The organism is Martelella endophytica, assembly GCF_000960975.1.
In the GTDB taxonomy this organism is placed as follows: Bacteria; Pseudomonadota; Alphaproteobacteria; order Rhizobiales; family Rhizobiaceae; genus Martelella; species Martelella endophytica.
Genome location: NZ_CP010803.1, coordinates 3,985,139 through 4,041,809 on the forward strand (window position 1 = coordinate 3,985,139; position 56,671 = coordinate 4,041,809).

Below are 56,671 nucleotides of genomic sequence, written 5' to 3' on the forward strand. Positions count from 1 at the left end.
GACGCGTGATCATCGGCTGCATATCAATTGTAAAGACAGATCAGCGTTCCGCGAAGGAGAAAGTGAGGGAGACAACCGCGCCAACCGACCGCCATGGGGTACTGACAAAACGACGTATTTTCGGATTCTCTTTTCAGTTTATTTTAGCATATACGCGTGAAATTACCGATGCCGGAGGGACGCCATCGGCCAAGAAGCCCCGAAGACGGGCCGCAGCGACATGCAACAGGGGACAAGCAATGTTAACAGACGCCGGGTTTTCCGGCCGGATGCGGCCATGGCATCATTGAAGCAGGTGAAATCCTTTCGTGATCGCCGCGCCACGATCCGACTGTTTGCCTTTCTCACCGTCCTGTTCTTTACCGGCCTCGCCTTCGGCACCTATTTCGGCGGAAGGTTCCTGCATGACGCCGTGATGGCCGAGCGGCACAAGCAGGCTGAGCTGCGCCTGACCGGCTTCACCAAGGCCCTGCAGACCGTGCTCCGGCAGACCGAAGCCGCCGGCAATACCCTCGCCAAGGCGCTGGAGGACGGACATTCCCGCCAGAGGCCGGAACTCTATCGCAGCGCCGTCGACACCTATCTCGCCGCGACCCCGTGGACCAAGGGCGTGATGCTGAAGCCGCCGGGCGAGACGCTTGTCTTCCCTTCGACCGAGACGCAGGACTTCGAAAGCCTGCCGTTGCCGGCGCCGCCCGCCCAGGACGGATTCCTGATGGGACCGTTCCGCCTTCCCGACAATACGCGCGTCTTCGTCTACCGTTTTCTCGTGAATGACACCGCTGTCGATCTGGTGATCTCGCTGAAGGACATCATGGAGGCCGTCGGTTTTCTCGAGCTGGAGGAAACCACGAAGATGACGGTTGAGACGACCTTTTCGTCCGATCCCGACAATAAGGCGACCGTCGGCAATTCGAGCCTTGATCCCTCAAGCACCATCAACTCCCAGATCAAGCTCGGCAATGCCACCTGGACCATCAGCGTCGCCCCGCACCCGCTTGACGACGGACCGCACAACTGGGCGCGCACGCTGAAGGTCGCCGCAGCCATTCTCGCCCTTGCCTTCGTCACGCCGTTCATCGGCCTCGTCCTGCTGCTGCGTGCGCGGCTACGGGATAATTCCAGCATCCGCCAGTCGATGGGCAAGGTCGAAAACCTGTCGCGCCAGCTCGAGGTCGCCCTCAACGCCTCCAATATCGGCCTCTGGGAACATGATCTCGAAACCAATGTGCAGATCTGGGACGACCAGATCCTGAAGATCTACGGCGTTCCGTCGGAAAGCCGGGTGCAAAGCTTCGAAAGCTGGCTTTCCCACCTCCATCCGAACGACCAGCCGCGGTTTCGCAAGTTCAACTGGGCGGACGCCGAGCTCGGTCGCGGTTTCCTCAGCGAATACCGGATCATCACGCCCGACGGCCAGGAAAAGACGATCCGCTCGGCCGGCAACAGCTTTCTCAATTCCGACGGCCGCCGCAAGATCGTGGGCGTCAACTGGGATGTCTCGGCCGACAAGGCGCTGCAGGAGGCGCTCGAAAGCGCCCGCTCCAGGGCGGAGGCGCAGAACCTCGAACTCGAAAACGCCCGCGCCCGGATGGAGCAGATCGCGCTGCAGGACGCACTGACGGGCGTCGCCAACCGGCGCAATTTCGAGCGAACGCTGGAGGCGACACAGGAAGACGGCGTGCTGCCACGCGGCATGAAGCTCATCCTGATCGACCTCGACGACTTCAAGGCGATCAACGACACGATGGGCCATTTCTATGGCGATGAGGTGCTGCGGCTGGCGGCCCGCACCTTCCTCTCGCACCTTGGCGAGAAGGATTTCCTGGCCAGGACGGGCGGCGACGAATTCGTCGTGCTGATGACGGCCGATGGCGACGCCGAAGGCTTCGCCCAAGCCGTCACCGGCGCCTTTTCCCAGCCGGTTCGCATTGATGATCGAACCTGCCGGGTCGGCGTCAGCATCGGCATAGCGACCGCGGCGAGCGCCCGTGATACCGCAGGCGAGATGCTGGTGAAGGCCGACCTTGCGCTCTACGAAGCCAAGCGTCGCGGGCGTGGACGCACGGTTCACTTCACCCATGAGCTGATGGCGCAGACCTTTTCCCAGAAGAGACTTGCCGACGAGCTGCAGGAGGCGGTGCAGGGCGGCCAGATCGAGGCCTATTACCAGCCGATCTTCGACGTCACCGACATGCGCGTCGTTGGCGTCGAGACGCTGGCGCGCTGGCGCCACCCGCATCGCGGCCTGCTCGAACCACGCTCCTTCATGGGCGTTGCCGAACAGATCGGCCTTATCCCCGACATCGACGAGGTCATCTTCCAGAAGGCGCTGGAGATGTTGTCGCGATGTGACCGCGAGAACCTTTCGCTGCCGTCGATTTCGGTCAACATTTCCGCCCAGCGGCTTCAGGACCCGCACCTCGTCGATCGGCTCGGCAAGCTGGAACTGCCGCGCCGACGCATCTATTTCGAGCTGCTGGAATCGATTCCCTTCGACCGCGCCGAGCACGGCCTGTTTTCGACGATCCGCGCCATCCGCGCGCTTGGCATCGGCATCGACCTTGATGATTTCGGCTCCGGCTATGCATCGCTCGTCGGCCTCACCCAGGTGCGGCCCGACCGGCTGAAGATCGCCGGACAGCTGATCACGCCGATCGTTGATTCCGGCGAAAACCTGCTGGTGATCGAAACCATCGCCCGGATTGCCCAGACATTTGGCATCGGCGTCATCTGCGAGGGCGTGGCAAGCCGCGCCCATTCCGAACGACTGATGGCGCTTGGCTGCAACATCCAGCAGGGCTACTTTTTCTGCCGGCCGATGGACAGCGATCGCTTCGTAGCCTTCCTGAGCGAGCGCTCGGGAAGTTGATCTTGCCCGCCAAATGACCAGCCTTCCCCTGCAATTCCGGGCCCTGCAGCGCGACATGCACCTGATGCATACCTTCCATGTCGAGATGGCACTCCAATTTTACATTTGTCAGCGCTATAAAGAACTCAACGAAGCGGCGGGGACATGAGCCCAACCGCTGAAGCCCGGAAACGGGTTACATATTCGAAGCTGCGTACTCCTCCTCCCAACGCGCTTCGATAGGTTGGCAACGCTCCTCCTCCCAGTTGCTGACCAACGCAAATGACGCTCACCGGATCCTCCTCCCCCGGTGAGCGTTATTTTTTGTCCAAACAGTGCCTCCTCCCCTTGCCGCAACATACTCCCTGAAGCGCTCATTGGCATCGCGCCATGAGGCCGTCCGTGCCGCCGCGAGCACGGCTTAGGAGGCGCCCAGAGCGTGATATGCGTCTTCTGCATAGCCGCCTTTCCACAGGCCCACTGACTGACCAGAAGGGAAAGGGTTATATCACGCTCAACAGACAACGAAGGGCACCGAAGACCGGGGCCCGAACAGGAGAAGGATTAAGATTATGGGTATGGCTCGTTCTTTCAACAACTGGATGAAGTTCCGTCAGACTGTTGCCGAACTGGATCGCATGAACTCGCGTGAGCTCGCCGACCTCGGCATCAACCGCGAAGACATCCGTCGCGTCGCCCGCAAGGCCGCGTTCTGATCAGGCCGGATATCCGGCCCCCGTCAAAGCCCCTCGCCGCATCCCGGCGCGGGGCTTTTTCTTTGCCTGCCCAACAGGCGCGCATGCGTGACAATGCGCAAACAGTACCGCCTCAAAAATACTCACCTAGACCTCGGTGAGTGCATATTGTGCAGCACCCTGCATAAATGCATGGCAGTTGCATAAAACATGCACAACAAGAACACCTCGCTTTTTGCTATAAGGGCGCCACAACAATAAGCCTAGTGCGAGGAAACACCCATGCATCCCTTCGATCTGACCATGAAGTGGTTCAGCTATCGTCGTACACGCGCCCAGCTGCGCAATCTGACGGATAGCGAACTCAAGGACATCGGCCTCCTGCCGTCCGACATCGAGCGCGTTGCCGCTCGTGCATTCCGCTGATAACGGGTCCCTGCCCCGAAAGCGGTTCTCAACGGCGCCCTCGGGCGCCGTTTGCATTTCCGGCATCTTGCGCTCGGCCGATATGCGGCTAATGTGAGGCGCTTTTTATGAACCCGGAAAACCGAATGTCAGACTTCCCCCGCTTCACCGATCTCATCAAGGGCCTGCCGGCCACCGTTCCCTTCGTCGGGCCGGAAGCGCTGGAGCGCAGCCGCGGGTTTCCCATCCGTGCCCGGATCGGTGCCAATGAGAGCGGCTTCGGCCCTGCTCCTTCGGTGATCGAGGCGATCCGCCAGCATGCCGATGCCGTCTGGCATTACTCCGATCCCGAGCATTTCTCGATCAAGCAGGCCCTTGCAGACCATCTTGGCTGCGCGGCGCAGAACGTCGTGGTCGGCGAAGGCGTCGACGGCCTGCTCGGCATGACGGTCCGGCTCGTCGTCTCGCCCGGCACCACCGTGGTCACCTCTCTTGGCGGTTATCCGACGTTCAACTACCACGTCGACGGATTCGGCGGGCAGCGGGTGAACGTGCCCTATGCCGGCGATCGCGAAGACCTCGACGCGCTGCTCGACGCCGTGAAGAAGAACGATGCGAGCCTGGTCTATTTCGCCAATCCCGACAACCCGATGGGCAGCCACTGGCACGAGGACGAGGTGGCGCGCTTCATCGACGCCCTGCCGGAGACCTGCATGATGGTGCTCGATGAGGCCTATTGCGAATGCGGCCCGGCGGAGGCTTTCTCCGACATAGCCCGGTTCCTCGACCGGCCGAACGTGCTGCGTTTCCGTACCTTCTCCAAGGCCTACGGCCTCGCCGGGGCGCGTGTCGGCTATGCCATCGGTGCGCCGGAAACGATCGCGGCCTTCGACAAGATTCGCAATCATTTCGGCATGCCGGTGCTGAGCGTGGTGGCCGCCGAGGCGGCGCTGGCCGATCAGGCCTATCTGCAGGCCGTCGTCGGTCGGATCCGCGAATCACGCGATGAAATCGGCCGCATCGCCCGCGAGAACGGCCTGGAGCCGCTGCCGTCGGCCACGAATTTCGTGGCGATCGACTGCGGCCGCGACGGCGCCTATGCCCGCGCCATCGTCGATGGGCTCGGTGCTCATGGCGTGTTCATCCGCATGCCCGGCGTCGCGCCGCTCAACCGCTGCATCCGCGTTTCGACCGGCCCGAGCGCCGACATGACGCTGTTTGCCGAAGCGCTGCCGGTCGTGCTCGGGGACATCGGCTGACCGGCAGCATTGCCTGTATTTATCGCGCCTTCTGGCCGAAGAGCACAGATTGAGCATCCTTGTCGGTCGAGAGGTTCATCTTGGCGCGCTCTTCCTGGCCGACGGCGATGCCCTTCTGCACGGCGGGCCGGGCCATCACGGCCTCATACCAGCGCTTCAGATTGGGGAAATCGTCGAGGCTCTGCCCCTGCGCCTCATGCGAGCGCACCCAGCCGATCGAGGCCATGTCGGCGATCGAATAGGCCCCGCCGAGATACTCTGCATCGGCAAGCCGCCGGTCCATCACGCCATAAAGGCGGTTCACCTCGTTGGTGTAGCGGTTGATGCCGTATTCGATCTTCTCGGGCGCATAGTTGCGGAAATGATGCGCCTGCCCGGCCATCGGACCGAGACCGCCGACCTGCCAGAACAGCCATTCCTCGACAGCGACGCGCTCGCGCTCATTCTCCGGATAGAATTTTTTGAACTTGCGCCCGAGATACTGGAGGATCGCACCGGATTCGAAGACCGATATCGGCTCACCGCCGGGCCCGTCCGGATCGACGATTGCCGGCATGCGGTTATTCGGCGAAATCTTCAGAAAATCAGGCTTGAACTGGTCGCCCTTGCCGATGTTGACGTAGTTGACGTTGTACGGGACGCCGGCTTCCTCGAGATAAATGCTGACCTTATAGCCGTTCGGAGTCGGCCAGTAGTAAAGTTCGATGGGTGTCGTCACGGGAAAAACTCCTCATGTTATCGAAAATCATTCCGTTCCCCGATATAGATCGGGGACAGGGCCGAGATAACCCCTGCCAACATAAGACGGCCTTTGCCGTCAACCAAGGAGGATGGCGTCATGGATGAGATCAAGGCAACGCGTGTGATTACGCCGGAACGCCCCGCCCCGCAGAGCTTTACCGAACCGGAAGCTGCGGTGAAGGCGCTGCAGGCGCTCTACAAGCGCAATACGCGCTTCGTCATCGATGCGTTCCTGGCGCTGGCCGGCGGCGCACCGATCGAGGGGCGCTACCGCGCCTTCTATCCGCAGATCAGCATCAAGACAGGCAGCTACGGCCTTTCCGATTCGCGCCTCTCCTTCGGTCATGTGGCGATACCGGGCGAATATACGACGACGATCAGCCATCCGGTCCTGTTCGAGGGCTACCTGACGGAGCAGCTCGGCCTCCTGATCAAGAATCATGGCGTGCCGGTAACTGTGTCGGAGTCGGACACGCCCATCCCGCTGCATTTCGCCTTCGGCGAGAATACCCATGTGGAAGCCGATCTTGCCGCGCTTGCCGATGTGCCGCTGCGCGACATCTTCGACACGCCGGACCTTGAGACCACCAACGACCTGATCGCCAACGGCGACTACGAGCCGGAGCCCGGCGCGCCGCATCCGCTCGCCCCCTTCACCGCGCAGCGCATCGACTATTCGCTCGCCCGCCTCAGCCACTATACGGCAACAAGCTCGGCGCATTTCCAGAACTTCGTGCTGTTCACCAACTACCAGTTCTACATCGACGAGTTCTGCGCCTATGCCCGCGAGACGATGGCGCGGGGCGGAGATGGCTACACCGCCTTCGTCGAGCCCGGCAACAATGTCACGCTGCCGGGCGAGGTCGAGCCGGAGGGCGGCCGCGCCGGCGTGCGCATGCCGCAGATGCCCGCCTATCACCTGAAGCGCGATGACCATAGCGGCATATCGATGGTCAACATCGGCGTCGGTCCGTCCAATGCCAAGACGATCACCGACCATATCGCCGTGCTGCGACCGCATGCCTGGCTGATGCTGGGCCACTGCGCCGGTCTCCGGAACAGCCAGAAGCTCGGCGACTACGTGCTCGCCCATGCCTATATCCGGGAAGACCATGTGCTGGACGACGATCTGCCCGTCTGGGTGCCGATTCCCGCTCTGGCGGAGGTGCAGCAGGCGCTGGAAGCGGCCGTCGGCGAGGTGACGGGGCTTGAGGGTTACGAGCTGAAGCGGATCATGCGCACAGGCACGGTCGCCACCATCGACAACCGCAACTGGGAACTCTCCGACCAGCGCGGGCCGGTCAAGCGCCTGTCGCAGTCGCGCGCCATCGCCCTCGACATGGAATCGGCCACCATCGCCGCAAACGGTTTCCGGTTCCGCGTGCCCTACGGCACGCTGCTCTGCGTCTCCGACCGGCCGCTGCATGGTGAGCTCAAGCTGCCCGGCATGGCGACCGCCTTCTACACCAAGCAGGTGCGCCAACACCTCCATATCGGCATCAAGGCGGTTCAAAAGCTTTCGGAGATGCCGCCAGAGCGCCTGCATTCACGCAAGCTCAGGAGCTTCTACGAGACGGCGTTCCAGTAGACCGCCACCGAAAGGCAGCGCGTCAGGCCGATTCGCGGATCCGGTAATAGACCTCGGTGCAGTTGCGCCCCTTGGACTTCGCCCTGTAGAGCGCCTCATCCGCCCGCCGGATGGCGCTGGACAGGCTGAGATCGTTCGGCTTTCCGGTGGACACGCCGGCGCTGACCGTGATCCGGATCGACTGGCCATCGTGCCTGAACCGGGTGTGCTCGAGCCGCTCGCGAATGGTCTCGGCAAGGCCGAGCGCTCCTTCGGCGCTAGCGCCCTGCAACAGCAGCAGCAGTTCCTCGCCGCCATATCGCACGGCGACGTCGCCACTGCGGATGCAGGACGAGATTTGCTCGGCGACACCACGCAGTACGGCGTCGCCCGCGACATGTCCCCAGCGGTCATTGACGGACTTGAAGTGGTCGATGTCGAACAGCACGATCGCGTAGCCTTCCGCCCTCTCAGACATGCCTTTGAGCAGGCGCTCTTCGATGTCGATGAGCGCGCGGCGATTGGCGAGGCCAGTCAGCGCATCGAGCATGACCTGCGACTGCATGGTCACGAATTTCTGTTCGAAACGCAGTTCGTGGGCGAGCAACGTGCCGATGACAACAATGCCGATGAAATTGGTGAGCACGAGCCACGGCGCCGTGTGGGTAAAGACGGCGAGCGCGACATCGGCCGGCAGCAGCAAAAGGCTTGCAAGATAGAGCGCCGACGCCGCGCCCAGAATGAGAAGCGCCTTCAGATCCGTGCGTTGTTCGAGGAAGTGACGATGCGCGATCCCCACCCCTCCGGCGATGAGGATGCCAGCAACACCCGGCAGAACGCCCTGCCCGCCCATGAATATCCGCATGGCTGACGCCATTGCCATGCTGATGACCGCAGCGCCGGGGCCGCCGAACGGGCCGGCGAGCGCCAGCATCACGGCGCGCGGATCGAGCATGATGCCCGGCGCGAACCTGATCGGGTGGGCCATGCTGGCAATCGCGGCAGCACCGAAAAGCAGACCGAACCAGAGCTGCGAGTGGCCGCGCTGCCGGGTCAGTCGCGAGACGATGCTGAAGAGAATGACGACCAGCGCGGCCTGGCCAAGGCCAGCAACAAGATGCGCTGCGAATTCAACCGTGCGTTCCATGCGATGTCCTTCACGCCCTCCGAGAGCCATGCCGGCTGTCCGAAGGATGTACGAACTACGCGTCGGCGGGGGCTTCAGATTACCTAAAAGAACGTACTTTTTAAAGAACTTGAAACATCAGAAAGCAAGAAGAGGTCGCTTCGGTCTTCCTCCTCAGTGCGGAAGGTTGAATACATGCAACCGCCGATGGTCATAATACAACATCGCTCCGCCGCATTTAGCGGGTTCTTAATGAAAGCTTAGGCGAAACCGGATAGGTTTTGCCGCGAATGCATTGACCCGCCGAAGGGGCGGGCCCGAAAGCTATCGAGGAGATGCCCATGATATCCAGGACTTTCCGAGCGGCCATGGTCGCCGCCGGCCTCACCGCCCTTGTGGCCGGTCCGGCTGCCGCCCAGCAATGTGGCGGCGATTTCTCGCAGTTTCTGAGCGGCGTCAAGGCGGAGGCCATGCAGCGCGGCCTTTCCGCGCAGGCCGCCGACGCCGTCCTTTCCGGCGCCTCTGTTAGCCAGAGCGTGCTGAACCGCGACCGCGCCCAGGGTGTGTTCAAGCAGACCTTCCTTGAATTCTCCCAGCGCACGGCGAGCGCTGCCCGCCTCAACATCGGCAAGCAGAAGATCCAGCAGCTTTCCAGCACCTTCGATCGTGCTCGCCGCGAATATGGCGTGCCGGCCGGCGTGCTCACCGCCTTCTGGGCGATGGAGACCGATTTCGGCGCTGTGCAGGGCGATTTCAACACCCGCGATGCGCTGGTGACGCTTTCCTATGACTGCCGCCGCCCGGAGATCTTCCGGCCGCAGCTTCTGGCGCTGATCGAGATGACCCAGCACGGCGACTTCGACCCGGCCACCGAAACCGGCGCCTGGGCAGGCGAGCTCGGCCAGGTCCAGATGCTGCCTGAAGATATCATCCACTTCGGCGTCGACGGCGATGGCGATGGCCATGTCCGCGTCAAGAAGAGCTCGCCGGACGCACTGCTGACGGCGGCAAACTATATCCGCAGCCTCGGCTGGCGTGCGGGCGAGCCCTGGATCCAGGAAGTGACGCTGCCGGCCAGCCTGCCCTGGGACAAGACCGGCTTCGGCGGCGGCCTGACGGCGGCACAGTGGTTCAAGCTCGGCGTGACGCCGCGCGACGGCAACACCAAGTTTGCCAACCTGCCCGTGGCACTCCTGATGCCGCAGGGCCGTTTCGGACCGTCCTTCCTCGCCTACCCCAATTTCAACGTCTATCTGCAGTGGAACCAGTCGTTCATCTACACGACCTCGGTTGCCTATTTCGCCACCCGCTTCGAAGGCGCGCCGGCCTACAACAAGGGCAATCCCGAGCCGGGCCTTTCCGACGGCCAGATGAAGCAGCTTCAGCAGACCCTTGCGCGCAAGGGCTATGACGTCGGCAAGGTCGACGGCATTCTCGGCGCCGGCACCCGCGACGCTGTGCGCGACGTGCAGATGCAGCTCGGCGTTCCGGCCGATGGCTGGCCCACTCCGGCGCTGCTGCAGGCACTGCGCTAAGACATCTTTTGACAGGAAACCTCTACCGGGTTTCCCACAAACCGATGAACCTCCCCTGCCTCAGGGGAGGTTTTTTTGACGGCATCGCTGCCGCAAGGATCAGCAATTGTTGAACTCGGCGAGCCAGGGTTCGGGCGGCTCCGGCGGCGCGTAGCGCAGACCCTGAGTATGCAGCCATTCGCCGAGATAGCGATGAAAGTCGGCAGAGCTGTATTGCGCCGGGCGGTAGCGGGTGTTCCATTCACCTGGCACGAATTCGCCATCGGAATTGCGCCGGCCGCCGCTCCAGTCGTCCCAGGGGGCTGCCTTGTTGATGTGCTCGCCGATGCGGGAATTGAGGATCACACACTTGCCGACGGCCTCCAGAACATCCAGCGAAATCGTGCCTTCCGGCGGATGGCCGAATTCCGAGGTTTCGGCAAGCCGGACCTTGTATCCGTCGATGTTGGGGATGCCATAGGGCGTTGCGCGCACCATGTGGAACCACTGGCGGCCGAGCGAGAAGGTGCCGCCGAGCGCTGCCGCGCTGCCGTCATGGGTAAAATCGCAATCATCGAAGACGATACCGTAGCGGGTACGCAGATTGGTGGCCGGCGCCACGACATAGGTATGATCGACACGGGAACCGAGCGAGCGGATTTCACAGGCATCGAAGTAGGCGGTCGAACGGCCGAAGATGAAATCGATGTCGCCCTCGACCAGGCAATGGCGATAGAAGGAGCGGACCGTCATGCCGGGCACGCGGCCCTTGAAATAGAGCGTGTCCTGGAAGCTCGAAAAGCGCACATTCTCGAAGTGGACGCGATCGGCATTGTGGATCATCGCGGCAACCGCCTGATGCCAGCCCTTGGCGAACTGGCCGGCGGCGTTCTTGGGCCCGCCCTTGCCGTCCTCGCACTTCGAATTGGCATCCGCCCGGTCGCAGTTATAGGCGTTGACGACGGCGAGGTTCCTCGCCTGAAAGCCATCATTCTCGACGCGCAGGACACAGGCATTGTCAGTGGTGAGACGCGCAAGCGCGGCATTGGCGCGATAAATCGCGGCAATCTCCGGTGCGTAGCGCTCAGTGTTCAGGCCAAATGTCGCGGCGAAATCGGCGCCCGTCATGCCCTGATCAATCGCAGCGCTGATCACCGTGTCGTCGCGCGTGGCCCCCGTGCCGTAAAGCGTGATCGCGACAGGGGCTCCGCCCGCCAGGATACGCGGCACGACGACGGTTTCGGTGTAGGTGCCGGGAGCGATCGCAATGTAGATGCGCCCTGCCTTGCGGCCAGCAATCGCGTCGACGACCGCCATGTTGACGGCGTCCTGGATCGACGGGATATCATCCGCAGAGACCCGATAGTCCGGCTCGACATCCGACGCGCCGTTCATGAAGGCATCGGTCTTCGGGTCCCAGGGGTCAACCTGCTCGCAGCCGGCGCGGCCGGTATATTTCAGGACTTCGAGATGATGAAAACGAGCCGCCTCGGCGGCAGAGAGCTGCGGGCGTTCGTCAGACATTCGGGAAGGCCTTATCGGTATCAGGGGGCGGGAACGTCGGCCTTGTCGACGCAGTCGGTCAGCCAGACGTCGTAAATGGAATCCTCGACGGCATTCAGCGCCGGTGAGTCGGCAAACATCCAGCCGGAAAAGATGCGACCGACCTCGTTCTGCAGCGACACCTTATCGACCTGGACGAACGCGTCCACCTGCTGCTCTTCAGTCTCGTCACGCGAATAGCAGACCCGCGGCGTGACCTGCAGGCGGCCGAACTGAACCGTCTCGCCGACATAGGCATCGAATGTGTAGGTGCGGCCGGTGATCTTGTCGATGCCGCCGAATACCGCAACGGGATTTTCAACACGCGCGGCAAAGGCGGGCGCGGCTGCAAGGCCCGTGAGAACGAGCGAAGCTGCAACCAGACGGCAAGAAGCGTGAAAATCCATGTGTTTCCCCTGAAAACGAAAAGCGCGGCCGGCGCCGCGCTTGTCTCAAACTGGCATAAACACCAGCCTACCGGCAGAATGCGGCAAAAACGTAATCAGGCCGGTCAGGAGCCGGGCGTCCAGGCGTCGTAATCGCCCGTCACCTTCTCGCGCTCTCCGGCAACCGCAAGCGAGCCCTTTGGGCGGTAGGCGAGCGCCGTGCCCGTCAGGTTCGGATTGTGCGGCTTTTCCCAGGCGCGGGCGGTATAGGCCTGCGCCGGCGGCGGGGTGTCAGTGCGATGGTGCATCCAGCCGTGCCAGCCGGGCGGAATTGCCGAAGCGTCGGCATAGTCCTTGTAGATCACCCAGCGGCGGGTCAGCCCATAGGTCGACTTGCCGCCTTCATAATAGACGTTGCCGAACTGATCCTCGCCCACCTTCTTGCCGAAGCGGCGGGTGAAGAGATCGGTTCCGATGGTCGAACCATTCCACCAGGTAAAGATCTTGGTCAGAAAGCCAGCCATTTTCTTTCCTTCGTCGGGCCGCGTACGGCCAAATTGCGTTAACCCGTGTATGGCGCGTCAGGCGGCGCTTGTCCAGTGCGGTGCGCAGTCTCAGTGATCGCTCAGCTTCATTTTGAAGCCATGATGCGATTGCCTGAAACCGAGGCGTTCATAGAAGCGGTGGGCATCGGTGCGGGCGGCATTGGACATCAGCTGCACCAGCCGGCAGCCTTCGATCTTCGCCTCGTCGATGGCGGTCTGCACCATGCGCGCGCCGATGCCGCGGCCACGGAAATCCGGATGGGTCTGCACCGCCTCGACGGTGAGCACCGCCCCGCCCCGGCCCGTCAGCGAGCGGGTGTAGGTCGTCTGGAAGGTGCCGACGATGACATCGCCCAGTTCCGCGACATACAAGGTGTTGCTGGCAGAAGCGTCGATCGCCTCGAAGGCATCGCGGTAGTCGTCGTAGGCCTCCGGATCGGTCGTATCGCCATGGCCGCCGAGCCGGTCCGCGGCAAAGATCGCGATCAAATCCGGAAGGTCTTCGAGACGCGCCTCGCGGATGACCAGTTCATCAAGATCAGACACCGGTAAGCTCCTTCTCCATGATGACGGCCGGAATGCCCGAGCCGCAACTGCCGCAGTTCTGCGTCGTGCCGGCTTCCGTGAGGCCGTGGGCCCGGTAGAAAGCGACGGCCGCATCGTTGCCGTTCATGACCTCGACCGCCAGCCGTCTCGCGTTCGGAAAACAGGTTTCAATCTCGGCAAAGAGATCGCGGCCGACGCCCTGGCGCTGACAATCCGGATGCACGTAGAGCTGGTTCAGGTTGATCATATCGGGACGCTTCTCCGACAGGGCGGCGTAGGCCATTCCACCGATACGGCGACCGTCGTCGGCAACAAGGAACTCGCCGCCGGGCCTTGCAAGCCGTACCTTCACGGCGGCGGGCGAATGCCACTCCGCAACCAGCGCATCGACCTTCTCACGCCCGAGGATCGGATCATAAGTGTCATGCCAGGTGGTATCGAGCAGCTCGCAGACTGCGGCGACATCCGTCTCCATGGCTGTGCGGACAAAGAACAAGCGGCTACTCCGTGACGCCCAGCTTTTCCTTGACCAGCGCCTGAACGGCCTGCGGGTTCGCCTTGCCCTGGGAAGCCTTCATCACCTGGCCGACGAACCAGCCAGCAAGCGATGGCTTTTCCTTGACCTTTTCGACCTGGGCCGGGTTGGCGGCGATGATCTCGTCGACAATCTTCTCGATCGCGCCGGTATCGGTCACCTGCTTCATGCCGCGGTCCTCGACGATCACCTTGGGATCGCCGCCCTCGTTCCAGACGATCTCGAACAGGTCCTTGGCGATCTTGCCGGAGATGACGCCTTCCTTCAGCAGATCGAGGATGGCACCGAGCTGCTCGGGCGAAACCGGTGTCTCATCAATGCCTTTGCTCGCCTTGTTGAGCGCGCCCAGCAGATCGTTGATCACCCAGTTCGCCGCAACCTTGGCATCCCGGCCTTCGGCAAGCTTTTCGTAGTAGTCCGAAACCGCCTTGTCGGAGACCAGAACGGAGGCGTCATAGACCGAGAGGCCGAGGGCTTCGACGAAGCGAGCCTTCTTGTCGTCGGGCAGTTCCGGAAGGTTCTTCGCCAGTTCCTCGATGAAGGCATCGTCGAATTCGAGCGGCAGAAGGTCCGGATCGGGGAAATAGCGGTAGTCGTGCGCGTCTTCCTTGGAGCGCATCGAGCGGGTCTCGCCCTTGATCGGATCGAACAGGCGGGTTTCCTGATCAATCGTGCCGCCCTCCTCGATGATATCGATCTGGCGCCGCGCCTCGCTTTCGATCGCCTGGCCGATGAAGCGGATCGAGTTGACGTTCTTGATCTCGCAGCGCGTGCCGAAGTCGCCGCCGGGCTTGCGCACCGAGACGTTGACGTCGGCGCGCATCGAGCCCTCGTCCATGTTGCCGTCGCAGGTGCCGAGATAGCGCACAATGCTGCGCAGCTTGGTCATGTAGGCCTTCGCCTCGTCTGCCGAGCGCATGTCGGGCTTGGAGACGATCTCCATCAGCGCGACGCCGGAGCGGTTGAGGTCGACGAACGACATCGAGGGATGCTGGTCGTGCATCAGCTTTCCGGCATCCTGTTCGAGGTGCAGGCGCTCAATGCCGATTTCGATATCCTCGAAATTGCCCTGTTTGTCGGGACCCAGCGAAATGATGATCGTGCCTTCGCCGACGATCGGATCCTTGTACTGCGAAATCTGGTAGCCCTGCGGCAGGTCCGGATAGAAATAGTTCTTGCGGTCGAAGATCGAGCGCTTGTTGATCTTGGCCTTCAGGCCGAGACCGGTGCGGACAGCCTGGCGCACGCATTCCTCGTTAATGACGGGCAGCATGCCGGGCATGGCTGCATCGACCAACGAGACGTTTGCGTTGGGCGCCTTGCCGAAGGTGGTGGAAGAGCCGGAGAACAGCTTCGAATTGCTCAACACCTGCGCATGCACTTCCATGCCGATGATGACCTCCCAGTCGCCGGTGGCGCCGGGAATCAGGCGTTTGGGATCAGGCGTGCGGGTATCGACAATGGTCATGGTCAGCTCATCGTTCATTCACTGGGTATCGTTGGTGAGGTAGAGCAATTAGGGGCGAGACGCAAGCGATTGGGTGGGTCTCAAACGCGCAAAACCTTGACCGCTGGCGCCTTCAGGCTTATCTCTTGGCGGTCAACACGGAGTGTGTATGTCAAACCGTCAGGAATCCCGGTAAGGGCCCTGCCCGTCCAGCCATCAAGGCGGATGCGCAGCGGCCGAAAACGATGAGCCCCGCGAGGCACTGCCAGCGGGAAACGTTTTCGTGCGCCCATATGGCGCCAATCCGGAATTCACGACCATGGACATCTCGCGCGACGAACAGCGCATACTCCACCTGCTCGCCCAGGGCGGCAGGATCGAACTTATCCGAAATAACGGCAGGAAGATCGAACGGGTGGATTGCTACACCCGTGATGGCTGGCTCTATCCCGGCCTCAACCTGACGCTCTTCCGCAAGCTCAAGGCCAAACGGGCGATCCGCTCTCGACGCGGAAGGCCCTACCAGATCACCTCACGCGGTCTGGAACTGGTCCGCAGCCAGCCGGACAACCGCTAGGAGTGGACGCGGCGCCTCACACAGAAGGCGCCGCTTCCACGCAATCCCGTCTGTCCATGCGGCAACCCGCCGCGCAAACGGGCCATGACATGTCATAAAAAATCCTTCAATCTAGAGTTTAGGAAGGTTGTTGAATCTTTGAAGGACATCAACATGAACAAGAAACTCGTTGTCGTTGCCGTGATGAGCCTCACCACGACACTCTTGCCGGTGCTCTCCGGCCCGGCTTTCGCCCAAACCAGCATCGAGGCCAAAGCGACGTTGACAGCCGAGCAGGCCAACGCGATCGCCGATACGATCTACATGATGGCCTATCCCATGATGCTGATGGACATCAGCGCCGAGATCGGCACCAATGTCGCCGAGCCGGCAGGCGTTGCAGCGCCGATCAATCAGTTCGCCAATCTGCAGGCCTTTCCCGACGCATCGTTCGACACCGTCGTGCGACCCAACGCCGACACGCTTTATTCCTCGCTCACCTACGATGTCTCGAAGGAGCCGCTGATCATTTCGATTCCGGCCTCGCAGGGTCGCTACTATCTCTTCCAGATGATGGATGAATGGACCGACGTCTATGCCTCGCCGGGGAGCCGCACGACCGGCGATGATGCCTACACCTTCGCCGTTGTCGGCCCCGACTGGCAGGGAACGCTGCCGGAGGGCGTGCGAGGCTATGTCAGCCCGACGGCAGAAGGCTGGGTTCTCGGCCGTGTCGAGACGAAGGGGAAGGCCGACTACGACGCGGTTCACGCCTTTCAGGACGGGCTGAAGGCCGTGCCGCTCAGCGCATGGGGCACGGACTACGTGCCGCCCAAGGGCGTGGTCGACGCTACGCTCGACATGAGCTCGCCCGTCAGCCAGATCGCAAAGCTTGATGGCCCGGCCTACTTCCAGCGTTTCGCAGAGCTGATGAAGGCGAATCCGCCGCATGCCAATGATGATTCTGCAGTCGACCTGATGAAGCAGATCGGGCTGGTGCCCGGCGAAAGCTACGATCCGCAGGCCCAGTCAAAGGTGGTGCAGGATGCCCTTGCCCAGGCGCCGACAAACGTGCTGCCATTTATACAGAAGACCTGGTTCAGGTCCGGCGATCTCGTCAATGGCTGGCGCATCAACCTGACGGGTATCGGCAGCTACGGCTCGGACTATATGCATCGCGCTGGCGTCGCCTTCGGCGGGCTCGGCGCCAACAAGCCCGTCGATGCCGTCTATCCAAGCGCGTTCGTGGATGCCGATGGCCATCCGTTCGACAGCTCCAAGGATTACGTCCTGCATTTCGAAAAGGACGCGCTCCCACCGGCACGCGCCTTCTGGTCGGTGACGCTCTACAATCAGGATCAGTTCTTCGCCAAGAACCCGATCCACCGCTATTCGCTCGGCAGCAACAGCCCGCTGAAAGAAAACGCGGATGGCTCGGTCGATCTCTACATCCAGCGCGAATCGCCCGGCAAGGACAAGGAAGCGAACTGGCTTCCCGCTCCCGAAAGCGGGCACTTCAGCCTGACAATGCGGATCTACTGGCCGGAACTGCCGGTCCTCAGCGGCGAATGGAGCCCGCCGCCGGTTGAACGCGTCGTCAAGTGACGGCAATTGGAGCGGAGCCGTGCGCTTTTGGCGGCTTCGCTCCGCCCTGACCTGAGGCACGCCGGATCGCCTCGCCGTCGGGCGTTGTCCGGGCGTCAGGGTGTAGCGATCTCCGCCCGTAGTGCGGCGGCCTCACTCTCGAAGCTTCCCGTGACCACAGGCCTGCCCGCGCGCCGGTACCAATAACCGGCATTCGCATGATCGCCTTCGATGCGGTGGCAGAGCGCGTGGGCCGCGTCAAACGAGCGGGAACCCTCATGGTTCTGGCATAAGTCGTGCAAGGCCTCCCATTCCGGACCCATCGCGAAGCCGGCGCCGGCCAGCCTGTCGAGCGCGCGGTCAAGCTGCTGCAAGTCGTCCATTTCTCTCTCCTCTTCCCGAAGACGGGCTGACGTGTGACAGTCTATCCCAGCCCGTTGATTTCCCCCGGCCCCGGAAGATGCTCGAAGGCCGGACGACTCAGATAATAGCCCTGAACCAGCTCGGCGCCGAGTTCCTTCAAAAACGCGAGCTCCTCCGCCGTTTCCACGCCTTCGCAAACAACGTCAATCGCCATCTCCCGCGCCATGGCAAGCAGATGCCGGACAATGCTGTGGCGCGACCGACTGGTATCGATGTTCCGGATCAGCGCCATATCGAGCTTGATGATTCCCGGCGTCATATCTGCCAGAAGCGACAGACCCGAGTGACCGGCGCCGAAATCATCGATGGCGGTCTTGAACCCGAGCTCATTGTACACCGTCAAGATCGAGCAGAGCTTGGCGGTATCGACAACCTCTGATTCCGTGAACTCGAAGATCAGCCGTTCCGGCGGGACGGCGCATTTCCTGCTGGTGGCAAGCGTCAGACGGATGCAGGCACGCGGCTCATAGATCGCACGCGGCATGAAATTGATTGAAAGCCTGGCGTCGGTCGACATCAAGCCGAGCTCAGAGGCAAGCTCGATCGCCTTCACCCGGCATTGCTGGTCGAAAGCGTAGAGGTTCTCATCATTCAGCTGCGCGAAAATTGTCCCAGCGCCCTCTCCCGCCGTACCCCGGACAAGAGCTTCATAGGCGTAGATTACCCCCTTCCTGATGTCGACGATCGGCTGGAAGGCCATCGAGAATTTGAATGGCAAGGCGTCGGCTTGGAGACATCCGATACAGGCGGCTGGCATAGTTCATGTGTCCCGAGAGAATGGTCACGGCTGAGGTTCTTCCCAAGCTAGGGCGCTCGGCAGACAAAAAAAGACCCGGCATCCTTGCGGAATACCGGGCCAGTTCACCCAAGAGGGGTACCGTCTTATTCGACGGAGAATTCCAGCGGCTTTGCCTGCTTGATGGCAGGATTGGCCAGAAGCTTGTCCAGCACTTCGGCGTTCGGCTGTTCGTCAACATAGAGAAGCGCGATCGCGTCGCCGCCCTGATTGTCGCGGCCGAGCTGGAAGTTGGCGATGTTGACGCCGGCATTGCCGAGCGTCGTACCCATGAAGCCGATCATGCCGGGGACGTCGGTGTTGGAGATGTAGACCATGTGGCGGCCGACATCGGCATCCATGTTGATACCCTTGATCTGGATGAAGCGCGGCTTGCCATCGGAGAACACCGTGCCGGCGACCGAACGGGTCTGCTTCTCGGTGGTGATCGTCAGCTTGATGTAACCGTCATAGACGCCCGACTTGTCGCGGCGGGTCTCCTGCAGGATGATGCCCTTGTCCTTCACCATGATCGGCGCCGAAACCATATTGACGTCGGCGACCAGCGGACGCAGCAGGCCGGCGAGGAGCGCGCTCGTCAGGGCCGTCGTGTTCATGTCGGCGAAGACGCCGTCATAGAGCACTTCGACTTCCTTGATCGGGTTCTCGGTCACCTGGCCGGCAAACTCGCCGAGGACTTCGGCAAGCTTGATCACCGGCTTCAGGCGCGGAGCTTCCTCCGCCGAGATCGACGGCATGTTGATGGCGTTGGTGACGGCACCCTTCAGCAGGTAATCCGACATCTGCTCTGCGACCTGCAGGGCAACGTTTTCCTGCGCTTCCGAGGTCGATGCGCCAAGATGCGGGGTGCAGACGACGTTATCCAGGCCGAAGAGCGGGCTCTCGGTCGCGGGCTCGGTTTCGAACACATCGAAGCCGGCGCCGGCGACGTGGCCCGACTTGATGGCTTCGGCAAGCGCGGCCTCATCGACGAGACCGCCACGGGCGCAGTTGATGATGCGGACGCCCTTCTTGGTCTTGGCCAATGCCTCGGCGTTGATAATGCCGCGGGTCTTGTCGGTCATCGGCACGTGGAGCGTGATGAAATCGGCCTTGGCAAGCAGCTCGTCGAGCTCGACCTTGGTGACGCCCATCTTCTCGGCCCGCTCCTGCGAAAGGAAGGGGTCATAGGCGATGACGTTCATCTTCAGGCCGATAGCGCGGTTGCAGACGATCGAGCCGATATTGCCGGCGCCGATGACACCGAGCGTCTTGCCGGTGATTTCGACACCCATGAACTTGGATTTTTCCCATTTGCCGGCCTGGGTCGAGGCATCGGCGGCAGGGATCTGACGGGCAACGGCAAGCATCAGCGAGATGGCATGTTCAGCCGTCGTGATCGAGTTGCCGAAGGGCGTGTTCATGACGATGATGCCGCGGCGCGACGCGGCCGGGATATCGACATTGTCGACGCCGATGCCGGCGCGACCGATGACCTTGAGGTTGGTCGCCGCTTCGATCAGCTTCTCCGTGGCCTTGGTGGCCGAACGGATGGCGAGGCCATCATACTGGCCGATGATTTCAAGGAGCTTTTCCTTGTCCTTGCCGAGCTTCGGCTGGAAGTCCACTTCGACGCCACGATCCTTGAAGATCTGGACGGCGGCATCCGACAGGGCGTCCGATACGAGTACGCGAGGTGCCATGATAGGCCTCCTTCAAAAAGAATGATTTTCGGGAATGACTGGCCCGCGCCTTTCACCAAAGGCGGCGCGAGCCCTCGCCTCGCTTAAGCCGCGAGCTTTGCTTTTTCGGCCTGGAAGGCCCAGTTGAGCCAGCCCATCAGGGCCTGCATGTCGGCCGTTTCGACCGTGGAGCCGGCCCAGATACGCAGACCGGACGGCGCATCGCGATAGGCGCCGATGTCATAGGCGACACCCTCCTTGTCGAGCGCGGAAACGATCGCCTTGGCAAAGGCGGCCTGTCCGGCATCGTCAAGCGCCTGCACCGCCGGGTCGACGATCTTCAGGCAGACGGAGGTGTTGGAGCGGGTCTCGGCCACGTCGGCGAGGTTTTCGATCCAGTCGTTGTTCTCGACGAAATCGAAGATCACCTTCGCGTTGGCGTCTGCGCGAGCAACAAGGCCATCAAGGCCACCGACCGTCTTCGCCCACTTCAGAGCATCGAGATAATCCTCGACGCAGAGCATGGACGGCGTGTTGATGGTTTCGCCGACGAAGATGCCCTCGATCAGCTTGCCGCCCTTGGTCATGCGGAAGATCTTCGGCAGCGGCCAGGCCGGCGTATAAGTTTCCAGACGCTCGACGGCGCGTGGCGACAGGATCAGGATGCCATGGCCACCCTCGCCGCCCAGAACCTTCTGCCAGGAGAAGGTGACGACATCGAGCTTTTCGAAATCGACCTTCTGCGCGAAGACGGCAGAGGTCGCATCGCAGATCGTGAGACCGGCGCGATCGGCGGGAATGAAATCGGCGTTCGGAACGCGAACACCGGAGGTGGTGCCGTTCCAGGTGAAGACCACGTCGTTGTCAAAGTTGACTTCGGTAAGGTCGGGGAGCTGGCCGTAAGGCGCTTCGAGCTTGCGCGCATCTTTGAGCTTCAGCTGCTTGATCACGTCGGTGACCCAGCCCGAGCCGAAAGATTCCCAGGCGAGCATGTCGACGCCTCGGGCACCGAGCAGCGACCAGAGCGCCATCTCGACCGCACCGGTATCCGATGCCGGCACGATACCAATGCGATAGTCATCGGGAACGCCTAGGATTTCGCGGGTCAGGTCGATCGCTTCCTTGAGCTTCGCCTTGCCGATCTTTGCGCGGTGGGAGCGGCCAAGGGCGGCGTCATTCAACGCTTCGGGCGTCCAACCGGGACGCTTCGCACAGGGGCCAGAAGAAAAGCGGGGATTTTCCGGACGCACGTCCGGTTTGGTCATATCTGTCATCGTCTACCCTTTCAGATAGTAGCCTCTCGTTGGGGAGAGGTGTCCCGCCGCCGGATATATGGCAACGGCTGAAGATAGGCAAGCGAAAAGATGACGTGATGATGACGGCATTGATCGACGTTTACCCGAACAGGGAGGTAGCGAAGGTCAGTGACACAACATCAGCGCCGCTGCGGGTTCGAAATCAACACACTTCGAAGTAAAACCAGCAAAAGACGCGCGATGCGCCGCCTGAACAAATCATTGAAGCAACAGCAATTTCATCTATCGGCCATTTCGCAAGGACAGCATCCGGTTGCGCCATCGAAGTAAAATTCAATTAAAGATAGGTGCGTTTGACTCAATTATATTTTAGTTATATATAATAATAATATAGCAGGCAGTGAAAATAGCATCCCGATTAGTCTCAACCTTAATATCCATGGTTGCAAGGATTTGATATGCGTCTTTTTCTGACATGCTGCTTCGTCGCCGCAACATGCGCGACCGCCAGCCATGCCGCCGATGTCGTGGTGATGCCCGATGCGACGCCCGCCCCTGTCTATCAGGCGCCCCAGACCTTCAGCTGGAGCGGCGCCTATTTCGGCGGTCTCGGCGGCTACCAGTGGACGGAAGCGGAGCCCAATACATTCCGCATCCGACAGAGCAGGCTTTACTCCAGTGGCGGTATCGTCGGAGCTTTCGCCGGCTACAATTATCAGTTCGAAAACAATCTCGTGCTCGGCCTCGAAGGCGAACTTGACTACAATTTCGGAGCGAAGGATCAGGACATCGATGTCCTGCTCAATGGCGCCTATCAGCCGCTGGACGGCAAGCTTGACCTGCAATGGGGCGGGTCGGTGCGTGCACGCCTCGGCTATGCATTCGACCATACCCTCCTCTACGCCACCGGCGGTTGGGAGATCGTCGGCGCCAGACTGAAGGCGAGCGGGCCGATGGGCAACATCGACACTGATAACACGGCCTTCAACGGGTGGACGGTCGGCGCCGGCGCAGAATACGCCTTCACCGACAATCTCTTCGGCCGGCTGGAATATCGCTACTCATACTTCCCCAAGGTCGACCACCCCTTCGGCTTCGATGAGGATTTCAGCGTCACATCGAGCCAGAACCGCGTTCTCGTGGGCATGGGCTACAAGTTCTGACCGCACGGGGCTTGCATGATTTGACAGGGCGGGCGCAGCCGCTATGACTGTCCGGCAAAGGCATGCCCCGGGGGCAGAGCAACAAGCCACAATGGGTCATGATGGAATTTTTGATAGAACGGCCCGGCCGGAGTGCCGCCGGAACCTACCGCCGGCATATCGGACCGACATAATGCTGCGGGCCGGGCTTTCCTTCACAAGAGAATATCTGCGCCACAGGCTGTATCACAAGGATCGCCGCGCTGCCTTTGGGGCGGTCGCCGATGATGTCCGTCGCGACCGGGTGTTCCTTGTCGGCAACGGTCCGTCATTGCGCGGCATGGACCTCGATCGTCTCGCGGCCGAAGACTATTTCCTCTGCAATCTTGCCGAACGAATCGACTGGGTCCGAGAGCGCAGCCATCCCTTCTACATCGCGTCGGATGCGCGCGTTCCCGACGGTTATGCAAACGGCAGACCGGGCATCGATGCCGGCCGTTATTTCCTTAACGACGAGCTTCGGCCGAAACTTGACCAGGCTTTTGTCGACGACGCCGATATCGTCTGGTTTTCCGGCGCGCGCGGCGGCACGCTGAAGCGCGGTCTGACGCGGCGGCCCTGGATCAGCGTGCCAGGCGGTCAGACGGTTCTGCTTTCGGCAGCCCAGATTGCACTCTGGCTCGGATACCGGCAGATCCTGATCATCGGCTGCGACCTCGACTACCAGTCCCCTGCCCCTTATGCCTATGCGATTTCAAAGGAAGAAAGGGCGGCGCGTCGAAACGAGATAAAGATGGTCGAAAGCACCAATCGCGCCTTTGCACTGCTCGACCGGAAGGCTCGGAGAAACGGCCAGTCGATCGTCAACGCAGGGATCGGCGGCAAGCTCGACAGCCTTGAGCGGGCGGATTTCGAAAGCCTGTTCCGAGCCTGATCAGTCTGAAATTTTCGGAAGCAACGGGCGTCGCCGTCACACGCCTGCCGGGACGAGCAGCATCATGCAGCCCGCCCTCAGGCGAGCCTTCAGGCAGCATCCCTGACATTCGATATGACGTCGATGAGGCCAGCGACGACGCGCTCGACCTGAGCGGGGTCATCACCCTCGGCCATCACCCGGATCAGCGGCTCTGTACCCGACGGGCGGATGACGAGGCGTCCGCGGCCCTTGAGTTCGGCCTCGGCATCGGCAATCGCCTTCTTGACATTGCTGTCGTTAAGCGGTGCTGCGCCGGCGGCAATACGGACATTGCGCAGAAGCTGGGGCACCGGATCGAACAGCTGGCAGACCTCGCTCACCGGCTTGCCGGCGCGCTTTACCGCAGCGAGCACCTGAAGCGCCGCGACGAGACCGTCGCCGGTGGTGCCGAAATCGGACAGCACAATGTGACCGGACTGCTCGCCGCCGACGTTATAGCCGTGCTCGCGCATGTGCTCGACGACATAGCGGTCGCCGACCTTGGTGCGCACCAGGTCGAGGCCCATGCCATTCAGGTGCCGTTCGAGGCCGAGATTGGACATGACGGTGGCAACGAGACCATTGCCTTTCAGCGCGCCCTCCTCGACCATATTACCGACGATGACAGCCATGAGCTGGTCGCCGTCGATGATATTGCCCTTCTCGTCGACGATGATGACGCGGTCGGCGTCGCCATCAAGCGCGATGCCGATATCGGCGCGGACTTCATGTACCTTTTCCTGAAGCGTCTTCGGATAGGTCGAGCCGCACTCCTTGTTGATGTTGAGGCCGTTCGGTTCGGTACCGATGGTGAAGACATCGGCGCCGAGTTCCCAGAGCGCCGTCGGCGCGGCCTTGTAGGCGGCACCGTTGGCGCAATCGATGACGACCCTCAGACCATGAAGCGTGACATCGCGGGGCAGCGTGCGCTTGACGAATTCGATGTAACGGTAAATGTCGCCGTCCACGCGGCTCGCGCGGCCGATCTCGTTGGCGCTGGCGAGCTGGGGATAGAAGTCCTCGCGGTCGACGAGCGCCTCGATACGCGCCTCGATATCGTCCGACATCTTGTAGCCATCGGGGCCGAAGAGCTTGATGCCGTTATCGGCATAGGGGTTGTGGGAGGCGGAGATCATCACACCGACATCGGCGCGCAGCGAGCGCGTCAGCATCGCAACGGCTGGGGTCGGGATCGGGCCGAGCAGGTAGACATTGAGGCCTGCGGCAGTGAAGCCGGCAACCAGGGCATTCTCCAGCATGTAGCCGGAAAGCCGCGTGTCCTTGCCGATGACGACGCGGTGGGCATGATCGTTGCGACGGAAGATCGTGCCGACGGCGATACCGACCCGCATGGCGAGGTCCGGGGTCATCGGAAAGGTGTTGGACTGTCCGCGGATACCATCGGTTCCGAAATATTTGCGTGCCATTGCGTTCCTCTTCAGCGTCGCGAAGGTCGCGCCGCTCGTCTGTTGTCGTGGTCCCCCATGGGCCTCTTGGCAGAAAATACGTGCCAAGACACTTAAAATAACATCAACAACGCTAATACGACGTTACCGGGGCCGACCGTGTCCGGGCACCCTACATGTCGCCATCACCGCCCTCGCCGACCGTGCGGCGGAAGACGGCCCGGACGTCGGCGCCGAGATCGGCCATCAGCGCCTCGAGCGTTGCAACATCTGGGCTATCCGCCAGTCGGAGCACGCGTTCCAGCAGGCCGGCCGGCGCGTTCTCGGGTTCGAAGCCATCGTTGATGCAGGCACGGGTGAGCTGGGCGATGTTGGTATAAAGCTCCAGCGCCTTGCGGCATGCCTCGATATCGCCCTCGCCCATCAGCGCAGGACCGAACCGGACGAGCACATCGTCGGTGGTCAACACTTCCTCGCCACCGCACCGGGTGACGCCACCGGCGAGATGGCAATACTGGGCGATGAATTCGATGTCGATGAGGCCACCCGGCACGAGCTTCAGGTCCCAGGAGCTCTTCGGCGGCTTGTCGCGCTCGATCCGCGCACGCATGTCGGCGATGTCGTGGGCCAGCTTCTCCCGATCGCGCGGTTTGGCGAGAACGGCATCGATGATCGCGCCGGTCTCCCGCATCAGCGAGGCATCGCCGCAGAGCGGATGGGCCCGCGAGAGCGCCATGTGCTCCCAGGTCCAGGCCTCGTTCATCTGATATTTCTCGAAGGCTGCAATACGCGTGGCGAGCGGCCCGGCATTGCCGGAGGGCCGCAGCCGCATGTCGACCTCATAAAGCACGCCCTCGGCCGTCGGCGCGCTCAGGGCGGCGACAAGCCGTTGGGTGAGGCGGGCGAAATAGCGCGGCACGTCGAGCTGTTTGGGGCCGGAAGACATCCCGAGCGGATCGTCGCAATCATAGAGAACGATGACGTCGACATCCGAGCCGGCGGTCAGCTCGGCGCTGCCGAGCTTGCCCATGGCGAGCACGGCGACGCGCTGGCCCTCGACCTTGCCATAAGCCTCCTCCATCTCGGCAAGCACGCCATCAAGCGCCTCGCTGATGACAAGGCTTGCGAGCGTCGTCAGCGCCCGCCCGGCAGCAAAGCCGGAGATCGCGCCGGTCATCAGCCTGATGCCGATCAGAAAGCGTTGCTCGGCGGCAAAGATGCGCAGGCGATCCAGCCGTTCCTCGTAGAGCTCGGCGCCGGTCATGAAGGCGTCGAGGTGGTCTGCGAGATAGCTGCGGGTGGGGATGTCGGTGAGGAGAGCCGGGTCGAGCATACCATCGACGATATGGGCGCGAGCTGCGATGATTTCCGCCAGACGCGGCGCCGAAGACATGATCTCGACGAAGAGCCGCATGACATTCAGGTTGTTCTGTAGCAGCGAAAAGAGCTGGATACCGGCCGGCAGACCGGCGAGAAAGCGATCAAAGCGCAGGATCGCCTCATCCGCACGGCGGCTTTCACCGAAGGCCTTCAGCAAGGCAGGCATCAGTTCCGTCAGCCGCTGCCGCGCCTTGGCGGACTGCGTCGCACGGTAGCGCCCGTAATGCCAGGCACGGATGACCCGCGAAATATCCTCCGGCCGTTGAAAGCCGAGCCGACGCAGGGTCTCGAGCGTACCGGGATCATCGTCCTCGCCGGTGAAGACCAGATTGCCGGCCTCGTCGGACAGCGTGATCTCGCGCTCGAACAGCCGAGCGTAACGCTTCTCGACGGTCTTCAGGGCGTTTAGTAACGCCTTCGAGAAATCAGCGATCGACCGGAAGCCGCACATGCGCGCGATGCGGATGAGTTCGGCGTCATCTTCCGGCAGAACGTGGCTCTGTTCATCGCGGACCATCTGGATGCGATGCTCGACATTGCGCAGGAACCAATAGCTCGCCGTCAGTTCATCGGCGGTCGCCCGGTCGATCCAGTTAGCCGCGCAGAGCGCCTCAAGCGCATCGATCGTGCGGCGGCAGCGCAGTTGCGGCATGCGTCCACCGGCGATCAGCTGCTGGGTCTGGACGAAGAATTCGATCTCGCGGATGCCGCCGCGGCCAAGCTTGACGTTATGGCCATTGACCGCGATCAGCCCGAAGCCCTTATGCGCATGAATCTGGCGCTTGATCGAATGGATATCGGCGATCGCGGCGTAATCGAGGTATTTCCGGAAGATGAAGGGGGTCATCTCGGCAAGAAAGGCTTCGCCGGCCGCAAGATCGCCGGCAATCGGACGCGCCTTGATATAGGCGGCCCGCTCCCAGTTCTGGCCGCGCCCTTCATAGTAGAGCAGCGCGGCCTCGACAGGAATGGCCAGCGCGGTCGAGCCGGGATCTGGGCGAAGGCGGAGATCGGTGCGGAAGACATAACCATCGCCGGTGCGCTCCTGCAGGATGCGAACCAGACGACGCATCAGCCGCGGGAAGAGTTCCCTCGCCTCCCAGGCATCGGGGATAATAGCGGCATCGGGATCGAAGAAGACGACGATGTCGATGTCTGAGGAATAGTTGAGTTCCGAGGCGCCGAGCTTGCCCATGCCGAGGACGACCACACCCGACCCTCGCGAGGGAGCATCGGAATCGGAAAGCTTCAGCTTGCCCTCGTCGCCAGCGCTCTTCAGCAGGTGATCGATCGTCGCGGCAACAGCGGCAGACGCGAAACGGCTGAGAAGATCGGTGATCTCATCCGGCTTCAGAATGCCAGCAAGGTCTGCGAGCGCCAGCAGGAACGCGACACGGCGCTTGCGACGCCGCAGGTGCACCATGAGACTTGCATCCGTCGTTCCGTCAGTACGCCAGTCGGCGCGCGTGGCTTCGATCTCGGCCTCGATCTGCGGGACCACGGGCTGATCGACGGCAGCGAGCAATGGCGGATGAGAGCGGGCGTTTTCGGAGAGAAACGGCGAGAGCGACATTGCCGCAGCGAGAAACCGGGTCAGGCGGTTCTCGGCATCGCTCAGGAAGGACGGCAGGCCGTCTCCGGTCGAGACAAGAGCGGCAAGCTCGGAAAGAGCCGCTGCCTCGCCGTCTTCACTCATCGGAAAGATGGGCTCGCCGGCAAAATCGCCGAGCCGCAACTGAGACCTGTCCATCGTTTCCTCCGCCTTTTTGCCGGAACGTCTTTTGTTTCGAGGAAACGTTTAGCATCGCCCGGCCTCAGCATAAAGCATCAGCGGGCGGGACGGGTCTGGCTTTCGGCGATGGGAAAACGGAGAATGGCCGCAAGGCCGGTAGCAGGCGGGGCGGCAATCGGCGCAGGTGCCAGGGTGAAGACGCCGCCATGCATGGCAGTCACCGCGTCGACCAGCGACAGGCCGAGCCCCGTACCCGGCTTCGAACGGCTGGCATCGAGACGAACAAAACGCTTCTTCACTTCGTCGATCTGCTCCGGCGGAATGCCGGGTCCGCTGTCTGCGACGGTAAAGACGGCCTCATTTCCGGTCTTCCTGAGAGAAAGCCGGATGACCTTCTCGCCGTCACCGTCCACGGCATATTTGATGGCATTGTCGAGGAGATTGAAGATTGCCTGTCCGATGAGTTCCCGGTTGCCGTTGATCGAAAGACCAGGCTCGATTGCGCATTCGAGCGCAAGACCGGCCTCTTCGGCAACAGGGCCGTAGAGCTCTGCGCTATCCTCGACAATGGCGGAAAGGCTGACCGGCGACATTTCGGCGGCGACCGAACCGGCCTCGACCCGCGATATCATCAACAGCGCGTTGAAGGTGCGGATCAGCAAGTCCGATTCGGAAATGATGCCTTCGAGCGAGGCGCGGCGCACCTCCGGATCGTTTGTCGCAGCCGCATCGGCAGCCTTGTTGCGCAATCGCGTAAGCGGCGTCTTGAGATCGTGGGCGATATTGTCGGAGACCTGACGCAGGCCTTCATTGAGGCGGACGATGCGGTCGAGCATCAGGTTCAGCGAATTGGAGAGGCGATCGAATTCATCGCCGGAGCCGGCAACGGGCAGTCTCTGGCTGAGGTCGCCGGCCATGATCCTGCCGCTCGCGGCCGACATCCTGTCGATCCGCTTCAGCGCATTGCGACCGATCGCGAACCAGATGATGAGCGCGCCGACTCCCATAATCGTGAGGGCCAGCAACAGGGCCTTCCTGACGACGATATGCAATCGTTCCGGGTCGCCGAGATCACGACCGATCAGCAGACGGATTCCGTCGTCAAGCTCGATGACATAGCCGATCGCGCGATGGCCGCCGCCGGTCTCGGCAAACCCCTCATAGCGGAACGGCGTGCTGATCCAGCCGGCCTGATTCAGCACGCCGGGCTGGAGCGAAGCGACATTGCTGGCAAGGATATCGCCCTGCTCGCTGGCGATGACATAGAGATTGGCATCGGGCTGCTGGGCGCGACGCTCGATCACGTTGAAGAGTCGGCGTATTCCGCCGCTGGTAAACGTCGCCTGCGCCATCGACACTTCGCGATCGAGCGATTCGCGCATCTGACGGATGACGAGGCGTTCCGAGACGGCCATGACGTAGAAGACCATGACCGCAGCGCAGAGACCGAACAGCACGATGTAGACGGCGGAAAGCCGCACTGCGGTCGACTTGAAAAGCAGGCGAAGCCTATCCCTCATGACAATCCGTCAGGCATCGTACTTGATCATGTAGCCGGAACCGCGGATGGTCTTGAGCAGCGGCTTGTCGAAATCCTTCTCGATCTTCGAGCGAAGTCGCGAAACATGGACGTCGATGACGTTGGTCTGGGGATCGAAGTGATAGTCCCAGACGTTCTCGAGCAGCATGGTGCGGGTCACCACCTGTCCGGCATTCTTCATCAGATATTCGAGCAGCCGGTATTCGCGCGGCTGCAGCGTGATTTCGCGTCCGGCACGACGAACCTCGTGGGCCAGACGGTCGAGTTCGAGGTCGCCGACCTTGTAGAGCACATCCTGTTCCGGCGTGCCTTTTCGACGGCCGAGCACCTCGACGCGCGCCAGAAGCTCGCTGAAGGCATAGGGTTTGGGAAGGTAGTCGTCACCACCAGCCCTGAGCCCGGTGACGCGATCGTCGACCTGCCCGAGGGCGGAGAGAATCAGAACCGGTGTATGGGTGCCGCGTTCACGCAGCGCGGAAATGACGGAAAGCCCGTCGCGCCGCGGCAGCATGCGGTCGACGACCAGTACGTCATATTCATTCTCCGTGGCCATGAACAGGCCGCTTTCGCCATCGCCGGCATGCTCACAGGCAATGCCCGCCTCGCGAAAGGCCTTGGTCAGGTAGGCCGCCGCCTCCAGGTCGTCTTCGATCACCAAAATACGCATGCTGGCGACCATATCGCCTTTGCCAGCGGCGTGACAAGCAGCTTGTCCTTTGTCATCGGGAAGCATGTGCGGCTCCGTTCGTTCCATGGCCAACGGGAAAGAAAAAGGCGCAGAGCCAGAGCTCCTGCGCCTTCTCCTAAAGTCAGCTTCGATCAGCCCTGGTCGTCGGGCTCGGTCGGAAGCGCGGTGAACATGCTGCCGTTGTCGGTCTCGACCTGGAACAGGGCCTGCGAGCGACCCTTGCCGGCCGCATCGTCAACCTGCTTGATGATGTCGTCGGCCGAGGCAACAGTCTGGTTGTTGACGCTGAGGATCTTCTGACCTTCAGCAAGGCCCTTCACTGCCGCATCGGAGTCGGGATCAACGGCCGTCACGGTCACGCCGGCGCCATCATCTGCAGGCGCGACCTCGATTCCGAGCCGCTTCATCAGCGCGCTCTCGGCTGGAGCACCCTGCGGCATGCCCGGCGTTGCGGCTGCCAACTGGTCGTCATTCGGGAACTCGCCGAGCTTGACGTTGATGGTCTGCGACTTGCCATCGCGCCATACCGAAAGCTCGACGTCCTGGCCGGGCTCCATCATGCCGATGGTGCGAGACAACGAACGGGCATCCTTGATCACGTCGCCATTCACGGCGGTGATGACGTCGCCCTGCTTAAGACCGGCCTTGGCACCGGGGCTGTCGCTGGTCGGCTCGGAAATCATCGCGCCTTCCGGCTTGGCGAGACCAATCGATTCGGCGATGTCCTCGGTCACCGGCTGGATACGAACACCGAGCCAACCGCGCTCAACGGAACCATCCTGAATCAGGTCGTTGACGACGTCCTGGGCAAGATGAGCCGGAATGGCAAAGGCGATGCCGACATTGCCGCCCGACGGCGAGAAGATCGCCGTGTTGATGCCGACGACTTCACCGTTGAGATTGAAATCGGGGCCGCCCGAATTGCCGTGGTTCACAGCCGCATCGATCTGGATGTAGTCGTCATAGGGACCGGAGGAAATGTCGCGACCGAGCGCCGAGACGATGCCGGCGGTAACCGTGCCACCGAGTCCGAACGGGTTGCCGACGGCAACCACCCAGTCACCGACTCGAACCCTTTCATCATCGGCGAACTTCACATAGGTGAACTCGCGATCTGCATCGACCTTCAGGACGGCGAGGTCCGTCCGCGGGTCCGTGCCGACGAGCTTGGCATCATACTCGGTGCCATCATCCATCAGGACGGAGAAGGCGTCGCCTTCCTTGACCACGTGATTGTTGGTGACGAGGTAGCCGTCACCGGAGACGAAGAAGCCGGAGCCCTGCGCAACCGGACGCGGACGCCCCTTATGGGCCTGTGGCGGGGGAGTCGGCTGCTCGGGCGCTCCGAAGTCACGGAAGAAGCGCTTCAACGGATGGTCATCCGGCAGGTTGTCGAAGCCGCGGCCACCAAAACCGAAGCCGAAACCGTTATCCTGCTGGGCCACCGGTTCGGCGTCGCTTTCCACGACCACGGAAACGACGGCCGGAGAGACGGCCGCAACCACATCACCGAAGCCCGGAACAGCCGGTGCCTCAACTTCGACCGGATCGGCAAGCGCCTGGGGGATGGCGACAGGGAGGGTCGCCGAAAACAGCACGGCGGCAAGCCCGGCGGCTGCCGAGGCCTTCAGCATGGGTTTGAGTTTTCCTTGTCCAACGGAAGAGTCGAGCATCGAAATTTTCCTCTCATGTCGATTTTTGAAGCGGGGTTTCAAATCGTATGAGGGGAATATAGGGAGGCCGACATTACAGAACACTGTCCGCTTTATGACGGATTGTTAATTCTCAGTTTTTTCCGACAGCAGCTTTTCCAGACGGCGCTCCTCGGCTTCGGAAAGCGGCCGATCAGGCGCCCTGCGACGTGCCGAAAGTCGCCACAACGCTAATCCGCCAGCGACGACCAGAATAAAGGGAGCGCCCCATAATATCCAAGTATGCGGGGAGAAACGCGGCCTCAGCAGCACGAATTCGCCGTAGCGGGAGACTACATAGTCCAGCACGGCCTCGTCGCTGTCGCCAGCCTCGAGCCTTTCGCGCACGAGGAGGCGAAGGTCACGGGCGAGATCGGCATTGGAATCGTCGATCGACTGATTCTGGCAGACCATGCAGCGCAATTCAGCTGAAAGCGTGCGAGCACGAGCCTCAAGGGCCGGGTCGTCCAGCACTTCATCCGGATTGACGGCGAAGGCGGGTGTGAACGGCAAGAGCAGGAAGAGGATGAGGAGAAACCGGGTCATTCTGCAGCCCCTGGACTGGGTTGCACCGCAGCAGCTCTGTGGCGGCGGGCCGGAGCACCGATCCTCAGGCGACGATCGCTGAGCGAAACAACACCGCCGACTGCCATGAAGACACCACCCAACCAGATGCAAAGGATAAATGGCTTCCACCAGACGCGCACCACAAAGGCACCGTCAGGCGCGGGGTCACCGAGGGAGATATAAAGCTGGCTAAGGCCAAACGTGCGAATGCCGGCCTCCGTCGTGGGCATGTTGCTTGCGAGGAAGACACGTTTTGCTGAGACGACGCTGCCCCGATCCGACCCCTCTCGGCTGATCGTAAAGCGACCTTCACTGTCGATATAGTTTGGCCCGCGGACGTCGCGCATGCCATCAAAGCGCACGCTGTAACCGCCCGCCTCCACCGTCATCCCCGGTGTCATCTCCAGCACGGTTTCCGTCTCGTAGAGGGTAACGGCAACGATCCCAAGCAGGGTCACGCCGATGCCGAAATGGGCCAGAGCCGTTCCGAACGCGGAACGCGGCAGGCCCTTGAGCCGGGGGATCGCCTTAGAAAGAGGCACACGTCCGAAACCGGCGCGGAAGCAGATATCGCTGACCGCCCCCCCCATCAGGAAAAACGCAAGTGCAACGGCCAATATGGCGAGCACCGGGCCACCCGAATGATAATAAAGGAAGGCGGCCGCAAGCACGAGCGCGACGATCGCCGCGGCGATCAGCCGTTCGGCGGCAGCCTTCAGGTCGCCGCGCTTCCATGAAAGCATCGGCCCGAAGGGCACAGCTAGCAGCAGCGGCACCATGAGCGAGCCGAAGGTGAGATTGAAGAAAGGCGGACCGACCGAGATCTTGTCGCCGGTCAGCGTTTCAAGCAGCAATGGGTAGAGTGTTCCGACAAGCACCGTTCCTGCCGAAACCGTCAGGATCAGATTGTTGAAAACAAGAGCGCCCTCGCGCGAGATCGGCGAAAACAGGCCGCCAGCCTTCAGCAATGGCGCCCGCCACGCAAAAAGTGCCAGCGAGCCGCCGATGAAGAAGGCCAGTATTGCAAGAATGAAGACGCCGCGGGATGGATCGGTCGCGAAGGCATGCACCGAAGTGAGGACACCGGAGCGAACCAGGAAGGTGCCGAGAAGCGAAAGCGAGAAGGTGAGGATCGAGAGCAGGATCGTCCATATCTTCAGCGCTTCGCGTTTTTCCATAACAAGCGCCGAATGCAGAAGCGCGGTCCCCGCCAGCCACGGCATGAAGGAGGCGTTTTCGACAGGATCCCAGAACCACCAACCGCCCCAGCCGAGTTCGTAATAGGCCCAGTAGGAGCCCATCGCGATACCGGCCGTGAGGAACAGCCAGGCAAGCAGAGCCCATGGCCGCACCCAGCGAGCCCAGGCCGCATCGATACGCCCGCTCACAAGGGCGGCAACGGCAAAGGAGAAACAGACGGAGAAGCCGACATAGCCGAGATAGAGCAGCGGCGGATGGATGGCGAGGCCGACATCCTGAAGGATGGGATTGAGCTCGCGTCCCTCCCCCGGCGCCGGCGACAATCTGAGGAAAGGGTTCGACGTCAGCAGAATGAAGAGCAGAAAGGCGACCGCAATCAGCGCCTGCACAGACAGCACATTGGCGCGCAGCACCTCGGGTAGATTTCGCCCAAAGGCCGCGACCAGGGCGCTGAACAGCGTCAGGATCAGCAGCCACAGCATCATTGAGCCTTCGTGATTACCCCAGACGCCGGTAAACTTGTAGAGCAGCGGCATCAACGAATGCGAGTTCTCCCAGACGTTCCGGACGGAGAAATCGGAGGTCAGATGGGCGCGGATGAGGACGGCGAAGGAGAAGGCCACCAGTCCGAACACCGTCAGCGAGCCGCTCGTGCCGACAGCCATCATCTGGACATTGCCGCGGCGGGCGCCGAGAAACGGTATCACTGCCGTTACCAGCGCCGCAGCGAAGGCAAGGATCATTGCGAAGAGCCCGAGTTCGACGATCATTGCGTTTCTTCCCCCTCCCATACGCCGTCATGCTTCAACCGGTCGGCGACCTCTTTCGGCATGTAGTTCTCATCGTGTTTCGCCAGCACCGAGTCGGCCAGGAACACGCTGTCGTCGGGACCGAACCGGCCTTCGGTTACGACGCCCTGCCCTTCGCGGAAGAGATCGGGCAAGATGCCCTGATAGCGAACCTCGACTGTACCGCCGCCATCGGTGACGGCGAACGCGACATTCCGCCCTTCAGAGCGTCGCACCGAGCCTTCTTCAACCAGGCCGCCCAGCCGGATCCGCGTGCCCGGCGCCACCGGCGTCGTCGCAAGGTCGGACGGCATGTAGAAGTAGGAGACGCTGCGACTCAGGGCAAACATGACGAGCAAGACGGCTGCAGCGACAACGCCTACCCCAACACCGATCACCACCAGGCGTTTCTGTTTACGCTTCATGGGCTTGTCGCCTCCAGCTGCAATGCCGAGGCAAGGGCGGCAAGCCTGTCGGCCGGTTCGCTACCTTCGCCGAAAAAGGCCGTCGCCCGGTCGACCGCTTCGCCAGCGGCCGCTTTATCGCCGAGTACGGCATAGGACCGGACGAGCTGCATCCATCCATCTATGTCGTCAGGGTTGGCCGCAAGCCGATCGGCGAGGCCGCTCACCATTCCGCGAACCATGTCACCACGCTCGCTTTCGGAAAGCGAGGCAGCCGCATCGATCGTCTGTTGGTCAGGCCCGTTGCCGACCACGCCTGCGTTTGCGACAGCGTTCCGGTTGGCAGAAATGTGCTGATTGATCAGGTCGCGCATCGGCGCGCCTTCTGGGAATCGTGCGGCCAACTGGGAGAACTGACGAAGCGCATCGGCGTTATCGCCACTCTGTTCCGCGGCAAGCGCCACGAAGAACGAAGCGCGGTCGTCGCCACCGTCTCCAGCAGCGGCTTGTCGAAACACCTCCAGCGCCTCATCGGCCACGATGCCAGAAGACTGCCGGACCATGGCCTCGCCAAGCCCCACGAGCCTGTCAGGACTTGGCCCGGTCAAGCGTATGGCATTGGCATAGGCCTCGCGGGCTTCGCCAAATCGACCTTGGCGGAAATAGACGGGAGCAATGACATCCCATCCGCGGGCGTCATCGGGATTGGAAGCAAGATGCTGCTCGACTCGTGCGACCAGAACCGAGAGTTCGGGTTGGTCCGCCGAAAGCCGCGCAGCCAAAGGCTGATCCGACATGCCCGGCGATCCAAAATAGGGATAGGCAAGACCCGCACACACGAACACGGCTGCAACGGCGATGACCAGGCTCCACTTCGAACGGCTCGCATCGCTTTTTTGCTTGCCATCGTGCTTGTCCGACCCAGCCGCCAGGAGCCTTCGCCCCACCTCGGCCCGTGCCGCCTCGTAGGTGTCCGCCTCGATCAGCCCTTCGGCCCGCTCTCGCTCCAGCTCCCGCAGCTGATCGCGGTAGACGGTTTCCCCGCTTGCGGCCGAATCGTCAGAACGTCCGCGGATGCCGAGCAAAAGCGGAAGCGCCGCCGCAATAACGGCAGCCAGCAGCAAAACAATGGCTATCGCGGCAAAAAACATGGCACTTTCGTACTGCAGCGGACAGCAATTTCCAACCGTATTGATCACCTAGCCGGCTGAAATCACGCGAAAATGAGACGATCGACCAAAAGGCCTGACAATCGTCAGTATGTTCCTTAGTTCAAGAGACTCCAATTGCCGCTGGCATCGCGGCAGGCTGCCCCCCGACCGGTATACTCGCTGCCGCCGACATAGACGCGCTGCGTGTATTGACGGCAATTCTGGTCCCCCACCTTGTAGGGACTGGCGGCGACGACCGTGCCCTTTGACTTGCTGCCCTGCCAGCTGACCTCTTCCCCGGATGGCGCGGAGGCCAGCGCGTATTGCTCTGCACGAAGCGCGCTGGCCGCATCGCCCGGCGACAAGGCGACGCCCGCTCGGCCAACGAGACCAGTTCCGAGCGTCGAGACCTGCACGGGCTGTGCGACGCGTTCACCGCCGAGTTGGGGAACGGGTATGCTCGTCGTGGAACAGCCGGAGACGAGCAGCATCGTGGCGATTAGTACGGTATTGCGCTTCACCTTCGTCCTCAAATGTCGTTTCCGTCGTGCGGATTGGTATCTTTTCTTGAACCTGCAACCACGACCACAGCTAGGGCGCGATTGTGGCCACAATTCGCTCCATCGGTCCAAAACCGCCTTTGCTGGAAGGCCCTTCTAGCCCTTTGCGGGCAATACGACCCTCGCATGCAGCCCGGCCCCCTCAAGCCCAGTCAGTTCAAATCGTCCGCCATAAGCCTGCACGATATCGTCCACGATGGAAAGGCCGAGGCCAGAACCGGCACCACTTTCATCGAGACGTTCTCCGCGTTTCATCGCCTTGCGAATCTCCTCGGGCGTCAAGCCAGGTCCGTCATCGACTACCGTGATTTCAGCCCAACCGGCACCATCGCCATTGGTCTCGCTCAGGCGATGCGCCTTGACCTCCACTGAATAGCGGGCAAAGCGCCCTGCGTTTTCCAGAAGGTTCCCCACGACTTCCTCCAGGTCCTGCTGCTCGGTCGCAAGCACCAGTCCCGCCTCACAGGAAAACGAAAATTCGGTGTCGGGATTGAGCCGACGCATCACCCTCACGAGGCGTTCCAGCGTTGGCTGGACATCGCAACGCGTCAGGACGGATTCCGATTGCGCGGCAATCCGGGCGCGGTTGAGATAGGCTTGCACCTGCGATTGCATCATCACAACCTGCGACGTGATGAGCTTGCCTTCCTTATCGCTCATACGCTGCGCCTCGTTCAACAGAACGGCAATCGGCGTCTTCAACGAATGCGCCAGATTCCCGACCTGCATGCGGGCGCGTTCGATGATGGCGCGATTGTTGGACAAAAGTGCGTTAATCTCGTCCGCAAGCGGCTGAACCTCGTGCGGGAAAGCCCCCTTCATTTCGCCCTCGCCGCTCTCGGAAATCTGGCTGAGCGCCCTCCGCGCCTTGTCGAGCGGGCTCAGCGCCCACAGGATCACGAGCCCGTTCAGGAGCACGCTGGCCGCGCCAAAGAGCGCGAGCGCAAGATAGAGGCGATGGGAAAACCAGCGCACTTCGTCATCGACCGTTTCACGGTTGCCGGTGACCCGGATGCGCGCCGCACGGTCCTTTTCATCCATGACCACGACGGTCTCGATGACGGCCACGTCGTTGTCGTTGTTGTCGCGGACGATATAGGTACGCCGGAAGTCGCCATCATAGGGAACCTCGTCCTCCGATTTTCGCGGAAGATCGGTATCACCGAGAGACGGCGAATGCAGCGTCTCCTTCGTCGGGTCGTAGAGCGGGTCGACGACCCAGTACCAACCGGTCTGCGGTTGCTGATAGTTCAGATTGCCGAGCTGTGGAGCGCCTTTGAGCTCGCCATTATCGTCCACAGATACGGAATTGATAACGTTAAACATTTCCGCCTGGAGCAACTGCCTGAACCCGCGTTCTGCGGCATTGCGATAGAGCGCGGAAATCACGATCGCGATGACGAGGAGAGCAATGACGAACCAGGCTGTGGTCAGCGCCAGAGATCTGAAGGTGACCGAATTGCCAAATCTCATTCGGGGGCCTGCATCCGGTAGCCAAGGCCGCGCACCGTCTCAATGCATTCAGAGCCGATCTTCTTGCGCAACCGACCAACAAAAACCTCTATCGTATTGGAATCCCGATCGAAATCCTGATCATACAGATGCTCCGTCAATTCGGTCCGTGAAACCACCTCGCCCTGATGATGCATCAGGTAGGAGAGAAGACGATATTCGTGCGAGGTCAGCCGCAGCAACTCGCCGTCGACGGTGGCGCGAGAGGCCTTGACGTCGAGTGCGACCGACCCGCAGGTGATCGTTCCCGTCGCATGCCCGGCTGCGCGACGGATCAGTGCCCGTATGCGCGCCATGACTTCCTCGATATGGAAAGGCTTGGTGACATAGTCGTCCGCGCCAGCATCGATCCCGGCGACCTTGTCGCTCCAGCGGTCTCGCGCCGTCAGGATCAGAACCGGCATCTTCAACCCGGCAGCGCGCCATTTCTCGAGAACGGTGACGCCATCCATATTGGGCAGGCCGATGTCGAGGATCACGGCATCGTAGGGCTCGGTCTCCCCCAGGAAATGACCTTCTTCGCCGTCATAGGCACAGTCAACCACGTAGTCGGCATCGCGCATCATCTGGGCGATCTGCCGGTTGAGGTTCTCATCGTCTTCGATCAGGAGGATGCGCATCGTCTTTCACCATCTGAGGCGGGCTCGGCCACGCGAAAAAGGATCAACTTGCAGGCACTTGGCGGGTGATCTTGCGCGGCGGGTTTCCGTCGCGGGCCGGAACGATCACTGTTACCACGCAGCCGTTACCGTCATTGCTTGGAAGGGCCGAGAGCAGTTCGCCACCCGTGCTGGCGACGACCTTCTGTGCTGCACCAGAACAATCGGCCGCCAGGGCTTTGTCCTGCAGCCCGGCGACGGAAAGTGCGCCCACCAGAGAAATCATCCAAAACTGCTTCACCATTGCCAATATGTCTCGCATCTCTTTTGCGTTGCCTGTTGACCCTTCTAAGAATAGTCGGCTGAACAATGAATGAATAGAGCCGCAGCGGCCAACATAACGCGAGCCCAACGATGTACACGGAATTCCGGCCGGAAATGTCCCGGCCGGTATTCCTCTCAACGCACAAGCGAAGCCTTGGCGGAGATCCGCCCGATGATCGCCAGTAATCCACCCGCCGCACCCAGGATCGCGATGATCGAATCGGCGAGCTCGCCCTGCGCGCCTTCGTCGAGGTGCAGCCCGGCATATTGCAGAAGCGGTGCTGCCACGGCAAGCAAAGCGCCCCACACCGTCTTCGACAGATACCATTTCTTTGTCAGTTCCATGTGCTCTCCTTCAGTTGGGAAGTGAAACCGTCGCTTCGAGCGGAATACCCAGCGGCACCTTCCGCCCGAGCTGGAAAAGCCGAACGGAGAATGCCTCGGCGGCGGCCCCGAAATCGACAAGCTGTTCATCGGTCGTGTAGACCAGGGAGGGATCAGCCACCTCCACCTGCCGCAAAAGCATGCCGCCATCGCGTATCTCGAGGCGGTATCGCTCTTCGCTCTCATCCAGCGGTATCTCGCTCGCCGCCCAATCATCCGCATCGACGCGCGAGCGCCGTATCCAGCTCATCACAATATCGCCGGCACCATTCCGCCTTGCGCGGAAATGCACCGGAGCAAGCGGCGTCTCCGCACGCACGCCGCCGGTGAAGACGTAAGGTGCCGCCGGGTCTTGCTGGCCGTAAGCCGTTTCCAGCATGTAGTTGCGCGCAAGCCCGGCGTTTCGCGCCTCAAGGCCGACCGGAATAACGGCAGCATTGAGGATGACAGTATCGCTCCCGGCAGCAGCCCCCGCGATCATGGCATCTTCTGTTCCGTGAAGACCGCGCAACAGGCCCGAGAGCCGCCATCGCCCCGCAGCGATTTCGGTCGCATCGAGGAAGCCTATGATCTCGAAGACGCCGTTATTGGCCTGAACGGCGATTCTGTTGCCGCCGTTCAGCACCGTGGCCTTGGAAGCCGATGACAGACCGCCGAAGTCTAGATCGATCGTCAGCGTCCTCTCATAATCGAAGCGACCGCTCGCACCTGCCGTCAGCTCGGAGACGAGCCGCGCAGTGCCCGCGGGACGTTCCGCCACCGCGCTGGCCGTATAGCCCTCGCTTGTCACCGATGAGGAAACGAAGATTCGACGCCACGGCTTGGCAAAAGTCGCTATCCTGGCGAAATCCTCCGCCGCCCCCTCCTCGAAGCGCGCAAGATCCATGAGCACGACCCGCGGGGCGAAGCCGCCGGTTGCTCTGTCGTCGGTCCGTCGCGTCTCCGAGACAACCAGGGCACTACCGAACATCGGCGAGAAAGAGCGGGCCTCAAGGTTCAAAGTCTCTGCCGACTCAAGCCGCGTAACCATAAACCGCCCGGAGGGTCCGTCCGCTAGACTTACGACATCACCCACCTCGATCGTCCGCTCCTGCGGCGACAGCGAGACCTTGAGCGTTCTTACCGATACCCGGTTCTCGCGCAGAAGACTGCCGGCCAGGTTCAGTGCCGTGGTTTCCGGCAGCACCGTCGGGAGGCCATAGCGAAGAACGCGGTCATTTGCGGAAATGGCCCGGCTCGATCGCGCACTCGCCTGCTCGTATCGCCCGGAGGGATCGTAGTAGGTCACCACTGCCTCGCCGGCGATATCGCTCTCATGTCCGCGGGTCTCGCTCCAAAGCGCCGCGTCGGCGAGGTCGGCCACGACATCGATCGCCTGCGGCGGCAGGCTGGCCTTCAGCCGCGAGCGGAATATGAGGCTGCCATTGGCTTCGAGCACATCCGCGGAGTAGAGGTCGAGAAGCGGCTCGATCAGATCGCGCGCGGCGTCGATATCGGCCTGCTGATAGCCAGTCAGATCGCCGCTCAGAAGAGCGACATCACAATCATCGAATCCATGATCCGAGAGAAGCGCCCGCACCGTGTCGCCAACGGTCGTCGCACCAAGGCGGCCATTCAGCCAGTGACCGGTTACCCAGTTGGCGCCATCACTCCAGATCTCCGGGTTCTCGGGGAAAGCCGGATAGGGACGAGCATCCCAGCACCAGACGAAGATCCGGTTCGGATCGACCATGCCGGCCGGTGCTGCGCCGGCCTCCCACCAAGAAAGGTGCGCCTCAAGGAAACGCCTCTGTTCCGCGTCCGATCGCTGGCCCGACGAGAAATAGGGATAGGCCGATTCCGCCGATTTCGGATCGGCAAAGACGTTCGGCTGACACGCGCCCTTGTCCACGGCGGGGCAGCCAAGCTCGGTGAACCAGATCGGCTTGGCTCTTGGCGTCCAGGCCGTCGCTACCGAGGATTCAACGCCGCCGATGCGGTTGAAGTGATGGTTCGTCCACCAGCTCTCGATGTCCTTGTAACGATAGACCCAGGGTTTACCGGCAAGCCCGTCGGTGATCGGCGACCGTAGCCGCGCCGCGCGGTCGTTCGCGCTCGCATAGTACCAGTCATACCCCTCGCCCGCCGCGATCTGCGAGACCATCCGCTCCGGTTCATCGCCGACGCGGAAACCATCCGGATTGGCGGCCGCAAGATCCGCGTCCCGCCAGTCCGACAACGGCATGTAGTTGTCGATGCCGACCGCCGTGATGTCGGCACTTGCCCAAAGCGGATCGAGGTTGAAATAGACGTTTCCGTCGGCCGGGTGGCAGCCGAAATACTCGGTCCAGTCGGCACCATATGTCAGCGCCGTCGCCGGCCCGACGATCCCGCGAACATCCGCGGCAAGCGCGACTAGTCCTTCCACGAACGGAAAGGCGTCGCTGCCGTCGCGGATCGACGTCAGCCCGCGCAACTCCGATCCGATGATGAAACCGTCAACTCCGCCCGCAAGCGCCGCAAGATGTGCGTAATGTAGCACCATTCGCCGATAGCCCTTGTCGGATCCCGAATAACGCACCGTGCCCGCCGATACTGCGAAGTCGGAGGGGACGGCGCTCCCGAGAAATGCCTCAACCTGACTACGCGCCGAGGTCGTTCGATCGGTCGTGCCCGGCAGTCCCGGCGCCGGATGGCAGGTGATACGCCCGCGCCAGGGATAGATCGCCTGCTCGCTGCCGCCCCACGGATCGGGCAATCCGTTTCCGGCCGGCACATCCATCATGATGAACGGATAGAGAAAGACCTTCAGTCCCCGCGCCCTCAAATCGGCAATGGTGGCAATCAGCCCAGCATCGTTCGGCGTTCCTCCATAAGCCGGCCCGCCATTGTGCTCCGAAACGAGATGTGCGCCGGCGCGATCAATGCCGGAAACCTGCCAGAGAGAACTCTCCTCGCTGCGGGAAGGGATTTCGACGCCCGGCTCGATCGTGCAGGCCCCGGCTCTCAGGTCCGAGCCGAACCACGCCACGACGATGGCCACGCATTCGAGGTTCGGACAAAGCGCCATCAGCTCGTCGATAGAGGCCTCGTAGTCCGTCGCATGCGTCAGCGTGTTGCGGTTCATGATCCGCTGACGGCCACTGCCGAGCGACTCCGTCACCTGAAAGGGCGACAGTCCGTGTTCCGTTGCACCGGGGATGAGAGCCACCGCGCGGATCTGACTTTCGAGCGCCCCGGTCGGACGCAGCACTTCGAACTGGAGAAGCGGTATGCGGTTGCCAAAGCTGTCGAGCGGCAGCCTTTCGAACACCACGTAACTCAGGCCGCGATAGGCCGGCGCATTGCCCGTACCCTGCTTCGCTTCGATCAGCGGATCGGGAAGCTGAGCCTCGTCGCCCCGGTAGAACCGCATCTCGATCTGCGTCAGGTCGAGTTCTTGGCCATCGGCCCAGATCCTGCGGATCGCCGCGACCGGGCCTTCGCAGAGGCCGAAGGCAAAATTGCCGTAATAGGCAAAGCTCTCGACGCTCGAGCCCGAGGCCTTGCCGCCGGTGCGCTCCTCGATCACCTCCTCCTCGAACCGAGTCGCCCAGATCAGCGTCCCCCCAACCCGTGAGGTTCCGTAAACCCGCGGAATGGCAAGTCCTTCTTCAGCGCCGCCCACCCGGGCATTTGCAAGGTGCTGGCCCTTGACGCTCTCTCGGCCGCCGCCAAAGAGCCGGGCGTCGAGGACGCTTCCCGCCAGCGCGCCGAGCGCCCTTCCGGCGACGGCACCGAACGGGCCGAAGACGCTGCCCACGACGGCGCCGGCGGCCTGGAAAACAATCGTCGCCATTCAACAAACCTCTGTCTTTTCGGGAAAACGGTGCACGGCCGCGATCCTTCGTCGCCACCCTGCCACAAGCGCGGACTTCACCACGCCCGCTTGTTCATAGGCGTGGATGAAGTGATCGGCGTCTGCCAGAATACCAACGTGCTTGGCGGCAAACTGCGGCCGCCAGCGGAAGAAGATCAGGTCGCCGGGCGCCATGTGCAAAACCGGCACGGCCGGTCCGCAATAGAGTCGCGCGGCGTGGAGCAGCCTTTCCGCGCCGCATCGCTCCGCCCAGTCCGCCGCATAGGGCGCTGCAAGCGGGATCGTCGTGCCATAAACTGATGCCCATACACCCCGTATCAGCCCCAGACAGTCGCAGCCGACCCCGCGTTCCGCGGCCTGATGCCGGTAGGGCGTGCCAAGCCATTTCTCGGCCTCGGACAAGACCTCTCGGCGGATCATCTAAACAGCACGCCGCCGTCATGCTGGCTCTCGCCATCGACGTAGGAATAGGCGAAGTCGGCCCCCGGCATATGAGGAAAGCCACGAAAGTTCACGAGGTTGGAGAATTTGCTGCGGCACGTCGAAAAGGACTTGTCGCAGCCGGCCGTCAATCGCACGGCGTCGCCAGGCGCCGGCGTACCTTCCAGAGGCAGCCAAAGCCCTAGCCAAAGGGTGCCGCCAGACCCCGCATTGGTCTCGATATCGGCCTTCACACCGGCAAGTGCGCCGCTCTCAAAGGCCAGAACGCCAAAGGAGAAAAATCCTGTCGCAAAATCACCGCCGACCGATACGGCGATCCGCGTCTCGTTCTCGACGGCGATGACCGTACCAGTGGCGAAAAATCCTGGCGTTGACGTGTTGAAACCGCACTTCCCGTCTCCAAGCGTCACATCGCAGCGCCGCGCAAAACTGCGACCCTGAGGCTGCGAAAGCCTGTGTGTCACCGCCCGCAGCTCCGCCCGGAACCGGCCCGCCTCCCTGGTCACCTCGCCGATTTCATGGACATGCATGAGTTGATGCTCGGTGACATTCTGCCAGTTCACCAGATAGACCTCGACCCGCGCCCCGTCATAGCGGCCGGCCACAAGCGCCGCCTCGGTGATCACTTCGCTCGAAAAGCCCCCGGCCACCTCATTGGTCGTGGCCGAAAGCCCTTCCTCGGTCTCAACCGTCGATGCAGCAAACCCCGTGCCTGCCAGAAAAACCGTTCCCGCGAAACCAAGGTCGTGATCATGCTCCGTAAATCCGAGAACGCTGCCATCCTTCAGCAGCACCCGCCAGCAAAAGCATGTGGTCGTCGCCTCTTGCTCGAGATGGGCTTTCAGTCCCGCCTGCAAATCCCTCATGGCATGATCTCCACCAGCGGCACGGTCGGCACGCTTCCGGCGTTGAACGCCTTCATGTTGATGTCGATCCGGTCGATATCGAAACGCACCGGGACATCGAACTCGTATCCCGCAAAAATCGCCGCGCCGTTCGCCGGTATCGCCCCGCTAGAAAAGGTAATGACACCGCTCGCCGCATTGACGGAAAACGACGTCGTCGGCACGCCGCCGACGGAAACCTTGACGGTTTCTGCGACCGGTTTGGCGATGGTGCGTACCCAGGATGCCGCACCGTCGCCATAGGTCTTGATCAGTTGAAAGCTCGCCTGCGCCCCGGTTCCGGTCGCTATCCACTGGTCCGTGGCAGACGGTTCGGCGAGTGGCCCGCACGAGCGAAAATCCACCGGGTCGCGGAAGCGGAAGCCGTATAGCTGTCCGCCCCGTGCCTCGAAGAACGCCATCAGTTCATAGAGGTCTGCGACCGAGCGCACCGCGGAACCGGCATCATAGCTGCGCCGCGAGTCGCGCCAGCGCTGGTTGCGGCTCTCCCGTCCGTTGGACAGGTTGACGATATCCGTCCGTCGCACCGGCCCGCCGCTGACGGAAAGCGACAACCGCAGCGGAAACCGTACCTCGTGAAACCCCATCGAAGCCCCCTCAAATATTGCGCTGGCCGGAGCGCACCGCGCGCGCCAGCATCGCCGAAACCTGGCCTTCGCTTTTCTGAAAGCTCGCCGCGTCCTGGGTCGTGACGTTGAAGACAATCTGCGGACCGCTGCCCCCCTGCATCGCAACGCCGAGTGATCCGTCGGCACCGCGCTTCAGCGGCAGGATCGCCTCGCTGCCGGCCTCGCCCATCAGCCCGACGCCGCCCGGCATGTTGAAATAGGTCGGGTTCGAAACCACCCCACCGGCGGCAAACGGCATGAGGCGGCCCGGCACACCGCCATTGGCATGCGCAAACACCTGCACCAGCCCCTCGGTCAGCGATCCGATCTGCCCGGATATCGCGTTCTCGAGCGGTTTCAGCGCCGAATTCAGAGCAAGTTCGCTGAGCTTCCTGCCAAGATCGCCCAGCACCATCTGAAGCCCCTTGCCGCTCAGCGTCGCATCCTTCATCGCATCGGTGATCGCCGCCGCAAAGTTGTCGGACTGGCTTTCGAGATCCACAAGAACGTCCCGAAGTGCGCTCGCGCCCGCCACCGCGTCGGAATAGTCGTCAGGTTCCATCACCAGACCTCCTCATCTCATCGGGATATCGGTTCATCAGTGCGTTGAGTGACGCCCGCGTGGTCACGGGCGGGGAATTGCCGAATGCGCCGCTCATCGCCGCGAATTCGACTGGCGCGAGCTGCCAGAACGCATCGGGAGAAAGCCGCAGCAGGCAGAGCCCCGTATGGATCGCCGCCCGCCAGGGAAACGGGTCGGCGACGGGAGGTTCGGAGCCCGCCGCTGCGGCTAGGAAGGGTCCGGCTCGCGCCCATCAGGGCGCTGAACCGCCCCTCCCGAAAAGGTCACCGTCAGGAGTTCGGCAACGAGACGGGCATAGGCCGAAACCCCTCCTTCCATGCTCATCGCCGCCACATCCTCATCGTCAAAGGCATTGCCGCCGCCGCGCAGCCCGGCACCGATGATCGCGATCAGGTCCCGTGCCTTCAGCCCGCCAGAGGCGAGCCGCTTGCCAAGGTCGCCGAGTCCGTCGGCGGCGAATGCCGTCTCCAACTCTGCCAGCGCCCCGAGTGTCAGGCACAGGATCCGACGCTCGCCGCCAATCACCGCCTCGATCTCACCGCGGTAACGGTTCGCCCGCGCTCCGGAACGGCTCATGCCGCCGCCCCGAAGGTGATTGCTCCGCCGGATTCGAGCACGATCTCGAACGTCACCTCGCCGTTGTGCTGACCGGAATATTCGAGTGCAGAAATCTGGAATGGTCCCGCCAGCGTGCCGAAATCCGGAATGACGATCTGTGCCTCCACCAGCGCGCCGGCAAAGAAGGCAGACCGCACCGTCGCGTCGGAAGCCTGGTCCTTGAAAATCCCGCTTGCCGTCATCGAAGCCCGCTGGATGCCGGCACCACCAAGCAGCTCGCGCCACCGTCCCGCACTTTCGGAATCGGTGATATCCACCGTCTCCGCATTGAAGGCGAGCCGCTTGGAGCGCAGCCCGGCCACCGTTTCATACCCACTGCCGTTGTGCAGTTTCAAAAGCAGATCCTTGCCTTTCTGGGCTGTCATCGAAATCTCCGTTGTCCATCAGAAGAAGCCGGTTCATGCCGGCTCGGTCACCGCGCGAAACTGCATCTCGGCGAGGAAATAGCCCGTCCGTTCGACCCGTTTCACACGCGTCGAACGGTAGAGGATGCTCACAAGATGCGCGTCGGAAAGGGTGAGCGGCGCGTCATCGAGAAGCGCGCGCACCCGCGCTTCGATCGCCTGAAGCGCCTTGCGCCCATACGCCTCGGACCAAACTTCGATTGTCAGCAGATGCTCGTAAGCCGTTGCATCGACTGTCGAATAGTCCTTCGTCTCGCAAAGCCCGAAGACGATCGCCGGCAATCGCGGCCGCGACAGCAGCCGGTCGAAAATCGCATCCGCCCCGATCAGGCCCGTGAGGGTCGCGTCGCTGGCGAGCCGCGCGTGAATGGCCGCAAGCAATGCGTTTTCCACCGCGCTCATAGGCCAACCTCCTCGGTCCGGCAGACGGTATAGCGCCCGGTTTCATCCGGGTCGCGCCAGCCATTGATTGCAAAGTTCCGGCTCCCCATCCGAAGCCGCATCCCCGGGGCAAGATCGCTCCGCGCCCGCATCCAGATCTCGTGGGTCACGCGCACGACCGATCCATTGGCCTCCTCGTCGAAGCCGATCGATACCGGCTCGAGCCGCGCCCAAAGCCTCTCCACCAGGGAATAGGAAATCTCCGCCCCGCCCTGCCCGTCGGAGACGCTCACCGGCGAGAGCAGCTCAAGCCGCACCGAGAAGGCGCCGGGATCGAGTGCCTGCATCAGAGCCTCCATGCCTTCAGCGGCGCAATCAGCCGGTCATAACCCTCAGGCGCTCCGGACGGTTCCAGGTCCGGCCCAACCGCGCCGCGAAACACGAACATATGCGCGACATGGCGCAGCAACGCCTGTTTGGCCGCTTCCGGCACCGCCGTCGCCGCGCCGAAACCGGCCGTGAAATCCACTTCGATCCCGCTTGGCCCGACCCGTTTGCCGGCAAGCGCCGGCAGATAAAGCCGCGCCGGCCTCGCCCGGCCATCCAGCCCGAAGCCATCGAGTGAAATGGTCTCCGCGACGCCCTCGCCGTCATAAACCGTAACCGCCTCGATCGATTGCACCGGCCCGCGCGCCAGCGAGATCATTCCGCTTGCCGGCCAGTCGTCGCGGTAAAGCCGCCAGCCCTGCGTCACCAGCGAGAGCCCTGTCACCGTCTCCAGATGCTCGCGCGCCGTCTTCACCAGCGCCGTCACCAGCCCGTCCTCGTCGCTGCCATCAAGCCTCAGAAAAGCCTTCGCTTCCGCAAGGCTCACGGGCTCTTCAGCCGGCGGCGTCATCAATTGGTAGCTCATCGTCAGTCTCCCTCCGGCCACAAAAAACCCCGGCGCATCGCACCGGGGTTTCCTATTTCACCTGTCTCAGCAATCAGGCGTCGGCGAACTTGATCAGCTTGATCGCCTCGAAGTTCTGCACCCCGCCGCCGACGCGTTTGGTGGTGTAGAACAGCACGTAGGGCTTGGCCGAATAGGGATCGCGTAGCACCCGCACACCCGCCCGGTCGACGACCAGATAGCCGGCGGCAAAGTCGCCGAAGGCAATCGGCGTGGTCTCCACCCCGATATCCGGCATGTCCTCGGCCTCGGTCACCGGAAAGCCCATCAGCGAGGCTTCCTGGCCGATGCCTGCCGGCGGCTGCCAGAGGTAATTGCCGTCATCATCCTTGAACTTGCGGATGACGCCCTGCGTCTTTCGGTTCATCACGAAATGCGCGTTCTGGCGATGCGCGGCCTTCAGCGCATAGATCGTATCGATCAGCGTGTCGGATGGATCGTCCGCCTTGAACGCGCCGTCGACACCAGTGGCGATATAACCGACCTTGCCCCATTCCCAGGCGCTGTCGGCCACCGTCGTATAGCTCAGAAAGCCCTTCGGCGTGGTCGATGTGTTGCCGTTGATGAAGGCCGCCCCCTCCTGCTCGGCAAAGGCAATGTCGATCTCCGAGGCAATCCAGCTCTCGACATCGATAGCCGCATCGTCGAGCAGCGAGGCGCTTGCCGCCGGCATGGCGTAAAGCTCCATCGTCGGAAAGGTCAGCTCGGAAATGTCCGGCGTCGCCGTCGCATCGCGGTCGGCGATCTCGCCGACCCAGCCGGCGGTAAAGCCGGAAGCGATGAACGGCTTTTTCAGCACGGCTCCGGAGACCTGACGCACCGTCGCCAGCCGTCGGATCGGCGACACCGCCGAGAGCCGACGCCCGATCTCGGTGTCGGTCTCGTCCGGCACCAGATAGCCACCATCGCTCTCGGTGGTCGAAATCGCCTTCGCCTCCAGCGCCCTCAGGCCCTGTTCGTCGCCGCGGCGAATATAATTCTCGAAGGCCATCTTGTGCTCGCTTGCTGCAAGCGAACCGCGCCCGAGCGCCGGCCTGGCCTTCTTCAGTTGCATCTCGTCGAGAAGCCGCGACTGCGCGTCCATGGCGCGATTGATACGCTCGACCTTTTCGCGGGTCAGCACGTCCTCGCCCATCTTGCTCTCGATCTCACCGAGCCGGCGATCATTGGCTTCCTTGAAAGCTTCGAAGCTCGACATGAATTCTTCGAAGGCCTCGGAAATCGTCCCCGGCAGCCCCTTGATCTCGGGTGCCCTGGTCATGGTGTTCATGATGCTATCCTCTTGTTGAAGCTGAAAAACTCAGGGCGCCATCATCCGTCTTGCCTGGCGCATCAGGCCGACAAGCCGCTCATCATCCGCCCTGTTTTCACCCGCCGCCGCATCCTGCCAGCCGACAAGCGCGTCATAGCCGCCGGCAAGAAACCGGCGCGCCGCCTTTCGCGTCAGGCCGGCATCCCGCGTCAGCCATCGCTCGAATTCCCGTATGGTCGGGAAGGTATTCCCCGCCGTCTTCACCGTCGCGATGCGTGCCGTCGGCAGCATCGGAAAGGTGACGATCGAAATTTCCCAGAGGTCCGCCTCCAGCACCCGCCGCACGCCCGACTTCGCGTCATTTCGCGCCCTTACCGTCTGAAACCCGATCGAGAGCCCGTCGAGCCCGCCGGATTTCATCAGCGCATGCACCTCGCGGGCGCGGGCCACATCCGCCGAAAGCACGCCTTCGACGTAGAGCCCTCGCCCATCCTCGCGGATCTTCTTCCAGGTTCCGATCGGCTCTGCGGGATCATGCTGAAACAGCATCCGCACACCCTCCGCACCGCGCTTGGCAAGCGAGCGCGAAAACGCCCCGCGCTCGATCACATCCTTGCCGAGATCGACCTCGCCGAAGAGGCTCGCATAGCCGGAGAACGTCCCGTCCCCGGTCACGTCCGTTAACGACAGGTCGGCATATTTCAATTCATCGGCGAGCATGGTTTCCCCCTTTGTCATCAGTAACCAACGGCCTCCCGCTTCTCTTCGTCGCTCAGGAAATCCGCCGCCCCGATCCGGCTCCACAGCGCGTCGCGTTCCGACGACAGCGCCGGCACCTGGTCGAGATCCGGTTCAAGCCGCAATCCCTCGCCATAGATCGGCGAAAGCCATGTGGTCAGCGAGGCGGCCGTGCGAGCGATCAGCGGCAGCACTGTCAGCCGATAGAAGGCCCGGTTCGCCTCCTGATAGTTCGAATAGGTGTTGTCGCCCGGAATACCGAGCATCATCGGCGGCACGCCGATGGCGAGCGCGATATCGCGCGCCGCCCCGTTGCGCGCCTCGGTGAAATCCATGTCGCGTGGGGTCAGCCCCATCGCCTTCCAGTCGAGCCCGCCCTCAAGCAAGAGCGGTCGCCCGGCGCGAACCGGCCCGGTATAGCCCTCCTCCAGCTCCTGCTTAAGCCGTTCATACTGCTCCTCGGTCAGGTTGCCGCCATCCTTCGGCTGATAGACCAGCGCGCCGGAAGGCCGCGCCGAATTGTCGAGCAAAGCCTTGTTCCAGACGGAGGCCGCATTGTGCAGGTCGAGCGCCATCTGCGCCGCCGCGAGCGGCGAAGATCCCGAATGATCATCCAGCGGATGAAACAGGCGCATATGCAAGAGCGTCAGCCCTTCGCTTTCAGCCGCAAACCGCGCCACATGCGTGCCCGTGCGATACTCATACGCCTCCGGCCAACCGTCCCGCCCCTCGATGACCCGCACCCGGTCCGGCCTCAGGAGATGCATTTCCCGCAGCGCGCCATCGAGCAGGATCGGCTCGACATAGGCATTGCCGGACAGGAGAAGCTGGCCGAACATCGCCTCAAAGAAGTCCGCCCCGCACATCCGCCCGTTCGGCCGCTTTAGCAGCGAAAGCAGCGGATGCTCGCTCACGAGCCCGTCATTTTCGAAAAGCTGCCAGGGCATTGCGCCGGCCGCCTCCGCAATCAGCCTTACGGCCCGGTGCGCCACCGGGTTCTTCATGAACCCCTCGCGGGCAAGCGCCGCGTAGGAGCTCCCCGACCACCGCGCCTCACCGTTAATGGCGAGCGCCGAAACCATCGTCGCCGCCTTCCTGTCAGGCACGCGAACGGCTTCTGCCCTCCGCCCTGGGAGCAGATGAAATGGCATTCTCATGCCTCACCCCTTCATGGTTGTCGCAATAAAAAAGCCCCGGAGAACCGGGGCCAGATCAGTCTTGTTACTTGTGAGCGGTCAGCCCTTGTAGCGCGAATGCCTCAGCGCCTTGTCGACATCATAATCCGCCGCCATGCGCATCTCCCGCAGCGGCTTCACCACCGAGGTCGACTTCTTGTAGATCGGATGCTCGCGATAGGCGGAAAGCGCCGCCTCGTCCTCGAACTCTCCATAGACGACAAAATCGACGCCTTCGTCGTAAAGGTCGGTCCGCGTGTTGCGACCGATCTCCAGCACCGTGGCATGCGGGTTTTCCGTCAGCATCGAAAGCCCGGCCTCTACTGCGTCCGGGTCGCCACCCTTCGGCACAGAGAAGAAAACGATATGTCTGATCATGCGAAAACCCTTGGCAGCGGCGGTTTTATAATCCCGCCAATCGGGTTTCCGGCTAGCATGCGCCTTGACGGCACGCAAGAACACGTCCCGGCTTTTCCGCTAGACACCCCGCACCCGCGGCATTCCGTCGCCCTCGAGCAGAAGCGCGGTCAAAGCCCAGACCAAAGCATCCAGCCTGTCGGGCGAACGCCCCGCCGAAAGCCCGTCAGCGCCGAAATCGCACATCTGGTCGACAAGCCGGGAGAAATGCCCCGCATGCCGCACCCGTCCCTGCTCATAAAGCGCCGCAACCGGTTCGGCCCGCAGGAACTTGCCGCGCTTGGCCCGCACCGTCGCAACAGGCAGACGCTCGTCGACGCTCTTCAGCATCGCCGTGACCATATCGCCGCCCTGGTTGACTTCCGCCACCACCCGGTCGGCATCAAACCTACGAAATGCTTCGACCACCGCCCGCGCCCATTGCGCCGGAGAGCCGCCCTCGACCGAACAGTCGGCGAGCACCAGCGCCCCGCCATTCTCCATGCCGCCGGCAACCACAATGCCGCAGACAGAATTCCGGCCCGACCCCGATGGCGGGTCGACCGCCACGACGATCCGTCCGTTCGCCATCGCATTGCGCGCAACGATCGCCTCCAGCTCGCCGCGACGCCACAGCCCGTCTTCACGGTCCTCGATCAATTCGCCCTCGAGCTCCTGCCGCCCAAGCCGCGTCCCGCCATAACGGCTGGCCAGCGCCCGGACAAAACCCGGCGCCAGATTGGCGCGATTGTCGGCCGTGGCAATCCGCGTCAGCACCGTGTCGTCCTCGGCCATCAGCCGCTTCAGCAAAGGCACCGCCCTCGGTGTCGTCGTCACCATCTGCCGCGGCTCGGCGCCGAGCCTCAGGCCGAACTGCAACATGTCCCAGCATTCCTCGCCATAGCGCCATTTCGCAAGCTCATCGCACCAGGCAAAATGAAACTGCGGCCCGCGCAGCGCCTCAGGATCCTCCGATGAAAACAGATAGGCCATCGCGCCGTTCGGCCAGACGAGCCGCCGCCGCGTGATCTCGAAATCCGGCCGCATCCGCCGCGCCACCCGGCAGATCCCGGAAACGCCATCGATCATCACCTCCCGTGCATCGCCCAGCGTCTCAGCCACCAGCGCGATCCGGAGATCGGAACGCGCGCCGGCGCCAAGCGCCAGTCCGTGCACCCATTCCGCCCCCGCCCGCGTCTTGCCCGAGCCGCGCCCGCCCATCAGCAGCCACGTCCGCCACCGGTCTTTCGGCGGCAGCTGTTCGGGCCGCGCCAGAAACGACCAGTCCCGCGCAAGCAGGCGGACATAATCGAAAGGATCAGCCCCGCTTTGCTGCGATTTCCTCGGCTCGCTTTTCGATGAGGTCGAGGAAATGGGCTTTGGCATTGTCATAGTCCCTGAGATTCAGATGTCGCTCTTCCTCGCTCTGGCGGCTCGCCGCAAGCCGCCGCTGCAATTCGTCTGCCTTTTCCAGCGTCCGGATGATCAGCGCCATCGCATCCGCCGCCGCCTTGACTTCCGTGCGAATGTCCGGGCCGTCCTCGCCGGCACGTCCCTTCTTCACCGCCGCCATGCGCAACTTGCGAAAGAAAGAGAACTGCGCCCGCATTTCGGCAGTCAGGTCGTTCAGCAGCAGCCGGAGGTCGTCCCCGGTCTCCCCCCGCCTCGCCTTCGGTTCGATCTCATGAAACGCGGTATCGGAGCGGCCGATGCTCGCCCCGCCATCGTAGCGCGGCCGCACCGGCCATGGTCTGAATAGCGAGATGTCCAGTGATTCCAGGTCAGCCACAGCCCCTCCTTCCGCTCGCCCGAAAGGGCGCCCGTTCGGCCATAAAAAAAGCCCGGTCGAGGAACCGGGCTTCAAAATTGTGATGATAGTGGCGGCCGAGAGAGGAAGTCGTCTCCGACCCGCAATTTCCCGACTGTAGCTATTACCTAGCAAACCACCGTAACGCCGTCAAGGATTATTTTCCTATCATAGGATTTTTTTCTTACTTTGCCGAAAACTGTTCGAAAGCTTCCATGGCGTGCGCCGCATACATCAGCGACGGTCCGCCACCCATATAGATTGCCGTGCCCAGCACTTCCTCGAACTCGGCTTTCGTCACGCCCATCTTCACCAACGCGCGGGTGTGGAAGGCAATGCACGGATCGCAGCGCGTCGAGACCGCAATCCCGAGAGCCACATATTCCTTTGTCTTCGAATCAAGTGCGCCCGCCTTGTCGGCACCGCCAGCCATCGCATAGAAGCCGGCCATCGTTTCGGGAATGTCCTGCTTCAGCACCGCCGTCTGCTTCGAAATGTCGGCCGCCATACTGATATAATCCGCTGCCATCAATAGCCTCCCTATCTTCATAGTTACGATGATAGCGTCTTAAACGCCGGGCGCCGCGCCGCCTTGCTCTGCATCAACCGCCAGCAGACGATCAGTCGTCGCGCGGCTCTCCCGTCAGCACCGGCCATTCGACGATGTAGTCCTCATAGTCCTCGACCGGCACATGCAACTCGCTTACCGTCTTGTCGCGCGCGGAAATACCGGCCTGGTGCACCGTTTCCCGATCGCCAGAGACCAGATAGTGCCACCAGTAGAGATCGTGGCCCTCATCCACCAGCCGGTAGGCGCAGGTCGGCGGCAGCCAGGGGATCTCCTTCACGCCGGCCACATCGAGCTGGATGCATTCCGGCACCGTGGCCCAGCGGTTCGGATAGTCCGAACACTGACAGCTGTGCCCGTCAAGCAACTGACAGGCCACCGAGGTAAAGGCCACCTCCCCCGTCTCCCAGTCCTCAAGCTTGTTCAGACAGCAAAGCCCGCACCCATCGCACAGGCTCTCCCACTCGACAGTGCTCATCTCGTCGAGGCGCTTCAACTTCCAGAAGGGTACGTTGCGTTGGTCGGTCATGCCCGCTCTCGTAAAAGCGGCCTATATGCGCCTGCCGGCCGTTTCGTTCAACCCCGATGCCCTGCAGCGCTCATGGTAAGCCCATGCCGACTTGAACCAAGGTCTTATCACTTTCGGTCAATTGCGACAATTTGCCCGCTTGCTAGCATCCCCCATGCGCCGTGGAGGACCGGCGCTCCTGCGCCGAGGAGGGCGCAGTCCCTTTTCAAGACTTGGGAGGAGTCTGAATGTCTCGTTTCATCATGAACCGGCGCAGCCTGTTAAGGGCCGGCGCCGCGGCCGGCGTCACGCTTGCCGCACCCATGCATTTCATCCGTGGGGCCTATGCCCAGGACATGTCCTGCAACATGCCGACCGGCAGCAATGTCGTCCTCGGCTTCAACGTTCCCCAGACCGGCCCCTATGCCGATGAAGGCCTCGACGAACTGAAGGCCCTGCAGCTCGCCGCCAAACACCTCAACGGTGAAGGCGACGGCGGCATGCTGTCGACCTTCTCCTCGAAAACCCTGAAGGGCAACGGTATCCTCGGCAAGAAGGTTGACTATGTCACCGGCGACACCCAGACGAAGTCGGACGCCGCCCGCGATGGCGCCAAGCGCATGATCGAGAAGGACGGAGCGGTGATGATCACCGGCGGATCATCCTCCGGCGTCGCCGTCGCTGTGCAGAGCCTCTGCCAGGACATGGGCGTCATCTTCATGGCCGGCCTGACCCATTCCAACGACACCACCGGCAAGGACAAGCGCCGCTACGGCTTCCGCCACTTCTTCAATGCCTACCAGTCCGGCGAGGCGCTCGGCCCGGTTCTGGCCGAGGAATACGGAAAGGACCGCCGCGCCTACCACCTGACGGCGGACTACACCTGGGGCTGGACCCAGGAAGAATCGATGAAGAACGCCACCGAGGCACTCGGCTGGGAAACCGTCCAGACGGTCAAGACCCCCGTCGGCGCCGGCGACTTCTCGCAGTACATCACCCCGGTGCTGAATTCCGGCGCAGATGTGCTCATCCTCAACCACTACGGCGGCGACATGGTCAACTCGCTGACCCAGGCCGTCCAGTTCGGCCTCAAGGACAAGCAGGTCAACGGCAAGAACTTCGAGATCGTCGTGCCGCTGTTCTCCGACCTGATGGCCAAGGGCGCAGGCGCCGCCGCCCAGAACATCCTCGGCTCGGCCAACTGGCTATGGTCGCTGGACAATGACGGCACGAAGGCCTTCGTCCAGTCCTTCGGCGCCGAATACGGCTTCCCGCCGTCCCAGGCCGCCCAGACCTGCTATGTCCAGACCCTGCTCTACGCCGATGCCGTCGAGCGCGCCGGCACCTTCTACGCACCCGCCGTCATCAAGGCGCTCGAAGGCTTCGAGTTCGATGGTCTCGGCAACGGCCCGACGCTCTACCGCGCTGCCGATCACCAGTGCATGAAGGACGTCCTCGTCGTCCGCGGTAATCCGGAACCGGAAAACGAATATGACCTCCTGAGGGTGGTCAAGATCGTCCCGCGCTCGCAGGTCGATTACGACCCGTCGATCTTCGGCGGTGAGCTCGGCCCCGATACGCCCAAGCAGTGCTGAACAAATGACAGAGGGGCGGCACTGACCGCCCCTCGCATCTCAACAGCGGATAGCGGTACATGGACGCCATCATCATCCAAATCCTGAACGGTCTCGACAAGGGCGCGGCATATTCGCTGATTGCCCTCGGTCTCACTCTGGTCTTCGGCACGCTCGGCGTGGTCAATTTCGCCCATGGCGCGCTGTTCATGCTCGGTGCCTTCTGCGCCGTTGCCTTCAACGCGCTCATCACCTGGCCGATCCAGCCACCGAAGGCCGAAGGCGCCCTGTTCGCGCCGCGCCCCATCCCCTACATGGAATACGCCTTCGGCGATTTCGGCGCCGCGGTTATCAACTGGTCCGTGCCGCTGTCGATCCTGCTCGCCATTCCCGTGATGCTGCTGTTCGGACTGGTCATGGAACGCGGTCTGATTCGCTTCTTCTACAAGCGCCCGCATGCCGACC

At 62.2% G+C, this 56,671-nt stretch carries 57 protein-coding genes and 1 pseudogene (2 of these 58 cut by a window edge); 13 read left to right on the forward strand and 45 right to left on the reverse strand.

The annotated features are described in order from the left end of the window. The 5 genes from TM49_RS18375 to TM49_RS18385 form a co-directional block, all read left to right on the forward strand. On the forward strand, positions 1-2 hold a 2-nt sliver of the coding sequence (locus TM49_RS18375) for a hypothetical protein (RefSeq protein WP_045683389.1). 328 nt of this gene lie to the left of the window's left edge; only 2 of the gene's 330 nt are visible here; its start codon lies off the left edge, out of view; only part of the stop codon is in view: it crosses the left edge, with 2 bases visible at positions 1-2. A gap of 275 nt (positions 3-277) precedes the next feature. Further along, positions 278-2,872 (forward strand): bifunctional diguanylate cyclase/phosphodiesterase, encoded by a 2,595-nt coding sequence (locus TM49_RS18380; protein ID WP_052699930.1) that lies wholly within the window; start codon positions 278-280, stop codon positions 2,870-2,872. A 551-nt stretch (positions 2,873-3,423) separates the two neighbouring features. Further along, positions 3,424-3,567 (forward strand): DUF1127 domain-containing protein, encoded by a 144-nt coding sequence (locus TM49_RS23175; protein WP_082074807.1) that lies wholly within the window; start codon positions 3,424-3,426, stop codon positions 3,565-3,567. Positions 3,568-3,828: 261 nt separating this feature from the next. Then, the gene (locus TM49_RS23180; protein WP_082074808.1) at positions 3,829-3,972 is read left to right on the forward strand and encodes a DUF1127 domain-containing protein; all 144 of its coding nucleotides are present in this window, start codon (positions 3,829-3,831) and stop codon (positions 3,970-3,972) included. A gap of 125 nt (positions 3,973-4,097) precedes the next feature. Beyond that, positions 4,098-5,210 carry a pyridoxal phosphate-dependent aminotransferase gene (locus TM49_RS18385; protein ID WP_045683390.1) on the forward strand — a complete coding sequence of 371 codons (1,113 nt, stop codon included), beginning with the start codon at positions 4,098-4,100 and terminating at the stop codon, positions 5,208-5,210. Between the two features lie 19 nt (positions 5,211-5,229). Here the strand turns inward: TM49_RS18385 and TM49_RS18390 are convergent, their stop codons facing one another. Continuing rightward, on the reverse strand, positions 5,230-5,928 hold the full coding sequence (locus TM49_RS18390) for a glutathione S-transferase N-terminal domain-containing protein (protein ID WP_045683391.1): 699 nt from the start codon (positions 5,926-5,928) through the stop codon (positions 5,230-5,232). Positions 5,929-6,048: 120 nt separating this feature from the next. On the opposite strand from TM49_RS18390, the gene TM49_RS18395 reads away from it, so the two are divergent. Beyond that, positions 6,049-7,539 (forward strand): AMP nucleosidase, encoded by a 1,491-nt coding sequence (locus tag TM49_RS18395; RefSeq protein WP_045683392.1) that lies wholly within the window; start codon positions 6,049-6,051, stop codon positions 7,537-7,539. A 22-nt stretch (positions 7,540-7,561) separates the two neighbouring features. Here the strand turns inward: TM49_RS18395 and TM49_RS18400 are convergent, their stop codons facing one another. Beyond that, complete coding sequence (locus TM49_RS18400) at positions 7,562-8,665, reverse strand: GGDEF domain-containing protein (protein WP_045683393.1); 1,104 nt, start codon at positions 8,663-8,665, stop codon at positions 7,562-7,564. A 320-nt stretch (positions 8,666-8,985) separates the two neighbouring features. On the opposite strand from TM49_RS18400, the gene TM49_RS18405 reads away from it, so the two are divergent. Next, positions 8,986-10,179, forward strand: coding sequence for a lytic murein transglycosylase (locus TM49_RS18405; protein WP_144409611.1), 1,194 nt, complete (start codon positions 8,986-8,988; stop codon positions 10,177-10,179). A 99-nt stretch (positions 10,180-10,278) separates the two neighbouring features. Here TM49_RS18405 and TM49_RS18410 read toward each other — a convergent pair whose 3' ends face one another. The 6 genes from TM49_RS18410 to gatB all read right to left on the reverse strand — a co-directional run bounded on the left by TM49_RS18410 (position 10,279) and on the right by gatB (position 15,180). Beyond that, the gene (locus TM49_RS18410; RefSeq protein WP_052699931.1) at positions 10,279-11,682 is read right to left on the reverse strand and encodes a pectinesterase family protein; all 1,404 of its coding nucleotides are present in this window, start codon (positions 11,680-11,682) and stop codon (positions 10,279-10,281) included. Positions 11,683-11,702: 20 nt separating this feature from the next. Then, positions 11,703-12,107 (reverse strand): DUF2155 domain-containing protein, encoded by a 405-nt coding sequence (locus tag TM49_RS18415; protein ID WP_045683396.1) that lies wholly within the window; start codon positions 12,105-12,107, stop codon positions 11,703-11,705. 104 nt (positions 12,108-12,211) lie between these two features. Further along, the gene (locus tag TM49_RS18420) at positions 12,212-12,610 is read right to left on the reverse strand and encodes an NADH:ubiquinone oxidoreductase subunit NDUFA12 (protein WP_045683398.1); all 399 of its coding nucleotides are present in this window, start codon (positions 12,608-12,610) and stop codon (positions 12,212-12,214) included. 90 nt (positions 12,611-12,700) lie between these two features. After that, entirely contained in the window at positions 12,701-13,177 is a 477-nt protein-coding gene (locus TM49_RS18425) for a GNAT family N-acetyltransferase (protein WP_045683400.1), read from the reverse strand. Beyond that, positions 13,170-13,673, reverse strand: a complete 504-nt coding sequence (locus TM49_RS18430) for a GNAT family N-acetyltransferase (RefSeq protein WP_045683402.1) — start codon at positions 13,671-13,673, stop codon at positions 13,170-13,172. The genes TM49_RS18425 and TM49_RS18430 overlap by 8 nt, the downstream gene beginning before the upstream one ends. A gap of 4 nt (positions 13,674-13,677) precedes the next feature. After that, positions 13,678-15,180, reverse strand: coding sequence for an Asp-tRNA(Asn)/Glu-tRNA(Gln) amidotransferase subunit GatB (gatB, locus tag TM49_RS18435; protein ID WP_045685472.1), 1,503 nt, complete (start codon positions 15,178-15,180; stop codon positions 13,678-13,680). Between the two features lie 298 nt (positions 15,181-15,478). Between gatB and TM49_RS18440 the strand changes: the two genes are divergently transcribed. Both TM49_RS18440 and TM49_RS18445 read left to right on the forward strand, forming a co-directional pair. After that, positions 15,479-15,736, forward strand: coding sequence for a YjhX family toxin (locus TM49_RS18440; RefSeq protein ID WP_045685474.1), 258 nt, complete (start codon positions 15,479-15,481; stop codon positions 15,734-15,736). Positions 15,737-15,889: 153 nt separating this feature from the next. Beyond that, complete coding sequence (locus tag TM49_RS18445) at positions 15,890-17,320, forward strand: DUF1254 domain-containing protein (protein WP_045685475.1); 1,431 nt, start codon at positions 15,890-15,892, stop codon at positions 17,318-17,320. A gap of 95 nt (positions 17,321-17,415) precedes the next feature. Here the strand turns inward: TM49_RS18445 and TM49_RS18450 are convergent, their stop codons facing one another. The 4 genes from TM49_RS18450 to TM49_RS18465 all read right to left on the reverse strand — a co-directional run bounded on the left by TM49_RS18450 (position 17,416) and on the right by TM49_RS18465 (position 21,453). Further along, positions 17,416-17,682: a hypothetical protein gene (locus TM49_RS18450; protein ID WP_045683403.1), complete on the reverse strand. Its 267-nt coding sequence runs from the start codon at positions 17,680-17,682 to the stop codon at positions 17,416-17,418. Between the two features lie 41 nt (positions 17,683-17,723). Further along, positions 17,724-18,440: an EAL domain-containing protein gene (locus tag TM49_RS18455; RefSeq protein WP_342021298.1), complete on the reverse strand. Its 717-nt coding sequence runs from the start codon at positions 18,438-18,440 to the stop codon at positions 17,724-17,726. 164 nt (positions 18,441-18,604) lie between these two features. Further along, positions 18,605-20,200: a phosphoglycerate dehydrogenase gene (gene serA / locus TM49_RS18460; protein ID WP_045683407.1), complete on the reverse strand. Its 1,596-nt coding sequence runs from the start codon at positions 20,198-20,200 to the stop codon at positions 18,605-18,607. Between the two features lie 83 nt (positions 20,201-20,283). Beyond that, complete coding sequence (locus TM49_RS18465; RefSeq protein WP_045683409.1) at positions 20,284-21,453, reverse strand: phosphoserine transaminase; 1,170 nt, start codon at positions 21,451-21,453, stop codon at positions 20,284-20,286. Positions 21,454-21,893: 440 nt separating this feature from the next. Here TM49_RS18465 and TM49_RS18470 point away from each other — a divergent pair, with 440 nt between their 5' ends. Both TM49_RS18470 and TM49_RS18475 read left to right on the forward strand, forming a co-directional pair. Further along, a complete protein-coding gene (locus TM49_RS18470; protein ID WP_045683411.1) occupies positions 21,894-22,598 on the forward strand; it encodes an outer membrane protein in 705 nt (234 codons plus the stop codon). A gap of 172 nt (positions 22,599-22,770) precedes the next feature. Further along, on the forward strand, positions 22,771-23,511 hold the full coding sequence (locus TM49_RS18475) for a motility associated factor glycosyltransferase family protein (protein ID WP_045683413.1): 741 nt from the start codon (positions 22,771-22,773) through the stop codon (positions 23,509-23,511). Between the two features lie 89 nt (positions 23,512-23,600). On the opposite strand, the gene glmM is transcribed toward TM49_RS18475, so the two are convergent. From glmM to TM49_RS18635, 33 genes and pseudogenes are all read right to left on the reverse strand, one after another. Beyond that, the gene (gene glmM / locus TM49_RS18480) at positions 23,601-24,959 is read right to left on the reverse strand and encodes a phosphoglucosamine mutase (RefSeq protein ID WP_045683415.1); all 1,359 of its coding nucleotides are present in this window, start codon (positions 24,957-24,959) and stop codon (positions 23,601-23,603) included. Between the two features lie 151 nt (positions 24,960-25,110). Continuing rightward, entirely contained in the window at positions 25,111-28,068 is a 2,958-nt protein-coding gene (locus tag TM49_RS18485) for a bifunctional [glutamine synthetase] adenylyltransferase/[glutamine synthetase]-adenylyl-L-tyrosine phosphorylase (protein WP_052699932.1), read from the reverse strand. A gap of 77 nt (positions 28,069-28,145) precedes the next feature. Further along, positions 28,146-29,570 (reverse strand): sensor histidine kinase, encoded by a 1,425-nt coding sequence (locus tag TM49_RS18490; RefSeq protein WP_045683417.1) that lies wholly within the window; start codon positions 29,568-29,570, stop codon positions 28,146-28,148. Positions 29,571-29,579: 9 nt separating this feature from the next. Beyond that, a complete protein-coding gene (locus tag TM49_RS18495) occupies positions 29,580-30,269 on the reverse strand; it encodes a response regulator transcription factor (protein WP_045683418.1) in 690 nt (229 codons plus the stop codon). Between the two features lie 140 nt (positions 30,270-30,409). Beyond that, positions 30,410-31,951, reverse strand: coding sequence for a Do family serine endopeptidase (locus TM49_RS18500; protein ID WP_045683420.1), 1,542 nt, complete (start codon positions 31,949-31,951; stop codon positions 30,410-30,412). A gap of 105 nt (positions 31,952-32,056) precedes the next feature. Further along, positions 32,057-32,515, reverse strand: a complete 459-nt coding sequence (locus TM49_RS18505) for a cytochrome c-type biogenesis protein (protein WP_045683422.1) — start codon at positions 32,513-32,515, stop codon at positions 32,057-32,059. Further along, positions 32,512-34,506: a heme lyase CcmF/NrfE family subunit gene (locus TM49_RS18510; protein ID WP_045683424.1), complete on the reverse strand. Its 1,995-nt coding sequence runs from the start codon at positions 34,504-34,506 to the stop codon at positions 32,512-32,514. The genes TM49_RS18505 and TM49_RS18510 overlap by 4 nt, the downstream gene beginning before the upstream one ends. Further along, complete coding sequence (ccmE, locus tag TM49_RS18515) at positions 34,503-34,949, reverse strand: cytochrome c maturation protein CcmE (RefSeq protein WP_045683426.1); 447 nt, start codon at positions 34,947-34,949, stop codon at positions 34,503-34,505. Before ccmE ends, TM49_RS18510 begins: the two co-directional genes overlap by 4 nt. Beyond that, a complete protein-coding gene (gene ccmI, locus TM49_RS18520; protein ID WP_045683428.1) occupies positions 34,946-36,079 on the reverse strand; it encodes a c-type cytochrome biogenesis protein CcmI in 1,134 nt (377 codons plus the stop codon). The genes ccmE and ccmI overlap by 4 nt, the downstream gene beginning before the upstream one ends. Positions 36,080-36,195: 116 nt before the next feature. Next, on the reverse strand, positions 36,196-36,612 hold the full coding sequence (locus TM49_RS18525; RefSeq protein ID WP_045683430.1) for a hypothetical protein: 417 nt from the start codon (positions 36,610-36,612) through the stop codon (positions 36,196-36,198). Between the two features lie 123 nt (positions 36,613-36,735). Continuing rightward, positions 36,736-38,112 carry a sensor histidine kinase gene (locus TM49_RS18530; protein ID WP_045683432.1) on the reverse strand — a complete coding sequence of 459 codons (1,377 nt, stop codon included), beginning with the start codon at positions 38,110-38,112 and terminating at the stop codon, positions 36,736-36,738. Continuing rightward, entirely contained in the window at positions 38,109-38,771 is a 663-nt protein-coding gene (locus TM49_RS18535; RefSeq protein WP_045683433.1) for a response regulator transcription factor, read from the reverse strand. The genes TM49_RS18530 and TM49_RS18535 overlap by 4 nt, the downstream gene beginning before the upstream one ends. 43 nt (positions 38,772-38,814) lie before the next feature. Beyond that, entirely contained in the window at positions 38,815-39,054 is a 240-nt protein-coding gene (locus TM49_RS18540) for a hypothetical protein (RefSeq protein WP_052699933.1), read from the reverse strand. A 155-nt stretch (positions 39,055-39,209) separates the two neighbouring features. Further along, positions 39,210-39,419, reverse strand: a complete 210-nt coding sequence (locus TM49_RS18545; protein ID WP_045683434.1) for a hypothetical protein — start codon at positions 39,417-39,419, stop codon at positions 39,210-39,212. Positions 39,420-39,429: 10 nt separating this feature from the next. After that, a complete protein-coding gene (locus tag TM49_RS18550) occupies positions 39,430-43,275 on the reverse strand; it encodes a baseplate multidomain protein megatron (protein ID WP_045683436.1) in 3,846 nt (1,281 codons plus the stop codon). Further along, a complete protein-coding gene (locus TM49_RS18555; RefSeq protein ID WP_045683438.1) occupies positions 43,276-43,716 on the reverse strand; it encodes an NlpC/P60 family protein in 441 nt (146 codons plus the stop codon). Further along, entirely contained in the window at positions 43,713-44,603 is an 891-nt protein-coding gene (locus TM49_RS18560; protein WP_045683440.1) for a DUF2163 domain-containing protein, read from the reverse strand. The genes TM49_RS18555 and TM49_RS18560 overlap by 4 nt, the downstream gene beginning before the upstream one ends. Beyond that, positions 44,600-45,229: a DUF2460 domain-containing protein gene (locus TM49_RS18565; protein WP_045683441.1), complete on the reverse strand. Its 630-nt coding sequence runs from the start codon at positions 45,227-45,229 to the stop codon at positions 44,600-44,602. The genes TM49_RS18560 and TM49_RS18565 overlap by 4 nt, the downstream gene beginning before the upstream one ends. Before the next feature lie 10 nt (positions 45,230-45,239). Continuing rightward, positions 45,240-45,812, reverse strand: a complete 573-nt coding sequence (locus tag TM49_RS18570; protein ID WP_045683443.1) for a phage tail tape measure protein — start codon at positions 45,810-45,812, stop codon at positions 45,240-45,242. Beyond that, a pseudogene (locus TM49_RS23185) lies at positions 45,802-45,993 on the reverse strand (rcc01693 family protein); the annotation flags it as partial. The pseudogene TM49_RS23185 and the gene TM49_RS18570, both read right to left, overlap by 11 nt. Positions 45,994-46,040: 47 nt before the next feature. Next, the gene (locus tag TM49_RS18575; protein WP_045683445.1) at positions 46,041-46,409 is read right to left on the reverse strand and encodes a gene transfer agent family protein; all 369 of its coding nucleotides are present in this window, start codon (positions 46,407-46,409) and stop codon (positions 46,041-46,043) included. Further along, positions 46,406-46,816, reverse strand: a complete 411-nt coding sequence (locus TM49_RS18580; RefSeq protein WP_045683447.1) for a phage major tail protein, TP901-1 family — start codon at positions 46,814-46,816, stop codon at positions 46,406-46,408. The genes TM49_RS18575 and TM49_RS18580 overlap by 4 nt, the downstream gene beginning before the upstream one ends. Positions 46,817-46,849: 33 nt before the next feature. Further along, the gene (locus TM49_RS18585; protein ID WP_045683450.1) at positions 46,850-47,257 is read right to left on the reverse strand and encodes a DUF3168 domain-containing protein; all 408 of its coding nucleotides are present in this window, start codon (positions 47,255-47,257) and stop codon (positions 46,850-46,852) included. Then, positions 47,254-47,583 carry a phage head closure protein gene (locus tag TM49_RS18590; protein ID WP_045685481.1) on the reverse strand — a complete coding sequence of 110 codons (330 nt, stop codon included), beginning with the start codon at positions 47,581-47,583 and terminating at the stop codon, positions 47,254-47,256. Before TM49_RS18590 ends, TM49_RS18585 begins: the two co-directional genes overlap by 4 nt. Then, entirely contained in the window at positions 47,583-48,149 is a 567-nt protein-coding gene (locus TM49_RS18595; RefSeq protein WP_045683452.1) for a head-tail connector protein, read from the reverse strand. Before TM49_RS18595 ends, TM49_RS18590 begins: the two co-directional genes overlap by 1 nt. Positions 48,150-48,222: 73 nt before the next feature. Continuing rightward, positions 48,223-49,449 carry a phage major capsid protein gene (locus tag TM49_RS18600; RefSeq protein WP_082074927.1) on the reverse strand — a complete coding sequence of 409 codons (1,227 nt, stop codon included), beginning with the start codon at positions 49,447-49,449 and terminating at the stop codon, positions 48,223-48,225. A 39-nt stretch (positions 49,450-49,488) separates the two neighbouring features. Then, positions 49,489-50,178, reverse strand: coding sequence for an HK97 family phage prohead protease (locus TM49_RS18605; protein ID WP_045683456.1), 690 nt, complete (start codon positions 50,176-50,178; stop codon positions 49,489-49,491). Further along, complete coding sequence (locus TM49_RS18610; protein ID WP_045683458.1) at positions 50,178-51,335, reverse strand: phage portal protein; 1,158 nt, start codon at positions 51,333-51,335, stop codon at positions 50,178-50,180. The genes TM49_RS18605 and TM49_RS18610 overlap by 1 nt, the downstream gene beginning before the upstream one ends. 78 nt (positions 51,336-51,413) lie before the next feature. After that, complete coding sequence (locus tag TM49_RS18615; protein WP_045683460.1) at positions 51,414-51,731, reverse strand: Dabb family protein; 318 nt, start codon at positions 51,729-51,731, stop codon at positions 51,414-51,416. A 99-nt stretch (positions 51,732-51,830) separates the two neighbouring features. After that, entirely contained in the window at positions 51,831-53,135 is a 1,305-nt protein-coding gene (locus tag TM49_RS18620; RefSeq protein WP_082074813.1) for a DNA-packaging protein, read from the reverse strand. Next, positions 53,068-53,538, reverse strand: a complete 471-nt coding sequence (locus TM49_RS18625) for a hypothetical protein (RefSeq protein ID WP_052699934.1) — start codon at positions 53,536-53,538, stop codon at positions 53,068-53,070. Before TM49_RS18625 ends, TM49_RS18620 begins: the two co-directional genes overlap by 68 nt. Positions 53,539-53,740: 202 nt before the next feature. Then, positions 53,741-54,085: a carboxymuconolactone decarboxylase family protein gene (locus TM49_RS18630; protein ID WP_045683462.1), complete on the reverse strand. Its 345-nt coding sequence runs from the start codon at positions 54,083-54,085 to the stop codon at positions 53,741-53,743. 91 nt (positions 54,086-54,176) lie between these two features. Continuing rightward, on the reverse strand, positions 54,177-54,653 hold the full coding sequence (locus TM49_RS18635; RefSeq protein ID WP_045683465.1) for a YcgN family cysteine cluster protein: 477 nt from the start codon (positions 54,651-54,653) through the stop codon (positions 54,177-54,179). A gap of 227 nt (positions 54,654-54,880) precedes the next feature. Here TM49_RS18635 and TM49_RS18640 point away from each other — a divergent pair, with 227 nt between their 5' ends. Together TM49_RS18640 and TM49_RS18645 are read left to right on the forward strand one after the other, a co-directional pair. Then, on the forward strand, positions 54,881-56,227 hold the full coding sequence (locus tag TM49_RS18640; RefSeq protein WP_045683467.1) for a substrate-binding protein: 1,347 nt from the start codon (positions 54,881-54,883) through the stop codon (positions 56,225-56,227). A gap of 59 nt (positions 56,228-56,286) precedes the next feature. After that, positions 56,287-56,671: the start of a branched-chain amino acid ABC transporter permease gene (locus TM49_RS18645; RefSeq protein ID WP_045683469.1), read on the forward strand. Its footprint extends 632 nt past the window's final position; the window shows 385 of its 1,017 coding nt (coding positions 1-385); it begins with the start codon at positions 56,287-56,289; its stop codon lies off the right edge, out of view.

Bases quoted from the DNA above. Each gene is read 5' to 3' on its own strand.
- TM49_RS18465 (WP_045683409.1), bottom strand. From the start codon at position 21,453: ATGACAGATATGACCAAACCGGACGTGCGTCCGGAAAATCCCCGCTTT.
- TM49_RS18565 (WP_045683441.1), bottom strand. From the start codon at position 45,229: ATGGGGTTTCACGAGGTACGGTTTCCGCTGCGGTTGTCGCTTTCCGTC.
- TM49_RS18640 (WP_045683467.1), top strand. From the start codon at position 54,881: ATGTCTCGTTTCATCATGAACCGGCGCAGCCTGTTAAGGGCCGGCGCC.
- TM49_RS18495 (WP_045683418.1), bottom strand. From the start codon at position 30,269: ATGGTCGCCAGCATGCGTATTTTGGTGATCGAAGACGACCTGGAGGCG.
- TM49_RS18420 (WP_045683398.1), bottom strand. From the start codon at position 12,610: ATGGCTGGCTTTCTGACCAAGATCTTTACCTGGTGGAATGGTTCGACC.
- TM49_RS18585 (WP_045683450.1), bottom strand. From the start codon at position 47,257: ATGAGCGCGGTGGAAAACGCATTGCTTGCGGCCATTCACGCGCGGCTC.
- TM49_RS18575 (WP_045683445.1), bottom strand. From the start codon at position 46,409: ATGAGCCGTTCCGGAGCGCGGGCGAACCGTTACCGCGGTGAGATCGAG.
- TM49_RS18550 (WP_045683436.1), bottom strand. From the start codon at position 43,275: ATGGCGACGATTGTTTTCCAGGCCGCCGGCGCCGTCGTGGGCAGCGTC.
- TM49_RS18450 (WP_045683403.1), bottom strand. From the start codon at position 17,682: ATGGACGACTTGCAGCAGCTTGACCGCGCGCTCGACAGGCTGGCCGGC.
- TM49_RS18485 (WP_052699932.1), bottom strand. From the start codon at position 28,068: ATGGACAGGTCTCAGTTGCGGCTCGGCGATTTTGCCGGCGAGCCCATC.
- TM49_RS18555 (WP_045683438.1), bottom strand. From the start codon at position 43,716: ATGATCCGCCGAGAGGTCTTGTCCGAGGCCGAGAAATGGCTTGGCACG.
- TM49_RS18580 (WP_045683447.1), bottom strand. From the start codon at position 46,816: ATGACAGCCCAGAAAGGCAAGGATCTGCTTTTGAAACTGCACAACGGC.
- TM49_RS18385 (WP_045683390.1), top strand. From the start codon at position 4,098: ATGTCAGACTTCCCCCGCTTCACCGATCTCATCAAGGGCCTGCCGGCC.
- TM49_RS18590 (WP_045685481.1), bottom strand. From the start codon at position 47,583: ATGCAGGCACTCGATCCCGGCGCCTTCTCGGTGCGGCTTGAGCTGCTC.
- TM49_RS18445 (WP_045685475.1), top strand. From the start codon at position 15,890: ATGAACAAGAAACTCGTTGTCGTTGCCGTGATGAGCCTCACCACGACA.
- ccmE (WP_045683426.1), bottom strand. From the start codon at position 34,949: ATGAAGCGTAAACAGAAACGCCTGGTGGTGATCGGTGTTGGGGTAGGC.
- TM49_RS18600 (WP_082074927.1), bottom strand. From the start codon at position 49,449: ATGACCAGGGCACCCGAGATCAAGGGGCTGCCGGGGACGATTTCCGAG.
- TM49_RS18405 (WP_144409611.1), top strand. From the start codon at position 8,986: ATGATATCCAGGACTTTCCGAGCGGCCATGGTCGCCGCCGGCCTCACC.
- TM49_RS23175 (WP_082074807.1), top strand. From the start codon at position 3,424: ATGGGTATGGCTCGTTCTTTCAACAACTGGATGAAGTTCCGTCAGACT.
- TM49_RS18535 (WP_045683433.1), bottom strand. From the start codon at position 38,771: ATGCGCATCCTCCTGATCGAAGACGATGAGAACCTCAACCGGCAGATC.
- TM49_RS18400 (WP_045683393.1), bottom strand. From the start codon at position 8,665: ATGGAACGCACGGTTGAATTCGCAGCGCATCTTGTTGCTGGCCTTGGC.
- ccmI (WP_045683428.1), bottom strand. From the start codon at position 36,079: ATGTTTTTTGCCGCGATAGCCATTGTTTTGCTGCTGGCTGCCGTTATT.
- TM49_RS18530 (WP_045683432.1), bottom strand. From the start codon at position 38,112: ATGAGATTTGGCAATTCGGTCACCTTCAGATCTCTGGCGCTGACCACA.
- TM49_RS18380 (WP_052699930.1), top strand. From the start codon at position 278: ATGGCATCATTGAAGCAGGTGAAATCCTTTCGTGATCGCCGCGCCACG.
- TM49_RS18415 (WP_045683396.1), bottom strand. From the start codon at position 12,107: ATGGATTTTCACGCTTCTTGCCGTCTGGTTGCAGCTTCGCTCGTTCTC.
- TM49_RS18475 (WP_045683413.1), top strand. From the start codon at position 22,771: ATGCTGCGGGCCGGGCTTTCCTTCACAAGAGAATATCTGCGCCACAGG.
- TM49_RS18560 (WP_045683440.1), bottom strand. From the start codon at position 44,603: ATGAGGGATTTGCAGGCGGGACTGAAAGCCCATCTCGAGCAAGAGGCG.
- TM49_RS18570 (WP_045683443.1), bottom strand. From the start codon at position 45,812: ATGGAACCTGACGACTATTCCGACGCGGTGGCGGGCGCGAGCGCACTT.
- TM49_RS18440 (WP_045685474.1), top strand. From the start codon at position 15,479: ATGGACATCTCGCGCGACGAACAGCGCATACTCCACCTGCTCGCCCAG.
- TM49_RS23180 (WP_082074808.1), top strand. From the start codon at position 3,829: ATGCATCCCTTCGATCTGACCATGAAGTGGTTCAGCTATCGTCGTACA.
- TM49_RS18545 (WP_045683434.1), bottom strand. From the start codon at position 39,419: ATGGAACTGACAAAGAAATGGTATCTGTCGAAGACGGTGTGGGGCGCT.
- TM49_RS18620 (WP_082074813.1), bottom strand. From the start codon at position 53,135: ATGCCAAAGCCCATTTCCTCGACCTCATCGAAAAGCGAGCCGAGGAAA.
- TM49_RS18505 (WP_045683422.1), bottom strand. From the start codon at position 32,515: ATGACCCGGTTTCTCCTCATCCTCTTCCTGCTCTTGCCGTTCACACCC.
- TM49_RS18615 (WP_045683460.1), bottom strand. From the start codon at position 51,731: ATGATCAGACATATCGTTTTCTTCTCTGTGCCGAAGGGTGGCGACCCG.
- TM49_RS18610 (WP_045683458.1), bottom strand. From the start codon at position 51,335: ATGAGAATGCCATTTCATCTGCTCCCAGGGCGGAGGGCAGAAGCCGTT.
- gatB (WP_045685472.1), bottom strand. From the start codon at position 15,180: ATGACCATTGTCGATACCCGCACGCCTGATCCCAAACGCCTGATTCCC.
- TM49_RS18470 (WP_045683411.1), top strand. From the start codon at position 21,894: ATGCGTCTTTTTCTGACATGCTGCTTCGTCGCCGCAACATGCGCGACC.
- glmM (WP_045683415.1), bottom strand. From the start codon at position 24,959: ATGGCACGCAAATATTTCGGAACCGATGGTATCCGCGGACAGTCCAAC.
- TM49_RS18540 (WP_052699933.1), bottom strand. From the start codon at position 39,054: ATGGTGAAGCAGTTTTGGATGATTTCTCTGGTGGGCGCACTTTCCGTC.
- TM49_RS18630 (WP_045683462.1), bottom strand. From the start codon at position 54,085: ATGGCAGCGGATTATATCAGTATGGCGGCCGACATTTCGAAGCAGACG.
- TM49_RS18605 (WP_045683456.1), bottom strand. From the start codon at position 50,178: ATGACAAAGGGGGAAACCATGCTCGCCGATGAATTGAAATATGCCGAC.
- TM49_RS18490 (WP_045683417.1), bottom strand. From the start codon at position 29,570: ATGAGGGATAGGCTTCGCCTGCTTTTCAAGTCGACCGCAGTGCGGCTT.
- TM49_RS18635 (WP_045683465.1), bottom strand. From the start codon at position 54,653: ATGACCGACCAACGCAACGTACCCTTCTGGAAGTTGAAGCGCCTCGAC.
- TM49_RS18410 (WP_052699931.1), bottom strand. From the start codon at position 11,682: ATGTCTGACGAACGCCCGCAGCTCTCTGCCGCCGAGGCGGCTCGTTTT.
- TM49_RS18500 (WP_045683420.1), bottom strand. From the start codon at position 31,951: ATGCTCGACTCTTCCGTTGGACAAGGAAAACTCAAACCCATGCTGAAG.
- serA (WP_045683407.1), bottom strand. From the start codon at position 20,200: ATGGCACCTCGCGTACTCGTATCGGACGCCCTGTCGGATGCCGCCGTC.
- TM49_RS18510 (WP_045683424.1), bottom strand. From the start codon at position 34,506: ATGATCGTCGAACTCGGGCTCTTCGCAATGATCCTTGCCTTCGCTGCG.
- TM49_RS18395 (WP_045683392.1), top strand. From the start codon at position 6,049: ATGGATGAGATCAAGGCAACGCGTGTGATTACGCCGGAACGCCCCGCC.
- TM49_RS18595 (WP_045683452.1), bottom strand. From the start codon at position 48,149: ATGAGCTACCAATTGATGACGCCGCCGGCTGAAGAGCCCGTGAGCCTT.